The sequence below is a fragment of the Companilactobacillus kimchii DSM 13961 = JCM 10707 genome (assembly GCF_001435445.1).
GTDB classification, from domain to species: domain Bacteria; phylum Bacillota; class Bacilli; order Lactobacillales; family Lactobacillaceae; genus Companilactobacillus; species Companilactobacillus kimchii.
Map to the genome: position 1 here is coordinate 57672 of NZ_AZDH01000001.1, position 57671 is coordinate 115342.

General features: G+C 34.5%; 52 protein-coding genes (2 of these 52 cut by a window edge). 17 read left to right on the forward strand and 35 right to left on the reverse strand.

All coding sequences use genetic code 11. The features are described 5' to 3' along the window. From FC97_RS00285 to FC97_RS00300, 4 genes are all read right to left on the reverse strand, one after another. Positions 1-340 carry the 5' portion of a cupredoxin domain-containing protein gene (locus FC97_RS00285; protein ID WP_054642626.1) on the reverse strand. 32 nt of this gene lie to the left of the window's left edge, so 340 of the gene's 372 nt are visible here — the first part of the coding sequence; the start codon lies at positions 338-340; its stop codon lies beyond the left edge, outside the window. A 186-nt stretch (positions 341-526) separates the two neighbouring features. Continuing rightward, positions 527-1108 carry an anaerobic ribonucleoside-triphosphate reductase activating protein gene (gene nrdG, locus FC97_RS00290; protein WP_054642627.1) on the reverse strand — a complete coding sequence of 194 codons (582 nt, stop codon included), beginning with the start codon at positions 1106-1108 and terminating at the stop codon, positions 527-529. Beyond that, positions 1038-3248, reverse strand: a complete 2211-nt coding sequence (gene nrdD, locus FC97_RS00295; RefSeq protein WP_054642628.1) for an anaerobic ribonucleoside-triphosphate reductase — start codon at positions 3246-3248, stop codon at positions 1038-1040. The genes nrdG and nrdD overlap by 71 nt, the downstream gene beginning before the upstream one ends. Before the next feature lie 292 nt (positions 3249-3540). After that, entirely contained in the window at positions 3541-4176 is a 636-nt protein-coding gene (locus FC97_RS00300) for a pentapeptide repeat-containing protein (RefSeq protein ID WP_054642629.1), read from the reverse strand. A gap of 321 nt (positions 4177-4497) precedes the next feature. Here FC97_RS00300 and FC97_RS00305 point away from each other — a divergent pair, with 321 nt between their 5' ends. Continuing rightward, complete coding sequence (locus FC97_RS00305) at positions 4498-5652, forward strand: ArgE/DapE family deacylase (RefSeq protein ID WP_054642630.1); 1155 nt, start codon at positions 4498-4500, stop codon at positions 5650-5652. A gap of 144 nt (positions 5653-5796) precedes the next feature. Here FC97_RS00305 and FC97_RS00310 read toward each other — a convergent pair whose 3' ends face one another. Then, on the reverse strand, positions 5797-7722 hold the full coding sequence (locus FC97_RS00310) for a PTS sugar transporter subunit IIABC family protein (RefSeq protein WP_082397512.1): 1926 nt from the start codon (positions 7720-7722) through the stop codon (positions 5797-5799). 156 nt (positions 7723-7878) lie between these two features. On the opposite strand from FC97_RS00310, the gene FC97_RS00315 reads away from it, so the two are divergent. After that, positions 7879-9588: an amylo-alpha-1,6-glucosidase gene (locus tag FC97_RS00315; protein WP_199800799.1), complete on the forward strand. Its 1710-nt coding sequence runs from the start codon at positions 7879-7881 to the stop codon at positions 9586-9588. 78 nt (positions 9589-9666) lie between these two features. After that, positions 9667-10389: a GntR family transcriptional regulator gene (locus tag FC97_RS00320; RefSeq protein ID WP_200958242.1), complete on the forward strand. Its 723-nt coding sequence runs from the start codon at positions 9667-9669 to the stop codon at positions 10387-10389. Positions 10390-10409: 20 nt separating this feature from the next. Here the strand turns inward: FC97_RS00320 and FC97_RS00325 are convergent, their stop codons facing one another. Further along, a complete protein-coding gene (locus FC97_RS00325) occupies positions 10410-10754 on the reverse strand; it encodes an ASCH domain-containing protein (RefSeq protein ID WP_054642633.1) in 345 nt (114 codons plus the stop codon). A gap of 79 nt (positions 10755-10833) precedes the next feature. Here FC97_RS00325 and FC97_RS00330 point away from each other — a divergent pair, with 79 nt between their 5' ends. The 5 genes from FC97_RS00330 (at position 10834) to FC97_RS00350 (ending at position 17571) form a co-directional block, all read left to right on the forward strand. Then, positions 10834-12612 carry a glycerophosphoryl diester phosphodiesterase membrane domain-containing protein gene (locus tag FC97_RS00330; RefSeq protein WP_054642634.1) on the forward strand — a complete coding sequence of 593 codons (1779 nt, stop codon included), beginning with the start codon at positions 10834-10836 and terminating at the stop codon, positions 12610-12612. Positions 12613-12756: 144 nt separating this feature from the next. Beyond that, a complete protein-coding gene (locus FC97_RS00335; RefSeq protein WP_054642635.1) occupies positions 12757-13203 on the forward strand; it encodes a PTS fructose transporter subunit IIA in 447 nt (148 codons plus the stop codon). A gap of 21 nt (positions 13204-13224) precedes the next feature. After that, positions 13225-14658 carry a PTS fructose-like transporter subunit IIBC gene (locus FC97_RS00340; protein ID WP_054642636.1) on the forward strand — a complete coding sequence of 478 codons (1434 nt, stop codon included), beginning with the start codon at positions 13225-13227 and terminating at the stop codon, positions 14656-14658. Between the two features lie 112 nt (positions 14659-14770). Beyond that, the gene (locus FC97_RS00345) at positions 14771-15937 is read left to right on the forward strand and encodes a MalY/PatB family protein (RefSeq protein ID WP_056967607.1); all 1167 of its coding nucleotides are present in this window, start codon (positions 14771-14773) and stop codon (positions 15935-15937) included. Between the two features lie 5 nt (positions 15938-15942). After that, positions 15943-17571: a PTS sugar transporter subunit IIA gene (locus tag FC97_RS00350; RefSeq protein WP_054642637.1), complete on the forward strand. Its 1629-nt coding sequence runs from the start codon at positions 15943-15945 to the stop codon at positions 17569-17571. Positions 17572-17705: 134 nt separating this feature from the next. Here the strand turns inward: FC97_RS00350 and trhA are convergent, their stop codons facing one another. Next, positions 17706-18344: a PAQR family membrane homeostasis protein TrhA gene (gene trhA / locus FC97_RS00355; RefSeq protein ID WP_054642638.1), complete on the reverse strand. Its 639-nt coding sequence runs from the start codon at positions 18342-18344 to the stop codon at positions 17706-17708. Between the two features lie 480 nt (positions 18345-18824). On the opposite strand from trhA, the gene FC97_RS00360 reads away from it, so the two are divergent. Further along, positions 18825-19274, forward strand: a complete 450-nt coding sequence (locus tag FC97_RS00360) for a CPBP family intramembrane glutamic endopeptidase (protein ID WP_158163564.1) — start codon at positions 18825-18827, stop codon at positions 19272-19274. 51 nt (positions 19275-19325) lie between these two features. Here FC97_RS00360 and FC97_RS00365 read toward each other — a convergent pair whose 3' ends face one another. From FC97_RS00365 to FC97_RS00400, 7 genes are all read right to left on the reverse strand, one after another. Next, on the reverse strand, positions 19326-20318 hold the full coding sequence (locus FC97_RS00365; protein WP_056967609.1) for a sugar kinase: 993 nt from the start codon (positions 20316-20318) through the stop codon (positions 19326-19328). Positions 20319-20329: 11 nt separating this feature from the next. Beyond that, complete coding sequence (gene dagF / locus FC97_RS00370) at positions 20330-21064, reverse strand: 2-dehydro-3-deoxy-phosphogluconate aldolase (RefSeq protein WP_054642640.1); 735 nt, start codon at positions 21062-21064, stop codon at positions 20330-20332. 1 nt (position 21065) lies between these two features. Further along, a complete protein-coding gene (locus tag FC97_RS00375; RefSeq protein ID WP_054642641.1) occupies positions 21066-22163 on the reverse strand; it encodes a DgaE family pyridoxal phosphate-dependent ammonia lyase in 1098 nt (365 codons plus the stop codon). Position 22164: 1 nt separating this feature from the next. Then, the gene (locus FC97_RS00380) at positions 22165-23277 is read right to left on the reverse strand and encodes an amidohydrolase/deacetylase family metallohydrolase (protein ID WP_054642642.1); all 1113 of its coding nucleotides are present in this window, start codon (positions 23275-23277) and stop codon (positions 22165-22167) included. 5 nt (positions 23278-23282) lie between these two features. Further along, positions 23283-24368, reverse strand: a complete 1086-nt coding sequence (locus FC97_RS00385; protein ID WP_054642643.1) for a DUF871 domain-containing protein — start codon at positions 24366-24368, stop codon at positions 23283-23285. Positions 24369-24647: 279 nt separating this feature from the next. Next, a complete protein-coding gene (locus FC97_RS00395; protein ID WP_054642645.1) occupies positions 24648-25925 on the reverse strand; it encodes a PTS sugar transporter subunit IIC in 1278 nt (425 codons plus the stop codon). A 73-nt stretch (positions 25926-25998) separates the two neighbouring features. Then, the gene (locus FC97_RS00400) at positions 25999-26694 is read right to left on the reverse strand and encodes a GntR family transcriptional regulator (RefSeq protein WP_054642646.1); all 696 of its coding nucleotides are present in this window, start codon (positions 26692-26694) and stop codon (positions 25999-26001) included. A gap of 233 nt (positions 26695-26927) precedes the next feature. Here FC97_RS00400 and FC97_RS00405 point away from each other — a divergent pair, with 233 nt between their 5' ends. Next, positions 26928-27128: a hypothetical protein gene (locus tag FC97_RS00405; RefSeq protein WP_054642647.1), complete on the forward strand. Its 201-nt coding sequence runs from the start codon at positions 26928-26930 to the stop codon at positions 27126-27128. A gap of 53 nt (positions 27129-27181) precedes the next feature. Here the strand turns inward: FC97_RS00405 and FC97_RS00410 are convergent, their stop codons facing one another. The 10 genes from FC97_RS00410 to FC97_RS00455 form a co-directional block, all read right to left on the reverse strand. After that, positions 27182-29221, reverse strand: coding sequence for a beta-galactosidase (locus FC97_RS00410; protein ID WP_054642648.1), 2040 nt, complete (start codon positions 29219-29221; stop codon positions 27182-27184). 15 nt (positions 29222-29236) lie between these two features. Next, positions 29237-31474 (reverse strand): alpha-galactosidase, encoded by a 2238-nt coding sequence (locus tag FC97_RS00415; RefSeq protein ID WP_054642649.1) that lies wholly within the window; start codon positions 31472-31474, stop codon positions 29237-29239. A gap of 33 nt (positions 31475-31507) precedes the next feature. Then, positions 31508-31951 carry a DUF3284 domain-containing protein gene (locus tag FC97_RS00420; protein WP_054642650.1) on the reverse strand — a complete coding sequence of 148 codons (444 nt, stop codon included), beginning with the start codon at positions 31949-31951 and terminating at the stop codon, positions 31508-31510. 12 nt (positions 31952-31963) lie between these two features. Beyond that, positions 31964-33277 carry a PTS sugar transporter subunit IIC gene (locus FC97_RS00425; protein ID WP_054642651.1) on the reverse strand — a complete coding sequence of 438 codons (1314 nt, stop codon included), beginning with the start codon at positions 33275-33277 and terminating at the stop codon, positions 31964-31966. 127 nt (positions 33278-33404) lie between these two features. Then, on the reverse strand, positions 33405-34448 hold the full coding sequence (locus tag FC97_RS00430; RefSeq protein ID WP_056967611.1) for a LacI family DNA-binding transcriptional regulator: 1044 nt from the start codon (positions 34446-34448) through the stop codon (positions 33405-33407). A gap of 161 nt (positions 34449-34609) precedes the next feature. Further along, entirely contained in the window at positions 34610-35305 is a 696-nt protein-coding gene (locus FC97_RS00435) for an L-ribulose-5-phosphate 4-epimerase (RefSeq protein WP_054642652.1), read from the reverse strand. A gap of 24 nt (positions 35306-35329) precedes the next feature. Further along, positions 35330-37423 carry a BglG family transcription antiterminator gene (locus FC97_RS00440; protein ID WP_056967613.1) on the reverse strand — a complete coding sequence of 698 codons (2094 nt, stop codon included), beginning with the start codon at positions 37421-37423 and terminating at the stop codon, positions 35330-35332. 73 nt (positions 37424-37496) lie between these two features. Continuing rightward, a complete protein-coding gene (locus FC97_RS00445) occupies positions 37497-37790 on the reverse strand; it encodes a PTS sugar transporter subunit IIB (RefSeq protein ID WP_054642656.1) in 294 nt (97 codons plus the stop codon). 33 nt (positions 37791-37823) lie between these two features. Further along, complete coding sequence (locus FC97_RS00450) at positions 37824-39218, reverse strand: PTS galactitol transporter subunit IIC (protein ID WP_054642657.1); 1395 nt, start codon at positions 39216-39218, stop codon at positions 37824-37826. Between the two features lie 18 nt (positions 39219-39236). Next, positions 39237-39692, reverse strand: a complete 456-nt coding sequence (locus FC97_RS00455; RefSeq protein ID WP_056967615.1) for a PTS sugar transporter subunit IIA — start codon at positions 39690-39692, stop codon at positions 39237-39239. A 303-nt stretch (positions 39693-39995) separates the two neighbouring features. On the opposite strand from FC97_RS00455, the gene FC97_RS00460 reads away from it, so the two are divergent. Next, positions 39996-40916 carry an aldo/keto reductase gene (locus FC97_RS00460; protein WP_054642659.1) on the forward strand — a complete coding sequence of 307 codons (921 nt, stop codon included), beginning with the start codon at positions 39996-39998 and terminating at the stop codon, positions 40914-40916. Between the two features lie 110 nt (positions 40917-41026). Here FC97_RS00460 and FC97_RS00465 read toward each other — a convergent pair whose 3' ends face one another. From FC97_RS00465 to FC97_RS00500, 8 genes are all read right to left on the reverse strand, one after another. Then, positions 41027-42196 (reverse strand): GNAT family N-acetyltransferase, encoded by a 1170-nt coding sequence (locus tag FC97_RS00465; RefSeq protein WP_054642660.1) that lies wholly within the window; start codon positions 42194-42196, stop codon positions 41027-41029. 8 nt (positions 42197-42204) lie between these two features. Next, the gene (locus FC97_RS00470; protein WP_054642661.1) at positions 42205-43065 is read right to left on the reverse strand and encodes a MurR/RpiR family transcriptional regulator; all 861 of its coding nucleotides are present in this window, start codon (positions 43063-43065) and stop codon (positions 42205-42207) included. Between the two features lie 85 nt (positions 43066-43150). Continuing rightward, entirely contained in the window at positions 43151-43477 is a 327-nt protein-coding gene (locus FC97_RS00475; protein WP_054642662.1) for a hypothetical protein, read from the reverse strand. A gap of 14 nt (positions 43478-43491) precedes the next feature. After that, positions 43492-44637 carry an exo-beta-N-acetylmuramidase NamZ family protein gene (locus tag FC97_RS00480; protein WP_054642663.1) on the reverse strand — a complete coding sequence of 382 codons (1146 nt, stop codon included), beginning with the start codon at positions 44635-44637 and terminating at the stop codon, positions 43492-43494. A gap of 8 nt (positions 44638-44645) precedes the next feature. Then, a complete protein-coding gene (locus FC97_RS00485; RefSeq protein ID WP_054642664.1) occupies positions 44646-44909 on the reverse strand; it encodes an acylphosphatase in 264 nt (87 codons plus the stop codon). A 38-nt stretch (positions 44910-44947) separates the two neighbouring features. Further along, entirely contained in the window at positions 44948-46261 is a 1314-nt protein-coding gene (locus FC97_RS00490) for a PTS sugar transporter subunit IIC (protein ID WP_054642665.1), read from the reverse strand. 116 nt (positions 46262-46377) lie between these two features. Beyond that, positions 46378-47463 (reverse strand): DUF871 domain-containing protein, encoded by a 1086-nt coding sequence (locus FC97_RS00495; protein WP_054642666.1) that lies wholly within the window; start codon positions 47461-47463, stop codon positions 46378-46380. After that, positions 47460-48362 (reverse strand): BadF/BadG/BcrA/BcrD ATPase family protein, encoded by a 903-nt coding sequence (locus FC97_RS00500; RefSeq protein WP_054642667.1) that lies wholly within the window; start codon positions 48360-48362, stop codon positions 47460-47462. The genes FC97_RS00495 and FC97_RS00500 overlap by 4 nt, the downstream gene beginning before the upstream one ends. A 122-nt stretch (positions 48363-48484) precedes the next feature. Between FC97_RS00500 and FC97_RS00505 the strand changes: the two genes are divergently transcribed. The 4 genes from FC97_RS00505 (at position 48485) to FC97_RS00520 (ending at position 51847) form a co-directional block, all read left to right on the forward strand. Continuing rightward, positions 48485-49234 (forward strand): alpha/beta hydrolase, encoded by a 750-nt coding sequence (locus tag FC97_RS00505; RefSeq protein ID WP_054642668.1) that lies wholly within the window; start codon positions 48485-48487, stop codon positions 49232-49234. 1 nt (position 49235) lies between these two features. Beyond that, complete coding sequence (gene murQ / locus FC97_RS00510) at positions 49236-50120, forward strand: N-acetylmuramic acid 6-phosphate etherase (protein WP_054642669.1); 885 nt, start codon at positions 49236-49238, stop codon at positions 50118-50120. A 109-nt stretch (positions 50121-50229) separates the two neighbouring features. Continuing rightward, positions 50230-50871, forward strand: coding sequence for an FMN-dependent NADH-azoreductase (locus FC97_RS00515; RefSeq protein WP_054642670.1), 642 nt, complete (start codon positions 50230-50232; stop codon positions 50869-50871). A gap of 118 nt (positions 50872-50989) precedes the next feature. Beyond that, positions 50990-51847 carry an NFACT RNA binding domain-containing protein gene (locus FC97_RS00520; RefSeq protein ID WP_054642671.1) on the forward strand — a complete coding sequence of 286 codons (858 nt, stop codon included), beginning with the start codon at positions 50990-50992 and terminating at the stop codon, positions 51845-51847. 33 nt (positions 51848-51880) lie between these two features. On the opposite strand, the gene FC97_RS00525 is transcribed toward FC97_RS00520, so the two are convergent. The 3 genes from FC97_RS00525 to FC97_RS00535 form a co-directional block, all read right to left on the reverse strand. Further along, entirely contained in the window at positions 51881-53551 is a 1671-nt protein-coding gene (locus tag FC97_RS00525) for a glycoside hydrolase family 13 protein (protein WP_056967617.1), read from the reverse strand. A 154-nt stretch (positions 53552-53705) separates the two neighbouring features. After that, entirely contained in the window at positions 53706-54467 is a 762-nt protein-coding gene (locus tag FC97_RS00530; RefSeq protein ID WP_056967619.1) for a YibE/F family protein, read from the reverse strand. 3 nt (positions 54468-54470) lie between these two features. Next, complete coding sequence (locus FC97_RS00535) at positions 54471-55541, reverse strand: YibE/F family protein (protein WP_054642672.1); 1071 nt, start codon at positions 55539-55541, stop codon at positions 54471-54473. 379 nt (positions 55542-55920) lie between these two features. Between FC97_RS00535 and trpX the strand changes: the two genes are divergently transcribed. After that, positions 55921-56928 (forward strand): tryptophan ABC transporter substrate-binding protein, encoded by a 1008-nt coding sequence (gene trpX, locus FC97_RS00540; RefSeq protein WP_054642673.1) that lies wholly within the window; start codon positions 55921-55923, stop codon positions 56926-56928. Then, positions 56925-57671, forward strand: partial view of an ABC transporter permease gene (locus FC97_RS00545; protein WP_054642674.1) — the 5' portion only. The gene runs 144 nt beyond the window's last position; only the first 747 of its 891 coding nucleotides appear in the window; the start codon lies at positions 56925-56927; its stop codon lies beyond the right edge, outside the window. The genes trpX and FC97_RS00545 overlap by 4 nt, the downstream gene beginning before the upstream one ends.

The window sequence follows — 57671 nt, forward strand, 5'->3', positions numbered from 1 at the left end:
CCATACCACAAGCCCAATTGAATTCGCCTGACTTGCTAGTATCAATTTCAACTGTTTGTTGTTCATTTTGTGGTAATTCTCGATTAATACCAAAATCTGAGAAAACAACGCGGTCCAAACAGCTAGAAGCATCTTTTCTAGTGAAATTGATTGTAGCGGGAACACCTTTTTTCAAAGTAACAACTTCGGGTGAATATCCACCATTAACCTCAACATCAACACTTTGATTGTTATTTTTTACATCAGCTGTTGCTTGAACTACTTGATGATTGCCGAAGAACCACCAAAGAATAAATCCTATAATTGCTAAGCCAACGATTAGTACGATTACCTTTGTCATAAATATCTCTCCTCAATCCCTCAATTAATGTTTACACTTGTAAACTACAAATACTATCTTATTCTCTAAGTTTACATTTGTCAACTAGAAGATTTAATAAAAGCACAACGACCGTGTTAGATTGTTGTGCCTCTTTATTAGATTCTATTGTTCTCTAATCTATAGTAGAAACGAGTTTTCCACTCTTTATCTTACGAGTTTATCCCAAATAACAACTTCACCACTTGCTAATGATTTGGGTACATCTATAATTCTCTGATTAGATGATCCTCGAAATTGTAAGGTTAAATCTTTCTTCCTTAACAAAAATCTACCATCAACTAAGATATCAAGTAAAGACAATAATTCCAATTTATCGTCCGACTCTTTCATCATTTCATCCCATGAGTAACCGGTCCATGACCAGATATCTTTGGTATGTCCATACTCTTTTCGGATTCGCTTGCACAATGAAAGACAGACCTCTGTATTCAAAAATGGTTCTCCACCCAATAAGGTCAGTCCTTGTACATAGCTTTGTCCAAGATCTTCAATGATCTTATCTTCTAATTCTTTTGTGTATGGTTTTCCATATCGAAAATCTTGTGCAGCCACGTTGTAACAACCAGGACATCTGAACATGCATCCTGAAACATATAAACTGCATCTAACACCTTCACCGTCAACAAAATTAAACGGTTTATAGTCGGCAATTCTTTTAAGACTGTGGTCCTTGCTTAACCATTCTTTGGGAGTCGGATTGTTTGGCTCTCTCATATTCTGCTGCATGTTTTATCATCTCCGAAGTCATATTCTTTCTACGTGAAGCTATTTCAACATGACGACCGTGAATCATTGGGCGTTGTTGTGGGTTACCTAAATAACCACAGGTTCTCTTAACAACATCACAGAATTGTGGATCATGATTACCGCACTCTGGACAAACAAACCCACGGGCAGTGGCATTAAATTCACCTTTGAAACCGCATTTGAAACACTGATCAATCGAAGTATTGGTTCCTAGATAACCAACATGATCATAAGCCCAATCCCACACCGCTTCGAGTGCTTTAGGATTTTGACGTAAATTAGGATACTCACAGTAATGAATAAATCCACCCGACGCATATTTAGGAAAGACTTCTTCAAAAGTTAATTTATCAAATGGATTAGGATGCTTGCGCACATCATAATGGAAACTATTAGTGTAATATTCTTTCTCAGTTATATTAGGAATGGAACCAAATTTTTCCAAATCATCGCGACAAAATGTATCAGTCAGTGATTCCGCTGGTGTCGAATAAAGACTGTAATGATAGCCACTTTCTTTAGCCCACTGTAAGCATTTATCATGTAGCGCCTTAACAATTTTCTCTGCAAAATCATGTGCTGCTTGGTTATTTTCCCATTTATCACCGAAAAAGGCGGTACATACTTCATACAAACCGATATAACCTAAAGACACCGTTGCACGTTCGTTCTTAAATAATTCATCAATACTATCAGTCTTCTTTAGACGTTTACCAAAGGCACCATACATATACAATAACGGTGCATTCTCTGGCTTTGCCTGCTTAGTACGTTCAATACGATATGCCAAAGCCGTATGACAGATCTGCATTTTTTCTTCAAATATTTCCCAAAATAGATCAGGATTGCCCTGGGATTCTAAAGCAATTCTAGGTAAATTGACCGTTACAACACCGAGATTCATTCTACCTGAATTAACTTCTTTACCATTTTCATCTTTCCAACCTTGTAAAAAAGAACGACATCCCATTGGTGTTTTAAAACTACCCGTAATTTCTTTGATCTTGTCATACATCAACAAATCTGGGTACATCCGTTTGGTTGAACATTCGAGCGCTAAAGTTTTGATATCGTAATTAGGATCACCAGGATTTAAATTCAAACCACGCTTAATGGTAAAGGTTAACTTAGGAAAAATAGCCGTCCGATGTTCCTTACCTAATCCTTTAATTCTGATTTCCAAAATTGATTTTTGAATAGCACGTTCGATCCAACTTGTTCCCAAGCCAAAATTAATCGTCGTAAAAGGCGTTTGGCCTTGGGAGGAGTAAAGAGTATTGATTTCGTATTCCAAGGCTTGCATGGCATCATAAATATCCTTACGAGTCTTTTCTTGGGCAAATTCAACTTGCTTATCTTCCGCAATCCATTTACGGGCATCTTTAAGATGTTTTTGATAATTTATTTCCGCATATGGTGCCAACAATTGATCAATTCGATTAGCTGAACATCCACCGTATTGTAGTGAAGCTACATTAGCAATAATTTGAGACATCTGTGCCGTTGCAGTTTGAATCGAGCGCGGTGAAGATACCCAGGCATTTCCGATTTTAAAGCCATTACTCAACATTTCATCAAAATCGATCAAACAACAGTTGGTCTCCGGTGTGACTGGTGAGTAATCCAAATCATGCCAATGAATATCACCGCGTAAATGTGCTTTAGCAACCAACTCTGGCAACATTTTTAATCCCATAGCACGACTGGCAACACCTGCTTCCAAATCGCGTTGTGTATTGAAAATATTACTATCCTTATTAGCATTCTCATGTACAACATCTTCATTACGGTTAAATAAACGTTCAATATTCAATTGAACGTTTGTTGCACGTGAAAACTTATCTTGGTCTGCTTCAAAATAGCATTCATAGTTCTCTGCTTGTTCTTCCATCTCATTATCGTTCAAAACATCAAAAATAAGCCCATGGATTTGAGTAGTCGTCAGATGTTTCAAGTCAATAAAATGAGAGACTAATTCAGAAATCACTATATCTTTTTGTTGAGAATTCAATTGGAGTTGATCCAAAACAAATTCTATTTTATAGGGATAAAAACTAGTCACTGTACCACTTCTTTTTTCTACAGGAATGGAAACTAATTTTTGCAATTCGGTAGTCATATTCTTCCCCCCAGTTATTAAATACTGATATCATTCTACAAAATTATAATAAAAAAAATAAGACTACCAAATACTAGATGTTGTGATATATAGCATATCAGTACAACATATGGTAGTCTTATTTTTATTTTCAAGAAATCATCATTTGAATCCATTCACAAATCGTCGTTACGCTAATCAAAATGATTGTCATCTCAAACGATTGTATTTGTTCAAAAAAATATTCCTATATTAGATATATAGCGTTGTAGTGGTTATTTTTACTGATCTCATAGTGGATAATAAAAATTCTTCAATATTTAATTACTAATCCTAAAAAGTAGCGAGCAAAGAAACTAGCTTGATCACTATTAACTTTAAGTCCTTTAGCCGAAAACTCGTCAATATCAATTGATTCAAAACGACAACTGCTTAAATCGATTCCCTTCAATTCAGTTCCTAAAAGATTCATTTTATTCAGTTCACAATTATCAAAGATAACCTTCTTCAATTTATTCTCATTAAAACTAACATCTTTTAAACTGGCATTAATAAAATCAACACTTTTTAAATTCATTCGATTGAGGACCGACATATCCATCAAACAATTATTAAATTCAACATTATTCAAATATGATAGATTGAAATTAGTTCCAATTAATTTACAATTATGAAACTCAACCCGATACAAACTGGCTTCATCCAGTATGCAATTGGATAAGTCACATCCTCTAAAGATCACATCAGTCAATTCAATTTTTTCAAACTGGCAATTACTAAAAGTCATATGATCAAAAACTGTTTTTTCAATCATCGGATGCCTGATCTCTTGATCCTCTAAAAATTCTCCTTTTAACAATCGATTGGTTAAGTAAAAATCTTCCTCTTCATAAATATCGAAGAAAGATCCTTTTTCTAAATAATCTTCTACAATTTTAGGCTGAATCATCGACTACACCTCTTTCAACTAGCATATTACCAGATATCTCTTCTGAAAAAATTAGAGAAAAGAGCGTCCTATTCGAATCCTTTTGGACCCAATATCATTAATATTACGTAATTTAAACTTAGAATTCGTCTCCTCAACACTATAAATTAAATAATCTAATTTAAAATTAATTATTTAATTTTAAAACCGCAATATCAAAGCCATCCTTCAAACTTTTAACACAAGTATCTGTTACCATAAGTTTATAGCTATAATAAATGATTAAGATATTAAAAAACATATCGACATTATTGAGCAAATTACAATTTGGAGGGAAATGGCATGAAATTCTTTACTGAGGAACAAAGTTTAGATGTTTTAAAAGATCTAGTCGCAATTAAATCAGATAACGATAACGAATTAAAGGTTGCTTCTTATCTTAAGGACTTATTGGCTAAATACGATATCGAATCAGAAATCAAAATCATTCGTGGTAACCGTGCTAACTTAGTCGCTGAAATCGGCCACGGTAAGCCTGTTTTAGGCATTTCAGGACATATGGATGTTGTTTCTGCTGGTAATCTTGACGATTGGGATAGTGATCCTTACCAATTAACCGAAAAAGATGGTCAACTTTACGGTCGTGGTGCTACCGATATGAAGTCTGGTTTAGCTGCTCTAGTTATTACCATGATTGAATTACATCATCAAGGTCTCCCTAAGCAAGGTACTATTCGTTTGATGGCTACTATGGGTGAAGAAGTTGGCGAAGAAGGGTCGAGTTACTTCTTGAAAGATGGTTCAATGGATGATGTCGACGGTTTAGTTATTGGTGAACCTTCTGGTTACAATATTGGTTATGCCGAAAAGGGTTCGATGGATATCAAATTTATTTCCAAGGGTAAAGCTAGTCACAGCTCCATGCCCGAAAAAGGCTTCAATGCAATTGATCCATTGATGAATCTCTTGATTGACGCCAATAATACATTCCGTGATGAAAATATTAAGCATGATTCAATTGGTCCATTAATTTTTAATACAACTTTGATCAACGGTGGTACACAAGTTAATTCCATTCCCGACCATGCCGAAGCTGAAATCAACGCTCGAACAATTCCCGAATATGATAACCAAAAAGTTATTGATGTTTTAAATGATTTGATTAAAAAGTATAACGATCAAGGCGCTCAAATCAGTTTTAATGCCTACATGAATGAGTCACCTGTTTTGATGGATCCTAAGAATGCACTTGTTGCTCCTATGAAGAAATTAATGGAACAATATACGGATGAAGAAGTTCATGTCACACCAATTTCAGCTGTTACTGACGCTTCCAATTTAGTTCAAAAGAAGCCTAGTAATCTACCATTTTTGATTGCTGGACCAGGTAACGATACACCTCATCAAATTAACGAACATGTTGATAAACAAATGTATCTCAACTTTATTGATATTTATGAAAAACTCTTCGTTGATTTCCTTAATAATGCAAAATAATCGAAAAGAATAAAAAAGATGTTCATATTGGCCAATTATGGTTGATATGAACACCTTTTTTTATTTAAAGACAAAATTCAGATACTATTAAAATTTGAATAATCGTAGAATCTAGTCTGGAGTAAGAATTGAGAAGATGGCAGTTTAAGCAGTAGCAGTTTTCGCCACATTAGCTAGACAATCAATGTCACCCACAACACTCTTACCAGCTACTACTTCTTGATTTGGTTTCATATAAGTAATCGATTTAATATCGTTACCTTGTTTAGTAATTGCCATGATTACAATATTACTGTGTCCAGCTGCCCTAATCTTTTTACTATCAAATTTGATCAAAGTCTGTCCAGCTTTAACGTGATCATTAACTTCAACAAGTGGCTTGAAGCCATCACCTTTCATATCAACAGTATCAACTCCGATGTGAAGTAAAACTTCTGTTCCATCATTTAAAGTTAAACCGACGGCATGATTACTACCTTGCATAACGACCGTAACTTGACCATTAGCTGGAGCAACTAACTTATCACTTGTAGGATTAATGGCAATGCCATCACCTAATTGTTTCTTGGAAAACATTTCGTCGGGAACATTTTCAATAGCTTCAGTTTTTCCAGTAGCGAAAGCTGTTAAATCGTGAGCCACCTCATCGTTTCCGATATTTCTATCCGCATTCAATTTAGTTCTAGAAAGAGCAAATGTTAAAACGATAGTTAGAATGAATGTCATGACCTCACCAGCAAGGTAAAAACTCCACTGTTTAGGAAAGACACTTAAGAAACTCAAGACGCCACCGACACCAACACTTGATGAACGTACTTGCCAGAATCCCATCCAAGCACCACCAAAGGCACCAGCTAGCATAACGGCAACGAAAGGATATCTATTTTTCAAATTAACACCATAAATAGCTGGTTCTGTGATTCCTAAGAATGAAGATAAACCACTAGACCAAGCAACATTTTTCTTCTTAGCATCTTTTCTAAAAATATATGCCATTGCTAAACAAGCAGCACCTTGAGCCATTGTAACTGGTTCTCCAACTGGCCAAAGTGTCACATAGCCAAGTGTTCCAGCCATTTGCAAATTGACACCTAAAAATAGATGATGCATCCCAGTAATAACCAATGGTGCACAGATAAATCCATACAACGCACCACCAAGAACAGGAACTGCATTAAAGATTGAAACAATGCCTTTAGTAATCCAGTTGGCACCAGTCATGGTAATAGGTCCAATAACTAAGAATGAAGCGAATCCAGTAATTAAAAGTGTTAATGGAGCTACTAAAATTAATTGCAATGTATCGGGAAGATGTTTCTCAAAGTATTTTTCCAGTTTGACCAATACCCACGCGGCCACCAATACCGGAATAACTTGTCCTTGATAACCAACTTGGGAAACATGCCAGCCAAACAGATTCCAGGTTGGAGTAGCGGCTGGATGTGAGGCATAATCGTAAGCACTTGTTAAGGCAGGATTAACCAAAATTAGTCCTAAAACTATACCCAATAGTGGATTCCCACCAAATTTTTTAACAGCTGACCAGCCAATCAATGCAGGTAAAAATGAAAATGAAGTTTGTGCGATCAGTTGAATAATATCATTAACACCCTTCCATTCTGTATGCATTTGAATGAATGATGCATTTGGATAAAAGATTCCTTTATTACTCAAAACATTATTAATACCCATCAATAAACCTGCAGCAACGATAGCCGGAATGATAGGAATGAAGATATCACCTAACAGTCTTACTAGACGTTGCAATGCACCCTGTTTATTACGGCCTTCTTGTTTAACCGACTCGACAGATGCTTCTTGAGCCCCCGTTTGTTTAATGAATTCATCGTAAACTTTAGGAACACTTGGTCCAATCACGATTTGAAATTGTCCACCTGCCAAAAAGGTCCCTTGAACAATATCAATTTTTTCTAATTCTTTATCTTTAACTTTTGATTGATCTTTAAGAATGAGTCTTAATCTGGTGATACAGTGAGTTGCTGATTCGATATTATCTTTGCCACCGATTAATTCGATGATTTTGGTAACATCACCTTTCATATCAGCCATAAGATCATCTCCCCTAAAATTATTTATATATTTCCAAAAAACAAAGCAAGTATAACTTGTTTAAACTAGTTTAGCAAGATATAATATATTTGCTTTAGAAAGTGCCTACTTATAGGTTCTAATATAAAAATATGATTAATTTAGTTGGTGAGAAATATGATGAATATTAATTCAGTACCCTTTAGTTATTACGGTTCATACATGTCCATTTTCAAACATGATGATAAATTATGGCTTCAATCTCTACATGGTAAATCTAAAGGAAATATGGATAGTATTGAAATCTTAGTTACCCACAATGGTAGTCCCGTTCCCTTCAAGGTAGTAGAAAACTACACTTTATTAGAGCTAGTCTCCAATTTTGGTAAAGTCAGAATATGTTTTAATACTGCTCAAAAAATTGTTTTTTACAGCACTGATGGCTTAGGAATCCGCTTTGCATCACACCCTAAGTTCAATTTTGAATACAATTTTCAACTAGGTAAAAAAGAGTCTCCCTACTACATAGTCAATAGCTACAAGAATCTCACTAAATATTTGGTTTACACTACTAATTGCTCTTCACATCTATCCCAATCATTGACTGTGGATGCGACTGGGAGCAATAAAACAGCTAATAATAGTTCGTTTATTGACGTATTCCCCCAAGGAGACAATTTGTCTACTATTGCTGTCGTTCAAGACATACCAACCAACATGCAAAAACCTGACAATGAAGAATTGGATTTCTCTTTAATTGAAAAAATTGCCAAACAAAACTTCCACAGTTTTGCTCAGCAATTTCCACTTGTTCAATCAAGTTACAAAAATGTTCAACTAGATGCAATTTATACCCTCTGGTCTGCCACTGTTTTTCCTGAAGGTAATTTAAAATTTGCTTCTATCTATGCTTCTAACAATAAATTTCCCGGTGTTTGGAGCTGGGATCATTGTTTTATGGCTTTAGCCTTAGCAGGATCAGACAATCAACTAGCTTGGGATCAGATGAAAGTCATTTTTCAACATCAAGATAAATTGGGGCAGTTACCGGGATCAGTTAGCGATTCAACTATTAGATGGAACTTCTCCAAACCACCGATCCATGCCTATATTTTTGCTAAAATGGCTCAAAAAATGGCGTTTACAGACACACAGTTATTTGAAATCCATTACTGGATCAGTAAACAAGTTAACTTTTATTTGAACTATAAAGACTCCAATGAAGACGGCATTTGCGAATACGATCACGGTAATGATAGCGGCCAGGACAACAGTACTGTTTTTGCCCAAAATACCGTCATCGATTCACCTGATCTTTCGGCCTATCTGATTTTTGCTATGAATTATTTGTTCAAACTGTCCAAACAACTTAATTTGCCTGAACAGATGGAATATTGGTCTAAGAAAAAAGCTATCCTAACCGCTAAATTTAAAAGTTACTTCTTCGATGAAAGGAATCTACCTTGTGCTAGAGAAATGTTCACTGGCAAAAAAATAGAATCCCACGGACTCTTACCTCTCGTTTCATTAGTTGTAAGTAAAGAACTAAATCATCAACAAATCGATGCTATCACTAAAGATATCAAGAAACATTTCATTACCAAATTTGGTATCGCAACTGAAGCTCTTGATAGTCCACTTTATCAAGACGACGCCTATTGGCGTGGCCCTATTTGGGGGCCTTCATCTGTGATAATGTATGAAGCACTAAAAGATGCTGGTGAAATAGAATTAGCTCAACAAATTGCCCATGGTTTCTGTAAAACTGTGAAAACATATGGTTTCGCTGAAAATTTCGATGCTAAAACCGGTGTCGGTTTACGAGATAAATCATTCTCATGGACTGCCAGTGCTTTTCTATATTTTGCCAACGAATTGCATTTGTAAAATTAAATCAAAACAGTAATAATTATAGATATAAACGATTTCTGGAGGGGTGATATTATCGCAAACAATAAGTACGATGTGATTTATGAAGATTTGAAAAAAAGAATTAAGAACGAAGAATACAAGTATCAAGAAAAAATACCTTCAGAAACCAATTTGATTCTAGAATATGACTGTTCCCGTAATACCCTTCGTCGAGCAATTAAGAAACTAGGTACAGAAGGTTACGTCCAAAGCATCCGCGGCAAAGGCGTTATAGTTATTTATAACGCCAATTTAGAAAATACTTTAATCAAAAAAGGCAACCATTCTTTTAGTCAAATGGCCGACCGTAATAAAATCAAATTTAAAACCAGTGTTTTGCTATTCGATGAAATTGAAATCAATAAGAAATTAGCTCTAGAAAGTACCTTTCCTGTCGGCACACCCGTCTATTATATTAAAAGGCTCCGTTCTATCGGTGATGACAATTACATCATTGAAGAGAACTACTTCATGCGCAAAGTTGTTAAGGATTTGACTATCAGTATCGCCCAAAATTCAATTTATAAGTATTTAAATGAAGTTCTAAATGAACCAATTGCTACTACCAAGCGTATTTTAACCTTTGGCATAGCGACTGATCAGGATAAAAAATATTTGGATTTGAATGGTTATAACGCCGTTCCGATTGTGACAAACTATTCATTCACCAATGACGGAACTATGTTTGAATACACTGTTTCTCATCATCGACCTGATAAATTTATTTTTTATGATCAAAATCAGACCAATCCAGTTTCCTTTATGTTGGACAAATAAAAATCACGAATTCATTTTTCTTATGAATTCGTGATTTTTTCGATTTTAATAGCTAAAGCACCATACTTTTGCTCACGTTCACGTGAATATATCTCCTGATTCTCTCGATCCAACTCTTCAATTGATTCATCCTCAGGTGCACCAATAATCGAACCAGAATATTTGGCAAAAAGTTCCTTAAACGTTGTAAATTTTTCTAACCCTAATACTTTAACCTTTAAGGTTTCGCCCGTAGTCAGATTTTTGAATTCTATGAAGTCATCAATTTGCAATTGTGAACGTTTCTCATCATTTAATCTAACCTCAATCGTTTTTTCACCTGATTTGATGGCCTCAAACGGTTGATCGTATAATCCCATTTGCATATCACAATTCCTTCTTTCAATTAATATTAATAATTATATAATAACGAGGTATACAACAATTCTTTGGGGGATAAATAATATGGGGATATTTTCCGAATTTCGGAAACAAAATAGTAACTTTTGGCGCTACTTCTGGAAGTACAGTCAAATCATCATCTTAATTCAATTGATGATCACCTATGTTTTAGTACCAATTCTTAACTACTTAGCTAACGGGATAACTTTTTTAGGAAATGTTAAATACCTTTCTTACACTAATGTGCCCTACCTTATTACCAAGAAACCACTGGTAGTCATTGGTTTAATCGTTATTCTTCTATTAATACTATTGCTAGTTTTCACGCAATTCACTTTACTCTTAATCAGTTTCCAAGCCATCAAATCTAAAGCCAGTCTGAGTTGGTGGGATTATTTGAAACGTGTTTCTAAAAATGTTTTAGGTTTACCTTTTAAAGCTTTCGGTTTCTTCCTACTTTACTTTTTAATCATCACACCTTTTGGTAGCTTAGGTATTTCTTCTACCTTATTGAATAAAGTCAAGATTCCACAATTCATTTTGGATTGGCTACTACAGGAACATCTTCCTTTAGCAATATTATTGGGAGCTATCTATCTGATTGTCCTTTACATTGGACTTCGTTGGCTCTTCGTTTTACCACTTATGATTTTTGAAAATAAACCAATCAAGTTAGCTATAAATCGCAGTTGGGAAATGACTCGTGGTAAAACTCTCCACTACTTAGGAATTTTTCTTGTGTTAATCGCTGTAGTATCAATTATGGCAACTGTTTTGATTGGTATCGTAATTTTGCTCCAATGGCTAATTGATCAGGCAGCCTTCCTTGGAAAATTCGACTTTACCATGGCTGTCATCAACATGACACTAATTCAATTTATTAATATTTTCATCAGTATTTACGCTTCTGGAGTCGCCGTTTTGATTATGTTGAGTCACACACATACTCATTACTTCTATCCCAAAAGAGAACATCGTGGTCATAAATGGTTCTGGGGTGTCATGGCCGTGGTCGTTGTTATCAGTTTTGTAACTTACAACGTTACCTACTTTAACGATTGGCTGTTGGAACCACCAGTTACAATTTCACATCGTGGTGTTGACGACGGTAATGGTGTTCAAAATACTGTTTCTGCCATGCAGGCTACTTCGAAAGAGAAACCTGATTACATTGAGATGGATATTCAAGAGACCAAAGATCATCAATTTGTCGTCTATCATGATAATACCTTGAGCAATCTAGCCGGAATTAATAAGAAACCTAGTCAGATGACTTTGAACGAATTAACATCAACTAAGATCCATGAAAATGGTAAAACAGCTTATATTGCCAGCTTCGATGATTATCTTGCTGCTTCAGAAAAATTGAATCAAAAATTACTAGTTGAATTCAAATCAGTTTCTGGTAACAGTAATAATTTTGTTAAACATTTTTCTCAGAAATACGGTACACGCCTATATCAAGATAAAGACATGGTACACTCACTTAGTTATAAATATATCGAGCAAAGTAAAGAATACATGCCTAAAGTTAAAGCCAGTTACATCTTGTCATTCAATCTAGCTGGAATTCCCATCACAAAAGCTAATGCCTTCACGATGGAATACACAACTTTGAATTCTAGATTTATTGAAGGCGCTCACTTGCAAAATAAGAAAGTTTACGCTTGGACGGCAAATGATGAAGAATCAATGGATCATATGATTTTCATAGGTTCTGACGGCGTTATAACGGATAACCTGAGTCTCTTGAATGGTGAAATCCACCGTTTGTTCAATAAATCCAGTTACTCAGAACGTATGACTATTTACGTTACTCAAATGCAAGATCCTTTTAATTAACAAACTATATTTTTAGAGAAGCCCACATTCTTGAATCCAAGAATGTGGGCTTTTGTCACTCTCATGTGACAAATTGATCATTAATATTGTAATCGTTTTCAAATATACTCTATTTGAAATCAAGGATAAGAGGAGTCAAAAATAATGACTATGTTTAACATCGATCACATAAATATGAACTTAAATGGTAATACACAAAAGGAAATACTTTCTTCACTTGCTACTCTTGCAAAGAGTCAAGATATCGTTTCGGCTGAAGACACTTTAGTTCAGGATTACCTAGAAAGAGAAAAAGAATCGACTACGGGATTTGGTAACGGTGTTGCAATACCCCATGCACGTACAAATAACGTAAAGACTACCGCTATTCTATTTGGTAGAAGTAGTTCAGATATTGAATGGAATTCTTTAGACGGTAAACCAGTTAATACTTTTATTAGTTTATTGGTCCCTAACGATCAAGGTGATACACATCTAAAGTTATTAGCAAAGCTAAGCCGTCAACTAGTACACAAAGATTTCGTATCAATTTTAAAGAATGGTACTAAAGAAGAAGTTTTCACAGCTATTAACAATGTCCTAGAAAATTAAAATTGTAAGGGGGATTAAATTATGACTAAAATTGTTGCCGTAACTAATTGTCCAGCCGGTATTGCTCACACATACATGGTTGCAGAAGCAATTGAAGAAAAAGCTAAGTCACTTGGATATGAAGTACACGTTGAAACCCAAGGTGCAAGCGGTGTTGAAAATGAATTAACACCCAAACAAATTGCTGAAGCTGATTATGTAATTTTGGCAATTGGAAAAGGACTTACTGATTCAGATAAAGCTAGATTCGATCAAAAGAAAGTTGTCGAGCTTCCCGTCTCCGAAGCTCTAAAACATATCGATACACTATTTGATGATTTGGAAGGTAATTCCCATGTGATGACATCTTCTAAAGTTAAATTAGGGGCAGATCAAGAAGTAGTTACCGAAGGTATCATGAGTTATCTTATGGCCGGTGTATCTGCAGCATTGCCATTTGTTATCGGCGGTGGTCTTCTTATTGCTATTGGTAGCTTGATGGTTCAATTCGGAATGCCAAATACACCATTAGCAAAAGGTACATCTCCATCAATTGCTTGGGTCATCACTAGTATTGGTAATTTAGGTTTCCAATTCATGATTCCAATCATGGGTGCTTACATTGCTTATGCTATTTCAGATAAACCAGCATTTGCTCCAGCTTTCCTTGTAACCTTCTTAGCAAATGATTCTGATTTGCTTGGTACAAAATCAGGTGCCGGATTTTTAGGTGCTATTGTTATCGGCCTATCTATTGGTTATTTTGTTAAATACTTTAAGAAAATTAAATTGGGTAAAAATTTCCAATCCATCTTACCATTCATGATTATTCCATTCGTTACGCTATTAATATTTGGACTGTTAACCTACTATCTATTAGGCCCCGCAATGGCTTGGTTAATGTCAGTTCTACTATCGTTCCTACAAAATATTCCTACTTCAATGAAGATTGTCGGTGGATTCATTGTAGGTGCCATGTTGGCCTTCGATATGGGTGGTCCAATCAACAAAACTGCTTGGTTCTTTAGTTTTTCACTTCTAAGTTCACATGTTTTCAACTGGTACGGTATTGTTGGTGTTGTAACCTTGCTACCACCTATGGCTGCTGCCATTGCTACTTGGATCAAACCCAATCTATTCACTAAACAGGAACGTGCTGCTAGTTGGAGTGCCTTCATTGTTGGTAGTACAGTTGCTACAGAACCAGCAATTCCATATGCTCTAGCTGCCCCACTTCCAATGATTACAGCAAATACATTAGCCGGTGGTATAACTGGTGCTATAACAATTCTTTTAAACGTAGAACGTACTGCTCCTGGTATTGGTATCTTTGATCCATTACTAGGCCTTGAATCACCATGGTATTGGTTCTACTTATGTGTAGCTATTGGCTTAGTTTTAAATGTTTCCTTCATAATAATCTTCAAAGGTATCTGGCTAAAACGTAAAGAAGAAAAAGAAAAACAAGCTGCATAGTAGCAATTTTAAAGGGATAAAATCATTTTTAGTGATGAACAGAATCCCATCAATTCGCAGTTTGAATTGATGGGATTTTTATTATTAATCAGTTTTTTGAAAGGGTTAAATTATGAAAAAATACGATTTTGATCAAGTAATTGATAGAAGAAATACTTATAGCACCCAATGGGATTATATTGCTGACCGTTTCGGAAGAAATGATATTCTACCATTCTCAATTTCAGATACTGATTTCTCAGTTCCAGACTCAGTACAAGAGGCTCTAAAAAAACGTATTGAACACCCTATCTATGGGTATTCACGTTGGAATCATGACGATTATAAGAACAGTATCGTCTATTGGTTCAAAGCAAGAAATAATGTAGAAATTGACCCTGAATGGATTGTTTACAGTCCTAGTGTAGTTTTCAGTATTGGAACCTTTATCAAAATGCTTTCAAATCCTAACGAATCAGTTGCTACATTTACTCCAATGTACGATGCTTTTTATAAAGTGATTGAATCAAACCAACGTAATTTGGCTCCTGTCAGATTGGGTAGTGCACAACAAGGTTACCAAATTGATTGGGATAGTCTAGAAACAGTTTTATCACAAGAACAAACTAAGATTTTCTTACTAACTAATCCACATAATCCAACTGGTAAAGTTTTCTCTCAAACTGAATTGAACAGAATTAATGACATATGTAAAAGAAACAATGTATTCTTAATATCTGACGATATTCACAAAGATATTGTTTATTCTCAATCTCAATACACACCAATTACCAGCATCACAACAGAAAATATCGTTTTATGTTGTTCAGGTTCAAAAACTTTTAATACCCCTGGATTAATTGGTTCTTATATTTTAATTCCCGATAAAACATTAAGAGAACAATTTCTTGTTGAATTAAAATCTAAAAACGCCCTATCGTCAGTAAGTATTTTGGGTATGTATGCTCAAATGGCCTCATACAGTGAGGATGGACTTAATTATGTAAATCAATTAGTTGATTATACAGATAAAAATATGGATTTAGTAAAAAACTTTTTGGATGAGAATTTACCCGACTTTAAATTTACTAAACCTGAAGCAACTTACTTAGCTTGGATTGATATTTCCAAAGTGGATATGAGTATGAAAGAAATGCAAGATAAAATGATTAACGTCGGAAAAGTTGGAATTATGCCCGGTTCTACTTATGGTGACTCCAACTACCTTAGAATGAACATCGCATGTCCTAAATCAAAATTAGAGGAGGGATTAAAACGGTTGAAGAATAGTTTCAACTAAAAATTATGCTTAATGCTAGACAAGTACAAATATTGCTACTGCTCTGGAATCAAGATCATAGTGGAGAATACCTATCAAAAGAAGTTAATAGCTCTAGAAGAACCATTATTAGAGATATAAATACATTAAATCAGGAACTGTCTGTCAAAGACACAGCTGTTATCAATTCTGAAGGAAAATATAGTTTAAAAATTCATAATTACTCCCAATTTCAGGAATTAATTACTCAATTTGAGAATCAAGATCGCAACATTTTGTATTATTTACTAATAAACGATTACTTGAGCATCGATGAATTAATAGATAAATCACTCTTATCAAAAACCGATATTATGAATAGTATTGATAGAATCAACCAACGCAATAAAAACATTCTAGAAATAAAATCCAAAGTTGGATTAGGTTATTTTATCGATTTACATTTTGCTACTAAAGTTGATTTACTGTCATATCTGATTGCGGTAATTCCTAAAGAGGTTAATCTCAATGTTTTGAAAAATGATTTTCCAAATGATTTAAAAGAATATTTAACCGACAATCAATCCATCGCACAGTTGCAAGCAATATCCTTGATCCAGTCGGCTAACATTAAAAGCTTTTATGATCACAAACGAAATCTACTCAAAAATATAAAAGAATCAAATATTGAAAACCAAATTGAGTTAGTTTCAAAGAATTTTTCCATCAAACTTTCTAAAAAGCGCCTGGCTCAAAATATTTCAACACATTTAAAAAGATACAATCTATTTCCAACCTTTATCTCTAATCTTTTATTAAAACAAATGAGTGACTTGAAACAAAAAGAGCCTTTTGCTTTCGAAATGGCCCAGAATTTACAGAACGAAATAGAAAAAAATAATCCATCAATTTTAATAAACAGTGATTTCTTAGCTCTTTATATCATCAACTGTATGGAGATCAAAACATCTATTAAGCCTGTAAAAATTTTAATGTATACCGCTCAAAGATCAATCGCATATATCAACGAAAGCTTGATTGCCGATGCCGTCAATAATATATCTCTGACCAGTGTCTTTAATACTGAAGAATTCAACAAACAAATATTAAATGAATCGTATGATATTTTGGTCACCAATGGATTCAACGATGGTCTCAAGCATACTCCAGATATTGTTATCAATGGGTTAATTGATGACGCAACTATTTCTCGACTTAAGAAATTAGTCAGTGACAACTATTTTCATAACAACCTTAACCAAATGTTTCCTAGAAAGAATTATCTATATTACGAAAATAGATCCAATAATTACTTCAAAGTACTGAAAAATGTGCTTAAATACTTTATTGATGAAGAACAACTGGATCAAAAAATGTCTGTAAAGCTATTGAATCGTGAGGAAGAAGGCAATCAACTTATGATCAATCACGTTGCCTTACCTCATGCAGTTAATGAGACTAATTTCAGTAGAATCTTTGCCGTTGATTTAAAAACTCCACTGAAATTAAATAAGACGGATATTTATCTTATTTTAATTGTGATAGTTAATGATAAGAATGATGATTATAAGCAGTTGTTTAACTATTTATACAAGATTCTAAACAAGAAACGGGTTACTCAAGTTAATGTCGACAAGAACTATGAAAATATTCTTAGATATTTCAGAACAGAATAAAAGGATTCCATTCACTATTTAATTGTCTACTAGTGAAAAAAATTACAATAAATAAACCCCAATATAATCTATAAACATTAAAGGACATGATTACATGTAAAATTCTGTAATCATGTCCTTTATATTTGCTTCATCTAAACATATAAATAAATTGAAAAAAACATCAATATCGTTCCTATGAGTACAAATATATGCCAAATTACATGTGCATATTTTATACCATTCAAACTATACAAAATTGCACCTAATGTGAAAGATATACCACCAAAGAGTAATAGGAAAAAGCCTTGACTACCAAGGTTGTTCCATATTTGTTTTCCACCTAAAATGCACAACCATCCCATAAATATGTAAATTATTGTTTCTATTTTTTTTAATTTCCCGGGATAAACTGAATTAATCACAATACCCATAATTGCCAAAATCCAAATAACAATTATCATTGATATCCCTAACCAACCTTTAATAACTAATAGGCTGAAAGGTGTATAGCTCCCCGCAATCAAAATGTATATACTGCTATGATCGAATACCCTAAATACTTCACGAGCTTTCGTAAAATATAAACTGTGGAAAAGAGTTGAGAAGGTGTACAAGGTACACAACGATATTCCATATATTATAAAAGAAATATACTCAATTAATGATCCATCTGCGTTTGCTTTTCTGATAAGAAAAATAAATCCTAATAAACTTAATACAATACCTATACCGTGCGTCAATGCACTAAAAACTTCATTCTTAATACTATATCCTCTTGAAATTTTCATCATAAATCCTCTTAAACAATTTTATGTATTTCATTATAGCATCTAAAAATCTTATCATCTAGTTTTTAAAACTAGATAGCACTATATTGATAACAAGACATGTTTAAAAAGGGTAATATCTGTATGAAGATAAGCTTGTATTAATCAGTAAATAAAAAATTTAGCAAAAATAATTTTTATAAAAAAGTGATCAAAAAAATTATTTCATTTTGCTATAATCTTAATAAATTAAATTAGGAGGCATAATCAATGAATAGCAAAGTAAAGTCATTTTTTTCAACTTGTTGTATTTTTTTAATATCCCTAATTGTACTTAGTTTTGCCAGATTAATATCCAAAGGGAATCCATATGTATATATTGTTTTTCCAATTATTTGGTTTTTGTTATTATTTTTCATAATTATTAAAACAAAAGGGGATCTATTACTTAGAGATTGGAAATTATTTAAAAGTAAAAAGATAAAGAACATTCTTCTGTCTATATTGACACTAGTATTAGTATATTTAGCCATTATGGTTACACATCCAATTTTCAATCAATTCATTCCCTCGAAGCCAATTACTAGCTACGCTTTTTCAACAAAATCAATTATTGGATTACTTTTTTCAGTTTTAGCCGGTGCCAACAATATTATGGTTGCTTTCGTTGAAGAGGTTACTTACAGACATGAAGGTATGTATGTTTTTAAATCTAATAAATTATTGTTAATACTGATGTTAATCGTATCAAGTATTCTTTTCGGATTTTCTCATTACTATAATTTCAATGGCAGCTTCTTAGCCAGTGGTCCATACGTAGTAGCCGGTGCCATACTGGGAATTAGTTACTTAATAAGTAATAATATTTGGGTACCAATAGTAGCTCATATTTTATTCAATAGTACGGACATAATTGCAAGTATCACGTTATTGCTACTAACAATTTTTAAATAATTTATCAAAAGAAGCCGATGAATTCTAGTAATTTAGAATTCATCGGCTTTTTTAACGAATTAAATCATTGGTTCCTTTATTATCAAGATAATTAAATATATCCTGTTTCTCAAAAATTGGTGAGTCGTTCATGGAAGCTTGCGCCAATACTGAGTTAGCTATCGCAAATTCTAGAGTATCCACAAAATCCCATTTTTCCAATAGACCGGTAATCACTCCACTGGCAAAAGCATCCCCACTTCCAATTCTATCCAAGATATTCAACTCCTTGGGGGATGATTCATAAATCTTATCGTGGTGAAATAGAAAGCCCTCAAAGTACTTCTTATCATCTATAAAAGTTCGTCTACTACCGGCAAAAAAACTAATTTGGTAATCTTGGCAAAATTGTTGGTAGAGTTTCTTTTCATCAGTCTCTTGATAGTCCAACAAATCAGTTAAATCTCGTTTACTACCAAAAATGGTATCCACGTATGACAACATTTCTTGATAACGTGTTTTCATCGTTTCGTGAGTATTGTCTTCATTCAAACTCATCCGATAATTAAAATCGAAACAGACAATTTTCTTCATTTCATGAGCCATTTTGGCCAATTTCAAGGCTGCCGAACGTGTCTTTTCCGTTAAACTTAGTGAAATTCCACAAATATGAACTATATCAACGCCGGCCAAGGCTTTTTCAAAATTATAATTTTTATCTGACATCTGACTGAAGGAACTAGATAGGCGATCCTGATAAGTTACGCGTTCAGGTCGTGCTCCCTGTCCTAATTCAACGAAGAAACTACCCATACTCTTTCCCTGATAAATAATTTTTTTATCGGAAATACCTAATTTTCTTAGATCCGCAGCAGCCTTTTTTCCTATTGGGTTATCGGGGAGGACGGTCAAAATAGAAGTATCATATCCAAAATGTGACAAACTGCTTAGTAAATTAACGCCAGTACCAACCGTGGTCATATGTAAATTGTCGCATTGTTCTAACATCATTTTATCGGCTACAGTAAAGCGCAACATGACTTCACCAAAGGCTAATATGTGCATTTTTTACCCTCTTAGAATTTCTTGATTATTTCATAGAGCTTGGCTACATCTTCTGGTCTAGTGTCGCCTGTTTCCTTATCGATAATTGAACTGTATACGTGTGGAATAATTCTCTTCACCCCAGCATCGACAGCAATCTTGACAATTTCCTCAAAGTTATCCAAGTCGATACCACCAGTTGGTTCAAGGTCAAAGTCATTTTCGGCACAAGCTTTAGCAACTGCTTTAAATTCTTCCTCGTGAGTTAAGCCTTTCATTGGGAAAAATTTAATTGATGATCCACCCATGTCTTTTAACAAAGAAATAGCTGTCTCAATCGGCACTTCAGTAGCTGGTGTTTGACTACTTAAAGGACCAGTCGCAATATTCACTAATCCAACTTTGCCAGTTGGTGAAACTAGACCATTAATAATTGTCTCGTGTTGACCAAGTGCTTCTCTAGTTGCGCCTACACCTGTGAAAACTTGGTTAACATGTTGAGGCTGAATAACTTTCGATACACGTGTAACCATACTACTTTGCTTCGGATCGCCTGCTCCTAAACCAACTGAAACAGCATTGTTGATTTCATTTTTATACAATTTCATATCTTCAATTGCCGCTTCATCGCTAGGATAATTTTTAGTCAATACACCTAAAACGACATGTCCTTCAGCTGCCTGGTAACAGTCCTTTGCGTTTTGAACTGAATTGGCTAAAACATTTAAACAAATGCCGTTTTCTAAATAGTTTGGTAATAAAGTCATTTTATTTTCCTCCGAGGATTTCTTTTAGTCTTGAAATAATTTGTTTCATTTCTTTTGAATTAACGGATCTAATATCAAATTCGATGATACCTTCGTTAACACGATACTCCCTTGCATAAATGGCAACTTCACCATTACGTAATTGGTCACAGATCTCTTCTGCAGTTAACTCACCGATTGGTTTAATGTCAGCACGATAAATATCTCGACCGGCACCATCTTGAACAATCTCCACTTCAACATCAGGCAGTTCAGATAAATCTTTAACAAATGGTTCTAGCCTTTGAACCATTTGCTTACCTGTTTCAGTGCCTTCTTCAAGATATTTGGTAATTGCGGCGGTCAAACCAATAATATTTTCCTTACCAATTTTCATACAGCGTCCAATTCCAGCACCTTGCATGCGAGCCCATTTGATATACTTTTCCTTACCAAAAATCGCTCCTGAAGCCGGTCCTTCAATAGCTTTGGCACCACTGTAAATCACTACATCCGCACCCATTTTGATATATTTGAACATATCTTCTTCAGCTGCCGCATCCAAAACTAAAGGTAAGTTGTGACGATGCGCTACTTCGATGGCTTCAGGAATCGTCAACATGCTCTTTTGCACTGTATGGTGACTCTTGATGTATAAGACAGCCACGGTTTGGTCGTTTATTTGCATCTCGATGTGTTCTGGTTTACACATATTGGCATATCCGGCTTGAACCATCTTGGCACCAGCTACACCAAGCATTACATCTACTGGCGTTCCATAATCGACATCGTGTCCCATTGGTAAAATCACTTCACGTTTGGTGATCTTATCAGTATAGGGATGATATAAGTGATATTCGCTACCTTGACCGATGATACCAGCAATAGTTTCTGCGATTCCCGCCGATGCGGAATTAACCACTAAGGCATCCTCACTACCAATCAATTTAGCCAAATATTTACCTGTTTGAATTGACAAATCAGCCATTTCAAAGAAATTCTGAGCACCTAGTTTCTGAGCTTCTACTACATCATCGGAAACTTTAGAAACTCCTAGAATAGTCATTTTTCCATCAGCATTGATTACGTGTTTTAGATTATATTTCTCGTAAATATCCATCCTAATCTCCTATTGAATATAATTGACCGCCGACAATACTGTAAATTGGCTCTACTAAAGTATCAGTCGTACGTTTATTTCCATTAGAATCAGTTAATTCTTTCTTTCCTTTTTTCACATTAAAGATCGTGACATCAGCATCTTTACCGACGGCTAATTCACCTTTAGAGGTTAACTTGTAATTCTTGGCTGGAGTAGTTGTGATCATAGGCAAAATTTGTTTTAAATCGTAACCAACGTAGAGCATCTTCTCAATACAGGTAGCCATGTTATAAACCGGACCACTTTCACGATTAGTGTGATAAATATCTGTACTCAAGCTTTGAGGAGTTATGCCGTCTTCAGTAGCAACCCCGGCAGTATGGAAGTTAAAACTGTCAGTCCCATGACCAATATCAAAGACAATTCCCTTAGCTAAACCGTCTTTAACGAATGGCTTGATAGTATCGTCAGAATTCACAATTCCATTCTCTTTACCGTTGAAACAGTGGGTCATGATATCGCCGTTTTCCATTATTTCCATGACTTCAGATAAGTCCGGTGGATTAGTTCCCACGTGAACCATCAGTGGCAAATCCCTATTCAATTGTTTTTGGAATTTTTTAGCCTCAATTAGAGGTTCAATACCATTTCCAACAACGACAGACTTACTAATCCTAGCTTTCATACCAATGATAAAATCAGGATAGTCATCAACTGCTTTTTGGAAAGGTTCAAATTGGATCCGCTTCATATCGCCTAATTCATCTTGAGCCAAGATACCGGTCTTTGAGATATTAATCATGGCATAAACATTAGTTTTCTTAGTTCTCGTTATTTGATAAAAATCACCGATATTATCAGCACCAGTCGATCCTGCATCGATAACAGTTGTTACTCCAGTGGTGTAACCATCTTTGTCAGGATCATCGTAATACAACGATAATTTTTCATAACAATGCGTATGATCGTCGATCCAGCCAGCACTAATGTAAGACTTGCCTTTTAGATCAACAACTGAGTCAGCCTCTACATCTAAGTGAGTTCCAACTTTTTTAATTTTGTCGTCTACGATATACACTTCTAGCGGTTTATTATCGACGTCTTTCCCATTTTTGATATATATACTAGTCAACTTTTCTACCCCTCAAACTGGAACTTATCCCAAGGTCCGACGTAATCCAATAGGAATAATTCGTCATTGGAAATTTCAGCAACTTTGTTTTTACGAATGTCCTTGTGAGCTTGCAATACAACCTGCAACTCATTCTTATACTTACCAAAATCATTATTACCAATCACAACGTCACCACGTTCAAAACTATGTGTAGCCACAACTGGATTATCATAATTCTTATACTTCTTACGAACTTCGGTTGAACGAATCACCAGATCAGTGATATCACCTCGTCTGACATGTTGATTATTCAAAAGGATTTCCCGTTCAACATCATTGATATCCTCTGTCAATTCGACATCGAAAGTTATTTGATAACGATTCAAAGCACCAAGTTTTTGTAATTCAGTTTCTGATGCATAAGCATTTCCAATAATCACACAGTCAATCAAATTTGTCGCAAATAGATGTTTAGCTTGAATTTCAATCGGCAAATCACGATGCATTTCCAAAGTTGGTAACCCATCATTAATATCCCAAGGACCAATTTGTCCTGTTTGTGAAGTGACAAAAGCTGCTGTATCAATGCCCTGATTTTTGAAACGTTTGGAAGCACTAATGAAAAAATCTAGTGGCAAACCTGTTCCTCGTTGAGGATAAAAATTATGACATCCTTGGATAAAAGGTTTATTGGCAGAATAACTCAAAATGTTATCTAAATAGGCCACATCGTTACTCATATTTAATTCGATATTCATTTTTTGAGGATTGAATGATAACAACGCTTCTTTCTGTCCATCAAACCCTTGATCCAGTCGTATTGATTCCGCACCTAATTCATGGAAGAATGACAGATCATCATAAGAAATCCCCAACTGATCAAAAATATTAGGAGCAATATCAAGCGTTGTAGAAAAGCCTAAATTTTTGGCAAAATTGATTAAATCACTAAATTTGGCAGCTACTTTTTCTTTACCTTCGGAAACCTCCAACATACTCATAAAGATTCTGCTGAAACCATATTTACTAGCTAATTCCAAATATTTCTTATCTTCATTCAAATCACTATGATCTGGATAAAGCGAAATACCTAAAGTTCGTTTGGTCATATCTTTTTCCCTCTTTCCATCTTGGTAAATCCGTTCATATAGTAATTTGAAATTACAATCGACAAGTAAATCGTACTTAAAAGTACCAGAATAACGGTCTGTTTGATGAAGAAACTAATAATCGCAAATCCCAGAATTGTCAGTAGTGAAAATAAAATTAATTTTCCAGCTGATAAATTTTTTATAAATCTGGGCATAATACCTTTTTGAACTAATACTTCGCTCGCAATAAAAAATATTAAAAGGAATAGAAAAATAATCATACAATCACCTCTGAATTTATTCTTTTTCTAATTGTTGTTTTTCGAAGACTTTGAAGAATGGATAGTAAATTGCCAAATCAATTAAGAAATTGACACAAGTTAAGATAAACGCTGGAATACTCCAGTTTGTACTCATCAAGGCTCCCAACGGTCCAGGAACTGTAAACGGTAATCGCATCATCATCATTGGTACAACTCCGGTTATTGTTAAGATGTAAGATAATGTTCCAGTTACCAATGGTCCTATGATAAACGGAATACCTAAGATTGGATTCATAACGATTGGAGCACCGAAAACGATCGGTTCATTAATATTGAATAGTCCAGGTAAAAATGCTAATTTACCCAAATCTTTTAGATAAGCTGACTTTGAGAATAGGAATAATGTTACAAGGGCCAAAGTACCACCGGCACCACCGATCCAGATGAACCATTGTAGAAATTGTTCAGTAAAAATTGTTGAAAGATGATGTGCACTAGTACCTGAAGCGAATTCTGTCATATTTTGAGCAATTGACATTTCCCAAAATGGTCTAACAATTGGATCCATAATGGCTGCACCATGAATACCCAATGTCCAAAAACCTGTTATTAAGAAGATTGTTAACAATCCACCGAAGAGACTGTTACCAACTAAGACACCTTTTAGTGGCATTAAAATCATGCTTAAAAACTCTGCAATGTTAAAACCTAACAAGTAACGTACGATCCAGAAGAAAAGTAAGATAAACGCAGCTGGAATTAACGCTACAAATGAATTGGAAACTTCTGGTGGAACTCCATCTGGCATTTTGATAGTTATGTTCTTTACTTTGAAGAAACGATAAATCTCGACTGTCAGTAGTCCGGTAACGATTGAAGCAAATAATGATGAAGCACTTAGATTAGCGATATTAATATATCTACCTGCATCAATTACACCTTTTACATTATCTGTGACGTGAATTGGTGCTGCTGTTGAAACAAGAAATGCTAAAACTGCTAAAACACCATTAGTTAATTTATCTAATTTATAACTTTCAGCTAGTGATGAAGCAATTCCAAACGTGGCATAAAGCGCTAAAATCCCTACAGTATATCGAAAAGGTATATCTAATATTTCCTTATAAGGCGATAACATATTAGCAACTGATTCGACTGGAATATTATTTATTAATGTGAAGAATGAACCCACAATAGTTAGTGGTAGTGTGGAAATAATTCCCTTTCTGATAGCTGTCATATGACGTTGATTACCCATTTTGTTCGCAAACGGTAGAATCTTGGCGTTTAAAAAGCTTACTAGGTTATCCATTTCTTACCCTCCCTTTTTTTCAAAAACATCATAACATTATAATGTTATGATGTAAACGCTTAAATAAAGAGAATTAAATTTCGTATTCAATCTCGTATGGCATTTTATTACTGTCATATATAGAAATTGTATATTCAATTAAATTTCCTTTATTATCATAACCACGTCTTATTCGCTTCAAAGCAAGTGATTCAGTTTTGCTTAGCAATTTTTGATCTTCCAAATTTAAATTGACCGCACTAAAAGCATCCTTGAAGCTGCTGATTTCACGACCACTATTTTTCAAAAACGTATAAAGCGACTGATTTTCAAGTTCTTCTATTTTATCTGGTACCTTCAGCATGGGTAAGTAATGATTAACAATGATAAAAGGTTTGTCATTCAATAAATATAAACGCTTAATATATAAAATGTTTTGATTTTTAAAAGCTTCGCTTAATGGAGTTTCATTTGCATCGATTAATTCAACCTGAAGAATTTTCTTGGACAGATTTCCCTGCTCATTAACGATAGAACTGTATGATCTGGCTTTAGATAACTTATTAAAAAGATTATTACTGATAACACGAGTTCCAATACCACTTTTTTTGACTAAATAGCCCTCAGATACCAACTGTTCAACAGCTTTTCTGACGGTAATTTTACTAACTTCATATTTAGCTTCTAATTCATTTTCAGTCGGTATTAGCGATCCAACTGTATAGTTCCCTGACAAAATATTTTTCTTAATGTCGTCGGCAACTTTTTGATACAAGATTTGCATTGCCATATATTTTTCTCCATCTTTAATATTTCTATCTTCATTATAGTATTTATTATAATGCTGGTTAGCATCATTTATGAAAGCGTGTTCCAAAATAATTCAACGTATTTTCTAAAAATAACAATCTAGGTTACATAAGTCAATGTTTACATTTAGTCATTTACGAAACTAGCAACTCGTATTTTTTAATACAGAGGGTTTAAAATCAAATCAATAAATCTCCAAAGGGGCTGGTTAGAATGCTTGGTATTCTCATTGGATTATTATTAATCGCTCTTTCAATCTATCAATTTTACGCAACGTCACAATCCTTTAAAGACTTAAAAAAGGGCAACTATACAGATCCTTCACCTTTCATGCTTCCTACTTTGTGGACTAGTACCGTGATTGCTTTTTTCCTTGCCATTGCTGGTATTGGGGCCATCATTATTCTTAAATAATCTTCAAGATAGCAAAAGATGCCAGACAATTTTATGTTTGACATCTTTTTGATCTATTTCTCTTTAACAACTAAAGTTCCATACTTACCTAAAACAATTCTCTTGCCAACAGTCGTTCCATCCTCAACATTGATTGATTCACGACTAGTCAAAACTTCCTGATCCTCTTCAGAAAAGTTCATTAAGAAATGATACTTCACTCCATTCTTCTCTCTAGTCTGGCAAGAAACCTCATAAATTGGTTTAGTGATGAAATCATTAGCCAAATGTAGCTTATCAATAATTGGTCGATAAAACTCTTTTAAAAAGTCGTCCCCCAATCTAGTTGCTAAGTAATAAGTCTTTCCTGATCCTAAATCATTACTTACTACTGCCGGTATACCTTGATAAAAATCATCTTGGTACTTGGCTAAAACTTTTGCGGTCGTGGCCTCAATTACTTGATTGTAATCTTTTGTTTCGTAAGACTTCTGCTTGAATTCAACATGTCCATGTTGTTTGGGATAAAGTGTATCAATCTCTTTAGTATTTATTCCAAACAAAGTACGTAATTTAACTGGGAAACCACCTAAAACCACGCGATCGTATTCATCCACCATGCCTGAGAAGTAACTAGAAATCAAGGTGCCTCCAGTTTCTACAAACTTAGTCAGCTTATCGACGGTTTTATCCTTAGCCATGTACAAAATAGGTGCCACAATCAAATCATATTTAGAGAAGTCATCGTCTCCGTTGATTATTTCACAGGCAATATCTTGTCCCCAAAAAACTGAATAGTGTTTTTGCAAAGTCTGAATACCTAATCTAGTCGGACGTCCAAAAGCTCCACCACGGTTGAAAGCCCAGTTACTTTCCCAATCATAGAAAATACCGACTTTAGGATGTTTGATAGCACCCTTAATTTCAGCAATACTATTCAATTTTTGACCATACTGAGCCACTTCTTGATAAACACGATTTTGACTGGAACTATCATGTCCTATCACGCCACCATGGAATTTCTCTGAATTACCTTGTGCCTGTCGAATCTGGAAATACAGTGTACTATCAGATCCATGAGCAATTTGTTGCAAGGAACTAAGAATGTTCATTCCTGGTTTTTTAGCTTTATTGTATTGTTGTGAATTAATACAACTAGGTGTCGATTCCATAATTAGAAATGGTCGATGTTTTAATGAATAGAAGCAATCGTGAGTATAAGCCGATTTCATTGCCGTATCTGCCAGCGTTTCGTAATCGTTATGCCAAGCCGGATAACTATCCCAACTCACTATATCAACCTTTTTAGCAAAGCGGCTATAATCCAGTCCAGTAATTGGATAGTAATCGCCTTTATCCAAACCTTCAGCCATAAAATTAGTCGTAATTGGAATATTTGGTGTAATTTCCCTTAAAGGCTGGGCTTCATTTTCATAAAAATCTATCGTCATATCGGTGACGAAACGCTTCCAATCCAAATCCATCCCATGAACTTTCGTTTCTCCAAGTGGATTAGGTGGCAATACCTGACTCCAGTCACTATACAAGCCACTCCAAACTCTTAAGTACCAAGCCTTATTTAAATTATCTAAGGTATGATATTTCTTTTGCAGCCATTGACGCCAATTATCCTGACACAAATTGCAGAAACATTGACCACCCAGTTCATTGGAAACATGCCACATCAATAGAGCAGGATGTTTACCATAACGCTTAGCCAATATTGTATTGATTTGACGCGTTTCTCGCCGATATACTGGTGACGAATAACAGTGATTCTGCCTAAATCCATGCCTATGTCTTCGCCCATACTCATCAACTTGATTAACTTCTGGATATTTTTGACTCATCCATTGGGGACGCCCGCCACTTGGTGTTGCCAAGATAACGTGACCACCCATTTGATAAATATCATCAAAAATTTTATCTAACCATTCAAAGTGATATTCCCCTTCTCGCGGTTCAATTGATGCCCAGGAGAAGGTATCTAAAGTCACAGTATTTATTTGAGCTCGTTTCATTAATTCCAAATCCTGCTTCAAGACTTCAGGCTGATACATCCACTGCTCAGGATTATAATCGCCGCCGTATAAGAATTTATCTGTGGTTTTCACCGACTCACCTTCTCGTTAATCTTTAGCTATCAAATGATACATCCATGATTGATAATCACCACTAATCTGGGCTGTTTCCAAATTAGCTCCGTTAAATTCAAATGGTTCCAAGAGTCCAACATTCTTCAAGATTCGACCAGAAACTCTAGACTTATCATCAACTGTATAGCGCTTAGTTTCGTCCAAAAATAGAACTGGAATATGTCTTATTACTGCTGAATTAGGTTGAGCAACTTTACGGTAGAAGCCAATAAAGGATTCACTCTTTTGATTATCTGTTACGCCCCATGACACTACATTGCTGGAGGGGTCAACTGAAACCAATTGTTGCAATCTACCATGCAAAAGTAACCGACGATTTTGTTTGTAAAATGCAATATTGCTCTTAATCTTTTGTTTCTGTTCATCATCTAATTTAGTGATATCCAACTCATAACCTAAAGGCCCAAAATCACTGACATCTTGTCTCAAAGCTAATGAAGTATTGCGCTTTACTTGATCATTTGGGATAGCTGAAACATGATTACTAAAGGCGGATAATGGATAAGCCAACGTTGTACCTGTTAAAATATCCAACTTTTCAATAGCATCACTATCATCACTAGGCCAGATCTGTGGACTATAGAAGAGAATACCTAAATCAAATCTTCCGCCACCACCAGAGCAGCCCTCAATTAAAATATTAGGGAAATCAGTGAGTATCTTTTGATAGAGTGCATAGACTCCTAAGATATAACGGTGGAAAAACTCGCCTTGTGGACGATTGATTTTAGCTAAATATGGTGAATAAGCCTCGGTAATATTACGATTCATATCCCACTTGATGTAATCCAAATTTGTAGCAGAAATCGTTGGTTTCATTTGTTGGTAAACCGCGTCTACTACTTCAGGATTAGCAAAATCAAGTACGTATTGACCACGACCAATTCCTACACGTTTATAGGGATGGCGTACTACCCAATCAGGATGATTTTTGTACATATCCGTGTCAGGTGAAACCATTTCAGGTTCGAACCAAAGTCCAAATTCCAAACCCATATCATGAATTCTTTTGGCAAAGCTGCCCATACCATTAGGGAATTTGCGACGATCAACCGCCCAATTTCCTAATGAAGATCGATCATCATCACGATGCCCAAACCAGCCATCATCTAACACGAAACATTCCATACCCAATTTTTGACCTTCCTGTGCTAAGGACAATAGTTTATCCTCATTAAAGTCAAAATAGGTAGCTTCCCAATTATTAAAGACGATTGGACGAGGATTTTCCTTCCATTTTCTGGCAATAACATGGTCCTCTGCAAAGCCATTGGTCTCTTTGATCAGACCGTTGAATCCTTGATCACTGTAATAAAAGACTGACTCTGGAGTTGTGAATTCTTCATTTCTGGCCAATTGCCATTCAAAATACTTTGGATTAATACCGATCGACAACCTAGCCTTATCCCATTCATTGACCTCTACTTGACTCAAAAAGTTACCTGAATAAATGAGATTAGCTGCGTAAATAGTGCCTTGATTGATATCGGCTTTCTTATCGACAAGTGCTACAAAAGGATTCTGTTGGTGACTAGATGCTCCCTTGAGTGACTCAACCGAAGTAAGTCCCTGTTCAATTGGACGTCGTTTAATATGACGTTCTTTTAACCAAGCACCTGATAAACTGAGAAAATCATAATCAGCCGTTGGCAAACTCAAAACTCCGCTCATCATATTGTGAATTTGAACTGTTGTGTCACTCAAATTAATCAATTTTTGACTGCGGACAATAGCACTATAGCCAGCAAAAATAGTGAAGTATTCAATCAAACGTAACTCGTGCTCTTGATCTTCCAGAGTAATTACCAAAGTCTCGGCATCATTCTCACCTTGAGCGTAACTAGCGGGAAACTTTAAATCACGTGTCTTTGTTTTTTCAATTGTGTAATTTTCAAAATGAAAATCTAAATACCAAGGTTCATCTGTACGATAAACATCGATAGCACCTTCACGATAATCTGAAGAACCATAAACTGGATATTCGGATTCGTGATCAGCTAAAGTAAAATTCTTAATTTCAGGAGAATATTTAACTGTTCCAGCTGACTTACTGTCATGCTTCAACAAGTAATCAAGATCATCTTCTTCAAGGTCACCTAGGTTTTTTCCATAATAGAGATGTCCTAATTGCTTATTTTCCATAACATTAAATAGGTAACTAACCTTGTCATTATGCAAATGAAATATTTTGTTTGAGATTACATCAATCATGTGAGAAACGTCTCCTTCTAGTCTCGTACTCCTTTAACCAATAGCTAAATCGTCTAAATACTGCATTCTCTTCTTAACTCCACGGTTATAAAAGAATTTGTAGAGCATTCCGATAAAGATAAAATTAGTTTGATTACGTGCATTGTTAAAAGTGTTTTGTTCTGAATAAATTAAGAATTTTTTACCACGTTTATTAGTTTCAAATTCATAAGTTTGTAAAATTTCACCATCGGGCTGTTTCGTTTCAAACTGGAACAACTTATTTTTAATGATATCTTTGACCGTCATTGTATTTGTCGTGGTAAATTTCTTCATTTTCGTAGTTAATTGGGCTTGAATCTTCGTACCCTTTTCTAAGTGTCTAATTCTGGGATCTGTACGTTGAAAATACTTCAATTGTTCATTGATTAAGGTTTGGTACAAATCCGCTTGATCAGCATTATATGAATATTTATATTTCAACGTATCAGTTCTCATAATTATTGCTCCTTATTTATCAGTAGCACCGGCCTCTTGTTGATTGGCTGCTGCTTGTTCTTCTTTCAAGAATTCGTTATCCATTGCTTTCAAGAATGGAATCCAAATCAACGTCATAACGACAACGTCGACAATTTGTAGGATGGCACCGGCAATTGATCCCGTACCTAACCATCCAGCTAAGAAAATAGGTGTCGTCCAAACGACCGTCGCACCAATTGGTCTTGGAACCAACCCAGCAGCAATAGCAAAGTAAGAAATTGTTGTTGAAACAAGTGGTGCTAAGATCCATGGAACTAACAAAACAGGATTTAAAACAATAGGTAAACCATAAGTCATAGGTTCTGAAACATTGAAGATAGCTGGAGCAAAAACAGTTCTCATAGTTGTCTTCATACGAACTGATTTAGCCAAGAAGAAAGCAAAGACTAGTGCACAGCCTAATTGCATACCTTGGTTAACGAAAACACCCATGAATGTTGTGTTAATAATATGTGGAAGATGAGCTGCACCTGCTTTATAAGCATTGTAGTTTTGAATGGCTAAAGCTCCCATAATAGGATCAATGATTGAGTTAACAAGCAAAGTACCATGAACACCGAACCACCAGAATAGTTGTGTAAAGAATACGGCTACTAGAACGGCTGGAAGTGTTCCACCTAATCCCATAAGTGGTTGTTGTAAAATTTCATAAACAAAGTCAACTGCATTTCCCCACTGTGTGAAAGTGAAGATATAACGAATAATATTAAATAGTAGTAATGGAGCTGCACCAGGAATGATGGCAACAAATGATTCAGCAATCATAGGAGGAACAGAATCAGGCATCTTAATAGTGATATGAGCTGCACTGATAGCGCAATAAATCTTTGTAGCAATAATGGCTACGATGATACCAACGAACATACCTTGAGCACCTAAATCATTGATAGCAATGAATGCACCCATCTTTTTGTCAGTACCAATAGGAAGTAACATCAAAAAACTAGATAGTGAAATGGCACCAGCGAAGATCTTTTGCTGACCATAGTGTCCGGCCAATTGATATCCAATACCAAAGACAATAAATAGTGCTGAAACTGACATTGTTGCGTTACCAACTGGTCCGAAGAAGTCAGTCAAAAAGGTATTGAACCATTTTGGCAAGAACCCTCCAAAACCAAACGTTGTAGGTAAGTTTTGCAAAATAACCATGATAGAACCAAACATCGTGGCTGGGAAAGCTAACATAAAGCCATCACGTAAACTTAGAAGATATTTATTGGCACCAATTAGTTCTGAAATTGGCCCCATTTTCTTCTGAAATGCATTTAAAAAGTTTTTCATTTCATGATTCCCCTCTTTACTATTATGTAAACGTTTACAAGAATTACTATAACTGTTTAGTTAACGTTTACACAACCCTAAATAAAAAATATCTATTATTTTTTTATAAATAACAGATATTTCAAATTTATTTATTCTTTTTTGTTAGATCGCGTATTGAATCTCTTATCTTCAGTTCACTTGAACAAACTATTTGAATAGGCATCTTTCGATCCCCTATCATTTTCTCGCGTGCAACCTTAACAGCAATTCGTCCCATTTCTTCAGAATCCATTTTAATACTCGAAAGTGTTGGTGTCAGATAACGATTCATTTCTACATCATCAAAACTAACGACTGAAATATCATCAGGAATTTTTAACCCGGCATTACTGATAGCTTTGTAAACACCCATAGCCATGGGGTCACTCGCTACTAAAATAGCCGTTGGTAAATCATCACCTTGCAAAATTTCACTAGTCATTTGTAAAGCATCCTCAGCTGACCATTGACCAATATTAACATCCGTATACTTAGATAAATCGTGAAGTTGCATCCAACTACTATAGGCGTCAGCTCTTACCTCATGTCTACTATTGATCCGACTGCCGCCCACATCTACAATGCTGCTGCGGCCACCAACAAAAGCAATATTGCAATGTCCCTTTTCATAAAGCAGATCCAAAACTCTATAAGTCTTCGCAATAAAATCAGTCTGAATCCGATCATATTTTTCATCACTAATATAATTATCTACTAGTACTAAGTTAGGATTCTTATCCATGATGATATCCATTGCGGTATCGGTCATCTGGCCCACCATAATAATTGCGCCATACCTGGATAACTGATCCCAATCTTTTTTTTCATCCCGCATTCCAAAAACTTTTGTAACCTGTAAGCGCCATTCAGCAGCTTCTTCTTCAATTCCACGATGAATGGCTAAGAAATAAGGATCTTTCAATTCAGAATCACTATTGTGACGTAAAATCAGTCCAATGGACATATCCGCATTAGCATTTCTTGGACTACGAATATTCTTTTCCTTTGAATAGTGCAAACGATTGGCAATATCAATTACACGCTTACGAGTATTTTCATTAATACTGAAGCTCTCGTCATTATTAAGAATTCGCGACACACTAGCCGCTGAAACTCCGGCCATCTTTGCTATATCTCTTATACTTGCCATTTGTTTACCTCATATCGACGTTTAGTGTTTAGTTACGTTTACTATAGACTAATTCAGGATAATGTTCAAAGGTCTAGACAGAAAAAGATGACAAACATTTTGTATGTTGTTTGACATCTTTTTGTTTTAAACAATATTTGTGGTCCTCACTAATCCATTATCTACTTTTGTCCATAATAGGCATTTCTTCCATGCTTACGATAATAATGTTTATCCAATAAGAATTGTGGCACTTCACAAGATTTTCTAGTTAATTGTAAAGTATGATAATCCATCTCTGAAACGATTTCTAGAACTTTTGCATTATAAACTGCTTTATCCGCAGTCTCACCCCAAGTAAAGGGGCCATGTTGACGAACCAATACTGCAGGAACATCCATATAGTCAATATTCCTTTCTTTAAATGTTCTAGAAATAACAACGCCCGTATTATATTCATAGGCTGACTCAATTTCCTTTTTAGTCAATGCATCTGATACAGGCACTGAGCCATAAAAAGTATCAGCATGTGTTGTCCCTAAAGCTGGCACATCAATACCTGCTTGTGCAAATGAGACTGCCCATGGTGAATGTGTATGTACAATCCCGCCAATCTTTTTAAAGTGTTTGTACAAATAAGCATGTGTTGGCGTATCACTCGATGGATTTAAATCTCCTTCAACAGCTTTGCCATCAAAATCACAAACAACCATATCATCAGGTTTCATTTTATTATAATCGACTCCTGATGGTTTAATAACAAACAATTCCTTATTTCTATCTACTGCTGAGACATTTCCCCAAGTAAAATTAACAAGATTCAATTTAGGTAAACGCATATTTTGCTCATAGACATACTTTTTTAAATCTTCTAACATTCTACTTCCTCCAAAATAAATCACTTATAACATTAACTTTCGTATTTCTAATTTGTCCTTCGATACTAATATTTTATTTATCTTTTCTGTGTTTCTCACTATGCTTATTAATTCTTCTAGAACACGATCATGTTCATGATTGCTTCCTGGGGACAAAACAAACATACATGAAACATTAACCTTTTGATTTTTTTCGGCTATAATTACGGGATTATCCAAAAGAACCATTGAAATTCCCACTCTATTACTTCCATTCTTCGGCGAAGCATGAGCCATAAATATATCATCAGAAATTAACATATATGGTCCATATTTTTTAATAAGCTTAACTATTTCATTTTCATACCGAGGTTCAATAATTTCCTGCTGGCTTAACATTCTACATCCAGTATGTAAAACATCCAACCATGTCGTATTCTTATTTACGTGCATAATTTTTATATTTCGAAGAGTCAATAGTTCTCTCAACGAAGGCCTATTTAATTTATTTGTATTAATACTTTTATTTGGATAAATAAAATCATCCAAATCCGATCGTAATTTTTTAGAATCATTAATTTCTGCGTACTCAGAAATTATATTCATTAGATGACTTATTACATCAGTGTTATGTTCCATTTTCAACGGTAAATACTTTCTAAACTCATCTTCAATAACAACCTGATCTCGATTTGTAAGAACCGCTTTTACCTTTATAACAGGAATTGGATAATTATTTTTTTCTATCGAGGCTGTACTAATTATCAATTTAGATTGATATTTTATTTTGAAAACTTTTGATAAATCCTTTATTTCCAATGGCATTGAGAATTTTATCAATGGATACTTTTTACTTAACTCTGAATACAACATCTCTGAAGTTCCTATCCCACTAGAACAAACTAAGAGAATTTCTGCCAATGCTGCTTTTTGAATTCTGTCACTCTCACCAATATCAGAATATTCGGTTTCTTCACCGGATCCGAAATACAAACATATAAGCGCTATTTCATTAACTGGAATTCTTTCATTTAGATACTTTTCTAATGGTTCACATGCTATGACCGTGAACTGTATCAATTTAGGATATTTCTTCTTAATTTCATCTACTTCATTCGAAACATATGGTAGATGAAATTTCACTCTAAAAAATGTCGCATATAAATGGTTACTTAACACTTTAATAAAAGAATCATTGGCCAATTGTTCATTCGTTAACTGTTCATATCTAAATACTATTTTTCTAGATATTTTAGTCATATCTTCATATAATCCAACATTGACACAACCTATATCCATAACTTGTGAACACAACATTACCTTACTGAGAAAGACAACTTCTCCAGAGTAATAAACTCCTTTAAATAATTTATTAAAAATTCCTTCGCTCGTTGTAAGTACTCCATGTGTATTTTCGGCAATCCAGTAATAATCTTTTTCATTAGTTACTATATTGTTATTACTAATTCGCCATTCAAAGAAAATCAACAGATATGTTAATAAGGTAATAGAATTTTCTGAGAAATCCATTTCTAACGACTTTTGACTATCAACTACTAGCTTATAATAGCCATTCCAATCAACACCTATTTTCTTAATATGACTTTTTATAGATTGATTATTTCTTTGTAAAAGTTCATATATCATCAATCGTATATATCTTTCATTATTATTTAATTTTCGACCTCTATTGGTAGTTATTATATTTATTTCCGGAAATAACTGATTTATAGCCTTGAAGTCTTTGATTATTGTATTTCTAGAGCAATTAAACATTTCTGAAAGCTTATTAATTGATACATTATAATGACCATCGATTAATAACCAAATAATCTCTGATAATCTATTTTCCTTACTTAAGTCTTGAAAATTCTCGACTGGAACACCTTTTACAATCTTCTTCTTAAACAATGTTTCCTTAGCATCATTTAGTAACTTATATCCATGATTAGGAACATTCTGTATTTCTGTTATTCCTTCTTCACGTAAATAAGTATTAATTTCCGACAACCTATTAAACGCAGTCCTTCTAGAGACTTCAAATAATTCCATGATTTCTTTTAAAGTAATAAATTTATTAAACTTAGTGAAATGATTTAGTAATTGCTCGGCACCCTTAGACAAATCTTTTTCCATCATAATCACCCTTATAAATGAATAGTAAGGCGATAAAAAAAATAGTTCCGAACGTCAGAACTACTTTTCTTATTAATTATTTCAAATCTAATTCATCAACCACTTTATCAATAACAGTATCAACACCAATATTTGTTAATAATGGTAACCCATTAATAACCGGAATTTTAATGGCATCATTATCATATTGCGTAGTCGTAATTGCCATATCATACTGCCCTGATAGAGCTTCAACCTCTGCAACTGATGATTGACCTAATTTATACTCATCTTGTGAAATCCCACGTGCATCTAATTCTTCTTGTAATTTGTTCATTGCTGCAGTACTTGTAACAACTCCTGCACCACAAGCTAATAAAATTTTTTTCATAATTTTATCTTCCCTTTATATTCGATATAAATATTATTTAGTTTCTGCTACTTTAGTACTATTTTCTTCTTCAATAATCTTCTTACGATTCCAAATACATAATCCAATAACCAAAACAAGTCCTATACCGTAAGCGATAATCTTATGTGTAGCTACTTGAACGAATAACCATGGAAATGGGTTTGAACCATAATCAATACTTGAAATTAATGACGATCCCTTTGGAATTGCAAAGTGTGCAGCTCTTGCACTCTTAGTAATAAGTGGGGCTAAATTAGTTCCTATCCAAAGTCCAATAATTACGTTTACAGCACCGATAATAAATGTACGGAAAAAGTCGCCATGTGTAATTGAAACAATTAATGGAAACATAAACACAAAACCAACTAAACCAATGGTAGGTAGAAATTGATTGCCGGGTAAAATAAAGGCAAACAATAAGGCAACAGGTATCATTAATGTTGCACAAGCCAATACTACTGGATTACCAATACCTACAGCGGTATCCATACCAATATAAATTTTACGGTTACCTGAGAACTTCTTTTGTGTAAACTTCTGAATATTTGTAGATACAGGAACAACACCTTGTAATAATAAAGCTGCCATTTTTGGTGTAATAATCATAACGGCTGACAAGGTTACACCCATTAACATCACTTTACCCAGCTTAGTTGCAATAGTCATACCGGGTACAAATCCATACGCAAGAATTCCAATGATAATACCAATGACAAAACCTAATAATGTTGGTTCTCCCCATGAACCAAATTTCTTATTAAAATCTTTTGCTTCGAGGTGAATCTTATTAATGCCAGGTATTCTATCTAAAATCCAATTTATAGCAATCGCAAATGGAACAAATGAACCAGCATATCCATGTGGAATTGAAATTCCGGGTAGTCCTAAATATTTTTCAGATAATGGAGCTGTACGATCAGCGATAACCATAATGACAATCATATTTACACTTGCTAAGAATAAACTTAAAACTATATCTTTTGTGAGTGCATAAACCAAAGACCCACTAAATGCAAAGTGCCAAAAATCCCAAATATCGACATCAATGGTCGATGTAGTCTTGGTAAGAAGCATAATAATATTAATTGCGATTCCTAAGGGAATCATGCTTACACCAACAGCCGTACCATAAGCAATGGCTGATGCGGATGGCCATCCAACATCAATAACCTGAAGATTTAAATGCATAACAGAAATCATATTTTTAATGGCTGGATTCATTACATCAGTCAAAATAGAAACTGTAGCATTTAATCCAATAAATCCAATACCAACCATCAGACCACCACGTAATGCTTTTGTAAATGGAACTTTAACTGCCAATCCAAATAGCAACATAACAATGGGAATCATTACAGTTGGTCCGAGACTAACAATGTACATAATAAAATCAATAACATGACTCATTTTCTTTTCCCCCCGTAACTAATCTATTTGTTTCGAAACAATTTCATATATTTCATCATTATCATCAAGATTAGATATCTTAGTTAATAAATCCTGATTCTGAAACATCTTCATAAGTTTCTGTAGCATATCCACTTGACTATGTGGTTCTTTCATAGCTAGCATGACTACAATTTTTACATTTATACTTTCGTCATTTTTTGCCATGTTATGAAATTCTACCGGATTCTTTAAAATTGCAATTGCTATTGCTGATTGTTTTACATACTTTACATCTGTATGTGGTATAGCAACTGGGATATCGCCAATTGGTAATCCTGTTGGATAAACTCTCTCTCTTTCCTTAACTGCCTGTTCAAAATCCTTATTAACTTTTCCAGCTTTAAATAGTTTTTCAGCTAAATAATGAATGATTTCGTTAGAATTTTTACTATCTACTTTGGAAAAAATCAGATTTCTTTGTGTTACTTCCATTCTTTTGCCTCCTCTCTGCAGGTTTAAGTTCTTTACAATCTCTATTAAAGCAACAATGAAAGCGTTTAAAAAGTTAACATTAAAAAATAAATGAGTGCAACTAGTGCACTACCCTCCTTTTAGCTACTTATCCTTACGGATTCATACGAAAAGAGTCTAGAAAGTGTTCTAGACTCTTTTTATCATCCTAATGCAATAAACATTAAGAATTAATTTAACAATATGTAAACGGTATCTTTTTTGTTGACTTCTCGACTCTATCCTTCAATAATTAAAGTGATACTTAATATTGGAGGCAATCATATGAAACAACGTTATATTGGTGAAACCAACTGGCAAACATCTGCAGTTGCTCTAGGTATTATGCGTATGGACAGTTTAAGTCCTGAACAAGCTGCTAAGGCTATCGATACCGCTTATGACAGTGGCATTAATTATATCGATTCCGCTGACATCTATGGCGGCGGCAATTCCGAAAAAATTTTTGGTCAAGCGTTAAAACAAAGCAGCGTTAAGCGAGAAGATCTATTTATCCAATCCAAAGGTGGAATCGTACCTGGAAAAAGATATGACTTCTCTAAAGAACATTTAATCAATGCTGTCGACGGCTGCTTGGAACGTTTAGGTGTTGATTACTTAGATTCATTCCTACTTCACAGACCAGATCCACTAATGGAACCAGATGAAGTTGCTGAAGCATTTGATGAATTACAAACATCAGGTAAAGTACGTCACTTCGGTGTTTCTAACTTCAATCCTGAACAATTCATGTTCTTACAAGAAAATCTTGATCAAAGACTTCTTATCAACCAATTACAATTCAGTATCATGCATTCTGGAATGATCGATTTTGGTTTACACACTAATATGACAGATACACGTTCAATCAATCATGATGGAGGACTCCTAGAATTCTCCAGACGTATGGGTGTAACCCCTCAAGCTTGGTCACCATTCCAATATGGTACATTTGCTGGAACATTCATTAACAACGACAAGTTCCCTGAATTAAATAAGAAACTACAAGAACTAGCAGACAAATATGGCGTAAGCAAAAATGCTATTGCCGCAGCCTGGATCCTTAGACATCCCGCTAATATACAAGTTATTATCGGGACAATGAATCCTGAACACATTGCTGACAGTGCTAAAGGTGGAGATATCGATCTTACTAAACAAGAGTGGTATGACATCTACTTTGCTGCTGGTAATGACCTACCTTAAAATAAATTATTTTCTTATGGTGTTAGTGGAATATCCGCTAACGCTTTTTTTATACAAAAAAGCATTGTGATTTTTCAAAAATCCAACACCACAATGTTTTGATAATTTTATTAGAATTCTCCTAAAAAATGAGCTGTTTTTTTACCTCTAGACAAATTAATTAATTTGAGTAATGAACTATCTTTATCTGGTTTCATAAATTGAACTAACTGTTCCTGACTCAACGGTCCTAAGAATATAGCCGCCAATTGTTGCATAGTTATCTTTTCAAAACCATCCTCCATTTCATCACATTTGACTAAAGTACCTTCCAATTTATACGTTCCATTATTCCATGGTGCAAATTTATCTTCGACTGAAAATGTAATCTCAGATTTCAGACTAAACGATTGAATCCATAACTTTAAAAATTCTTTTAAGTCAACAATCCTTATCATGGTATTTAACCATAATTGTTGCTCAATTCTAGGATCGTTAAAATCATAACTTAAATTATGATTAGATGTAGATACACCAATAATTTCAAATACATTGGACCCATGTGCCGTTAAAAAGGACCAGAGTTGTTGCCTAATATCATTAGATAAATAAATAAAATCAATAATCTCCATAGTGGTTCCATTTAAACGATAACTAACATAACCTGTAATCCTTTTCCCATCATATACAAAACCATAGTTTAAATTTGGGTACTGATAATTATGACGTTGCCACCACGTTTTATCTCTTAATTGCATCCCATGAGTTTGGCTTGCAACTATTTGATAACATTTCCATATATTTTCAATTTCTATATCATCTAATTCACACCTTGGTTTCCTAACCACTCGAAAACTTTTATCTTTTTTAAATTTGGGATAATTTTTCAATGGTACACGATAACTTATACGTTCTGTAAACAAATCATACCCAAATTTTCTATAAAAGCTAGGTGCAAAAGGTTCCAAAATAGCAACGATTTGACCATGGTTCTGAGCACTTTTCAGACTCTCTACCATTAAGTCGGATGCAATACCCAAACTACGATTTTCTGGATAAACTCCAACATGATTAATACCAACAGCAGGAATTTCATTATTATAAATATTAATTTTTATAGGTAAATTCAATACTTGTCCCAGTAACTTATTATCTTTAAATTCGCCAATTTTATCAGCCATATCCAATAGACAACCATAGTCTTTTGCTTTCTGCTCAGTATATGCAGAATGAAAAACATATTTACGTAACGATATAGACTGTTTTAAATCTGACTTATTCGTAAAATGTTTAATTTCCATATTTTCCCCTACGGTTTGAAATGTTTTTTATAATCTTTTACAAATGATTTAGATGCTGTTATCGCCTTAAAACTTTTATCAAAATCACGACTGAAATACAAATAAAGAATTGTATCAATAACAAAAAATTGTCCCGTTATTGAGTTTGTTGCCCCAACTCTTACATCCGGCTCCATTGGCCGACTAGTCTTTAGCGGAACATCAGCTAATTTAGACAAACGATTTTGTCCAAACATGGTTAAAGTGATGCAATACAATTTATTTTCTTTAGCGTACTCCGCCAAATATATCATCTCAGGAGTATCACCTGAATTAGATATTAACCAAATCGTATCCTCTTTAGTGGCATTGCTTAATTCTGTTAAAAATACATTAATGTCTCGTCCCACAACAACATGAAATCCAATACGCGACCATTTTTGGTGAATATTTTCTGCTGCTAATGCCGATGCTCCAATACCAAATACATATAAGGTTTTGGTTACCAATAATCTTTTTACGACTTTTTCGCAATCAGACATTTTTAAAATATCTTTCGTTTGTTGAATATTTTTTATTTCATTTTCGGCTAATTTATCCGTAATTGAACTGTAAGATTCATTAGCCTTAATATCCAATTCTTGATGTGGTTTTTGATCTTTAGCCGCTAAATCCATTGAAATCATAATTTTCATTGCAGTAAAGGACTCAATATCTAGTTTTTTTACCATTCGTACAATGGTTGCGGAACTTGAACCAGAAGCAACTGATAATTGTTTAACATTGTATTTAACGGTATCTTCCAAATGTCCCAAAATGTATTCAGCAACCTTTGCCTCAGCAGTTGTTAAATCATTTCGAGCGGACTCCACTCTATTTTTAAAGTTCATAAAATCCTCCTCACATGAAGAAAAAGCTCTGATAATAAAATTATCAGAGACTTTTTCTCATCAATCACTAATCGCTTTTAACTAATTAATGATTATGCTTCTTACTCAAAGCTTGAATTTTTCTAGTACGATCAGCAATCCATCCTTTGCCTTTACCAGCTAAAAATAGTTTGTAATTTCGAGTAAATGCCATAAAAAATACAATACTCCCAAACATAAAAATAATTTGTACGATAATTAATGCTATTTGATTATGTAGAGTAATGGTTCCAATAATTAGAAGGACAAAACTAGTCAATCCAACCAAAATACTCCAAATTTGATGACCATTTTCATAAACCTTATTAACCAATTTAATTGCCACCGTAAAGAGTATAGCTAGAACAACAAACATTAAAATTACATATGTCATTTTAATCATCCTTCCTAATATAGGAAATACTTTTCCACTTTCTTCTTAAAACCTTTATTATCATATTCCGTATCATCTATTAGTTCATTTAAATCCATTTCACTTCTAATATTCTTACCAGCCAAATATTCTATGAAATGATGATTAGTTCCAATAGATGGCGATACCAAATCATAAGTGAATTTATCCGTATAAAGATGAATCATAGACTTAAGAACACTATATCCTAATTTTAACGCATTAAATTTAGTATCTTTAATATGTATCTGTATTCCTTGACAAATTTCACCTTCAAATTTAGATGTTAAAGGTTCAAACCATACGGGTTGGAATGCAAGTTTACCTTCTTGAGTTATTTTACTATCGTCATTCATATAGCCTGCCAGAAGTTCACCATTTATCCAAGGAGCACCGACTTGCTCAAAAGGTCGTACGGTCCCTCTACCTTCAGAAAGGTTCGTCCCTTCTATTAAGCAAAGACCTGAATACAATCTTAACGCATCAAAAGTTGGTAAATTGGGTGATGGTGATACCCATGACAATCCATTTTGTCTAATATCTTTCCTACTATTCCAATTAATCATATGTCCGACATGTAAATCTAAATTAGGTAAATAATTATCTTTTATAAACTCTGCTAATTCACCAATTGTCAGTCCATAGCGATTAGGTAACGGTAACAATCCTACAAATGAAAAGTAATCTGGTGTTAACTCGTCTCCCAATGGATTTTCCCTTCCCAAAGGTAAAGGCCTATCCATAACCAATATCGACAAATTAACTTTTTCAGCTACTTGCATGACTCTTAAAAGAGTGTAGATATAAGTATAATATCGGATTCCAATATCTTGAATATCAAAAACAATTATATCCACGTCAGATAGCTCTGACTCCGTAGGTGCTTGATGACCTCCATACAAACTAATCACATCTAACTTGAGTTTATCGTCGTAGTAGCTGTCTACATTTTCACCTGCAGCGGCAACTCCGTGTAATCCATGTTCAGGCGTGAATAATTTAACTACTTTTCCATATTGATTCAGTACTTCTGACGTCAATTCAAATTTTGATGTCAGGCCAGTAAAATTAGTAACTAATCCAATATTTTTATTCTTTACAATATTCTGGTAATCCGAGGTGTTTTCGATTCCTAATATCATGATTAATTTTATCCAATACGAAACATCTTTTCATCAATTTCAGGAATTGTTTCTTCGTCAATCTTATCAACACTAAAGAATTGGTTACCAGCAGCCATTTTCTTTTTGAACTGATCAATTGCGTCTTCGTTCCCCTGAACTTCGGCAACTACTGTACCCTCAGGACCACGGGATGAAACACCCGTTAAATGAAACTGCATTGCATAACGTTGGGCAACATACTTTACTCCGCCTTCCGATAGTTTTCCATGAAATACTAATTTTTTACGCATTAATCAGTTTCCTCCTATTACTTAATTATTTAACAAAACTAAGCTGTCACACTTTGTGTTTTTTCTGAATCTTCTTCAGCTTTTTCTTCTTTTTCTTGTTCTAACAATTGTCTATCATACATCATTGTGAATGGATAGTAGATTACTAGGTAAATAACAAAGTTCAAAAGCATTAAGAAAATAGCACGTACATCAGCTTGTGTAATCATATAACCCATTATTGGGAATGGTACCGTAAATGGCGCCAACATAGAAGTCTTATTAACCAAATTCAAAGTCATCGCAAAATATGTAATTGTTGTTGTTATAAATGGTCCTACAATAAAAGGTATTGCTAAAATTGGATTTAGAACAATCGGAGCACCAAAGATAATTGGCTCATTAATATTAAATATACCTGGTACTAACGCCAATTTACCGATTTGCTTCAAATATGCAGACTTAGCAAAAATACATGCAATTAAACAAAGGGCTAAAGTACCACCGGATCCACCAATCCAAACGAATGTGTAGAATCCCTCAGTCGCAATATTATGAGCTAAATGACCTGCCGCAACCGCATCAGCGTTTTGTTGCCATAGAATTAGCCAGAATGGACGAACAAGGTTCCCAATGATGGAATCACCATGAATACCTGTTGACCATAACAATGTAATAAGTAGTGGTGGTAATACAACACCAATATATGAATTCATACCAACATGAATAATTGGTTTGAATAGCGTCATCAAGAATTCATTGATATTCCATTTTAAAATTCCTGACAGGATCCATACTACGATAATAACTACCGCTGAAGGAATAATAGCGGCAAATGAACGTGAAACTGATTCTGGAACCTGATCTGGCATCTTAATGGTTATATTATGTTTACTACAAAAGTTAATAATTTCAGTAGAAAAAATAGCAACGATAATAGCTGTAAACATACCTGATCCACCTAAGTATGTCATTGGCATTACCATGCCCAAGGCAACCTTAGGATTTGCTGCGTCATTGGCTAGTACTGGAACGGTTGTCATAAGAAAAGCACCCATTGAAATTAGTCCACTAGACAAAGCATCCAGTTTATAATGTTTAGCTAATTGATATCCAATACCAAACGCTGCATAAACAGCCATTAAACCAACGGTAATCCTATAAGGCAACATAATTGTTGCTACATATGGCTTAACAAGATTTTGGTAAGCTGGAATTGGAAATTGTGCAAAAAGAACAAAGAAACTACCTAGCATAACTAAAGGCATTGTTGCAATGATACCATCACGAATGGATACCAAATAACGGTTTTGAGACAATTTAACCATAGGTGGCATTAATTTTGCTTCAATCCACTCTAAAAAATTCTTCATTTTTTACATCCCTTTCTGTAAACGCTTTCTGATTTCGTTTTAAGTATAACACCTTGTTTTAATATTTCAATATTATTAGTTATTCGTTGAAATATAATTTCTAAAATAAACATATACTATCTAGTAAAATTAAATTTTGTCCATGGATACAGGTACTTTAATAAAGGCAATTCTTCCTTCTTAATGCTGGCTACTTTGTTCTTTCTACTATCGAAATGTGGCTGCAACACTACTTGTAATTCATTCTTATATACTCCAAATGCATCGTTACCAATTAAGATATCCCCAACATTAAATTGTTCTTTATTGTCATGTGCCCGATTTTCCTGTTCTCGATACTTAACTCTAGATTCTGTTGATCTAGCAACTAAGGCGTTACTATCCCCTCGACGATAATGATTTTCTTCTAATATAATTTTCTTTTCGACATCATTTATATCCGAAACCAAATCTACGGAAAAACTTAATTTATAGCGATTCAACTCTCCAAGCTTTTTCAATTCACCTTTGCTAGCATATGCATTGCCAATAATAACATCATCAATCAGACCACTCATAAACATAGATTTTGCCTGTACTTCTATTGGTAAATTACGGTCAGACTCTCTAGTAGGTAAACCATCATTAACATTCCAAGGACCCTGATTACCAACCTGACTAGAAACAAATGCGGCAGTATGAATTCCTCTATTTTTGAATCGTTTACTACAGCGTTCAAAGAATTGATCTTCTAACCCAGTTCCCACTTGTGGATAGAAATTATGACAACCATACAAAAATGGTTGATTGGCTTGATAACTTAATATGTTATCTAAGTATCCCGTATCATTACTCATATTTAATTCAATTATGAGTCCTTCCGGATTGTAAGATAAATCTGCTTCTGTAATTCCGTTAAAGCCCTGGTCCAATCTAACAGCAGAAACACCTAGTTTCTTAAAAAAGGATAAATCCGTATACGAGATACCTAATTGATTAAAAATTCTTGGGGAAACGTCCAATGTAGTTTGAAAGCCATGTTCATTTCCAAATTCTATAATCTTTTTAAATTTTCTTTCTGTTGTTTTAACATCTTTAGCTTCTAACATACTCATAAAAATTCTAGTAAACCCATATTTTTCTCCAAGTAATAAGTAAGCCTTATCCTGCTCTTCATTGCTATGGTCGGGATAAATTGATAAACCAATTTGTCGCATTGTCATATTTTAAAATCCTCCTTATGTTGCTGATACCAATAGATTGAACCTGAAGCATTGTTTCTACTTGTGGTTATGAATTTTGTTTCTGGATAAATATCTAAAATTGTTTTTTCAAATACGGATTTATAGAAATTGTTCTTTTGAAGAACACTTCCCGATTCACCTATAATTATTTTGGAAATATTAGTATGACGTCGCATCATTAGAATAGTTTGATTAGCTAAACTAATCGCTGCCGCCGATATAATCTCTTTAGCAATATGACTTTGAGACGATAATTTATTAGTTACCATAGATAACTCTGCTATCTCTTTACGATTGGAAGAATAAATTTTAGAAATTAAAGAAAATAAATCCTTCTGACCTACTTCTTTCAAATAATCATCGATAAACTGCTTATTCTTCCCCTGATCATAACTTGAAGTAAGAGTTTGTAAAGATCGTCTAGCAATATCATAGGCACTGCCTTCGTCCCCAACTAAGTAACCCCATCCCCCAATTCTATCGACATTTTCTCCAAATCTAGAAAATACGGCTGATCCTGTACCTGATAATGAAAGTATTCCCTCATTACCTGATAATATATTCCAAAGAGCTAAAGTGGCATCGCTCATTAAAACAACTGGTATATTGAATTTAGTCGTTAATTCTTTTTTTAAACCACTAATTTCGCCAAAAGTATCTAGTCCAGCTATTCCAATAACAATTCCAACACAATCTTTTAAAGAATATTCATTAAAAATAGTTTCAATCATCTTATTTAGACGTAATTTTGTTTTCTGTTCATCAATTAGAATATTACCGGAACCTGTTTCATAGTTTTTTTGTATATTCCCGTTAAGTTCTATAACTTGTCCCACAATATGGGTTCCACCACTATCAATTCCAACTATAAATGACATTTTTTGCCCCCTTTTCTTCTTGACTATAACGATGATTACGGTTACATTATAAACGCAAGAAATAATATTTCAACATAACTGTGATAAAACAGTTTTAATATTTCAAAAAGTGAGGTGTTATCATGGCAATTATTTCCGTTCATTTCTCCTCTAAGTTATTGCAAACACAAACGGTTGTCAGACTCATCATGCCGGATAGGCCCATAAATAAACCACTTCAAACTATTTGGTGGCTACATGGCTTGGGAGACGATGGCAGTGCATGGATCAGGAAAACGAGACTAGAATTATTTGCGTCACAATTTAATGTAGCTATCATCATACCGGACATGCAGAGATCATTTTTTCAAAACATTTATGGTGGATTACCTTACTTTGATTACTTAAGTAAAGAATTACCAAATTATTTAGAAACAATTTTCCCTTTAAGTAAAAATCAAAAAGATACTTTTTTGGTTGGAAATTCTATGGGTGGATACGGCTCGTACAAGTGGAGCGCACTTAATCCTGATAAATTTAGTTACGTTGCTACATTATCGCCAGTAACAAATTTAAATACTGTCACTTCGTTTATGGAGGATTATCAAAGTATCCTTGGCAAGGAACCTAACAAAATCACAAGTCTCTTTGATCTTATGTCACCTAACATTAAACAATTAAAAAAAATAAATTGGATACAATTCATGGGATCTGATGATTCTTTAAGAGAAGACAGCGAAGCATTTACAAAAAAAGTGCAAAATCAATTAAACTTAGATTTAAACCAAAATATTTTATCTGGAAATCATAATTGGACATTTTGGGACGAGCAACTACCTGAACTATTTAAGTGGTTACCACTCCACAAACTAGACTCAGGGGGCAATAATTAACATGAATGTAACAGAAATGCGTAATCCTAACTCAGAAAATATTGATAAGTACAGTACACGAAAAATCTTAAAAACTATAAATAATGCAGATCAAGAAGTTCCTAATGTTTTATCAAATGACAAAATCATTGATCAACTAGCTCTAATCGTAGATAAGATCGTAAAATCTTTTCAAAATGATGGTCACTTATTCTACATAGGTGCTGGTACTAGCGGACGGTTAGGGGTTTTAGATGCTTCAGAATGCGTACCAACTTTCGGAGTTAAGTCTACGATGGTCCAAGGTATTATCGCTGGTGGTTCCAAGGCCATCACACAACCTGTAGAAGGCGCCGAAGATTCATTAACACAAGCACCATTAGATTTACAAACTCACAATGTCACAAAAAAAGATGTCGTAATTGGAATAGCGGCAAGTGGTAGAACTCCATATGTCATTTCAGCATTACAATATGCAAAGAAATTAGGATGTGTTACAGCTTCTATAAGTTGCAATCCTGAATCAGAAATAAGTAAATATTCAGACTATCCTATTGAAGCTGTGGTAGGACCTGAAATCTTAACGGGCTCTACTCGAATGAAGTCCGGAACAGCACAAAAATTAATTTTAAACATGATCTCTACTACAGCAATGATTAGATTAGGGAAGACTTATAGCAACCTAATGGTTGATTTACAACCAACAAATCATAAATTAATTGATCGTGCTATTCGCATTATCTCTGAAGCAACTAACGTATCAAAAGATGCTGCTAAAACATATTATGAAAAATCTGATCAGCAACCTAAGGTTGCAATACTAATGGCACTTTGCAATATTGATAAAAATACTGCAGAACAACAATTATCAGAAACAAAGGGACGAATTGCCGACAATATTCAGTAAACTTCATTATTAACAGGAATTATGCTATAAAATAGTATAATTCCTGTTAGTTTTGTAATCGCTTAATCATATAATAGTAATAATCAATAAAGAAAAGAGGTTTCTCTCTATGTCAACAGTATTAGTTATCTACGCACATCCACAATCAGACAAAGAATCATCTACTAAAGCTCTCTACAATCATTTCATTAATGCTTATAAGTCCAGTCATCCTGACGATAAAATTATTGAACACAATGTTTCAGAATACATGCCTTTCCCATTGAATAAAATTGCTATTTCGATTTACAACAAATCGATGGCTCGTCAATCTTTCAATGCCGATGAGGAAAGATTTAAAGAAGCTAGACAAAAGTGGATTGATGAATTCGTTCAAGCCGACAAATATGTTTTTGTAAATCCAATGTACAATCTCTTTATTCCTGCCGAGATGAAGAGCTACATTGACATCGTGATGCAAGTTCCTGATACTTTCCACTACACTAGTGCAGGTATTCCTGAAGGTAATTTACATAATAAGAAAGCCATCCACATTCAGGCTAATGGTGGTAACTACCATGGCTCAAACGGTGCTCCGGATGCAAGTTCACTAGATCTTGGTCACCAATATATCGGTACAATCCTTCATATTATGGGTGTTGATGATTATCAAGGTGTTTTTGCTGAAGGAATGGATCACGATCCTCAAAATGCTGAAAAAATTCTAAATCAGGCTTTCGAAAAAGCTGAAGAAGCTGGTAAAAAATTCTAAAAAAATAGACTTCTATTGCCTAATAACTAGGAAATAGAAGCCTTTTTGTTAATAATTAGTTAGTGTTATTATTGATGCATGTCGTTATGACGATTAATAATTAAATCGAGGTTTATCCATGGAAACTGAATCAGACGCCAATGAAGTTATTGAAGCAATGAAGTGGCAAATACATCACACGAAGAAACAAATTGAATCATTAAATAAAGCTATTACACGTATTGGTGATGTTGAACAACTAAAAGTGAAGGGTACTTTGCTTAAAACTTATGCCTCACAAGTTGATGCAAAAAAAGGCTATGTTATCCTACCTGATTACCGAAATCAGAAGGAAATAACCATCTACTTAGACACTAAGAAATCAATTATTGATAACGCTGAAACATATTTTCATCAATATCACCGTGACCAACGCGGCTTGAAAACTATTCAAGATAATTTAAATAAAGCTGAGAAAAACCTGCAAAAACAAATTACACGTCAAACGAATTTTGATGCGACAGATTCTCACCAAGTTGAACTAGTTAGAGAACAATTGATTGCTGAAGATGCCATAAAAACTAAAATTCTGCATTCATCTAAAGCTCCAGAGCCTGCTCATCCACGTCGATTCTACACAACTGATCACGTCCTAGTTGAAGTTGGTAAAAACAGTGATCAAAATGACCACCTAACATTGACTGCCAATAAAGATTATTATTGGATGCATGTCAGTGAATTAGCCGGTTCTCATGTGGTCGTTCACAGTACCCATCCTAGCAAGCAAACATTATTGGAAGCTGCCAATTTGACTGCTTACTACAGTAAGGGACGTGGGCTTAAACAAGTACCTGTTGATGTTTTAAAAGTTGGACAATTATTCAAACCTGAAGGTGCAAAATCAGGATTGGTCATGTTTAACGGTAAGGCTAACACTTTAACGGTTGATCCTGATAAAGAATTAGCTCAAAAACTATCTGAAAAGAATTTGAAATAAGAAGTTTGATATCCCATAGATATCAGACTCTTTTTATTTCAACAAGTAAACTTTACTTTCATATGGTCGTAATTTTGTATTTTTATCATCAGCATAGTTGCCAATTAACAGTGCCCCATTCTCTTGCCCATAATCTCTAATTACTTCGTGATCAGCAAAGTTATTAATGACTAGTAAGGTTTCATCGTTATAACGACGTCGATAAGTAAAAACTTCTTCGTCTTCCATATCTATAACTGCGTAGTCACCATAAACGATTAAATCACTGTTGTGTCGCAATTCAATTAATTTTTGATAGTAGTAAAAGACAGAATTACTATCTGCTAAGTTCTCTTCAACGTTGATTTGAGAGTAATTAGAATTCACCGCTAACCAAGGCGTCCCCTCTGTAAATCCACTATTATTATTTCGGTTCCATTGCATTGGGGTTCTAGCATTATCTCGTGTCCGATAAGCTAAATACTTCAGCATTGTTTCCTTATCGACAATTTTTTCAATTTCAACAAATTCTTTATAAGCGTTTAAAGACTGAACATCTTCATATTGTGATAATTCAGTGAAGTGTGCATTCGTCATACCGATTTCTTCGCCCTCATAAACGTAAGGTGTTCCTTGTAACATGTGTAGAGTCGTTCCCAACATCTTAGCCGCTAAGACACGGTACTTGGGGTCATCTGTGGCAAAGCGAGAGACAGCTCGGGATTGGTCATGATTACTCCAATAGAAACTATTCCAGCCTTTCCCATCTAAAGCAATTTCCCACTTACTCAAAACTTTTTTTAAATCAACTAAATCAATTGGTTCATCGTTCCAATGACCTAAACGTTTATCAGGATTGGAAGAGATATTCATATGATTAAATTGGAAAACCATATTTAATTTATTCTCTTTTAAACCCGCATACTTAATAGCCTCTTTAGGCGTTGATCCTGGCATCTCGCCGACTGTCATCACATCATATTTAGACAAAACTTCATCATTCATTTCCTCTAGAAATTCATTTAATCGATGACCATTAGCCACTAAACTCGTTCCGCCATACTTGGCCCCTGCTTTTTTATTACCATCAGGCAAACCTTCAGGTTTGGAAATTAAATTTATAACATCCATTCTAAATCCATCAACACCCTTATCTAACCAGAAACGCATCAAATTCCAGACTTCTTGACGAACCTTAGGATTATCCCAATTCAAATCAGGTTGCTCTTTTGTATAAAGATGTAAATAATATTGATCTGTTGTTTCGTCGAATTCCCAGGCCGATCCATCAAAACGCGAGCCCCAATTATTTGGTTCATGACCATCGACCGGATCCTGCCAAATATAATAATTGCGATAAGGGTTATCCTTAGATTTACGACTTTCTTGAAACCACTTGTGTTGATCAGATGTATGATTAACAACCAAATCCATCATTATTTTCAATCCTAATGCATGAGCTTTTTCTAACATTTCATCAAAATCACTCATGCTTCCATAATTGAGTTGAATTGCACAATAATCACTAATATCATAACCATTATCTTTATCAGGAGATTTATAAACCGGATTCAACCAAATAACATCAGCACCCAATCTTTTGATATATGGCAAGCGACTAGTGATACCAGGTAAATCGCCAATTCCGTCGTTATTACTGTCTTGAAAACTCTTCGGATAAACTTGATAAACTACTGTTTTCTTCCACCAATCGCTATAAGCCATGAGAAACTCTCCTCGATTATCTATGTCATTTAAATTATAAAAAAATTTTACTAAAATAATTAGGATTTCAGCAATCAATTCTAAACAAAAAAATCATACCAACAAAGGCATGATTTCCCAGTTATAACAGCGTTTTACAATCTATATGTGAAAATTAATTATCGGTTTTCTTTAATTTAACTTTATTAGCCTTGTGATAGACCAAAAACGACGTAATAGGAACTGTTAAGATCACGCCAACTGTACAAATTAACGTAGTCAAAATCTCTGCCACGACCAATTTATCATTCAAAATGTCGGTGAATTTATATCCTAATGAATGGATTAAGAAAAATAAAGGAAATGTTGCCGAAAAGAAATTGAACAATAACGTATTCGTCTGCGTGTTAAGAATTTTATTCCCAACTGAAAAGCCATCATTAAATATCTCTGTTGGCGTCAAAGTGGGCTTATTTGAAACAATCTCATTCAAACCACTAGTAATAGCGACACTAGTTTCAGAAATGACACCTAAACTATTGATAACAATGATAGCAATTGCTAATTGCGGAAATGAAATTCCAGCTGCTAAAGAGAATGATTCAAGTTCATCCTGATTCTCAGGACCCATTCCTTGGGCACCAGCCCAATATTCCAAAGGAATTGTAATCAATAGAATAAAAGCCATAATTAATAATGAGGTTTGAAAAGCCGTATTAGCAGTATTGCCATTTTCAACATTCATATAAATCGCGACAACCAATATTACGATTGCAATAATACCCGTAGTGACTAAAATATTAAATCCATCAGCTATCAAAACCAAAAGCGCTATTACAGATATGACATTGATTCCTAATCCAAATAACAAAGTCAGACCACGAGTACCCGTCACCATCAATAGTAAAACAACAAAAGTTGCGAATAAATATAGCATGACTTACCTCCTTGTGATCACTTTGCTTGAAATAAAACTGGTTATCGGAACCGTCAAAACAATACCAATAGCACTAATTAATAATTGGGCAATCCCTAAACTAAGGGTCATATTTAAGGTGTAGCTGACTGAGTTACCATTGCTCAAATAAAGTAAAACGACATTCAAGTTCTCCGCTATAACGATAAAAAGCAAGATATTAATTAGGGGACCAATCAATTCTCGACCAATATTGATACCAGATTTAAATAGTGTTTTGGCAGATACATCAGCTACTTCTTTTTTCATTTCAATTAATGATGAAGAAATGTCCATTGTTTCATCCAAAATAACGCCTAAAACACCAAATAAAACTTGAGATAGGAAAACACCCAAGTAAGGTTGCAATTCAAAATCATCTAATTCCAAATGCATCCCACTGTAACCGGTCATACTTAAAACAAAAACACTCAACAGAATTGCCGCTGTTGTTGATATGACAGTACTTGAATAAGCCATTAATGCTGAATAAGTTGGTCCTAAAATAACTAATAGTGCCGTTGCAGATATCAATAGCGCCGTTACAACGGTTAAAGGAAGCAAGATACTGTTGTGTGTTCCAATAATTATTTGAAGATAACCAAAGTAGATTACCACATTGATCAAAACACTAATAAATAATTTTCGACGATCAAATTTCATACAATAAAGTAAAAATATTACTAGGCCGAAAGTAAATACTAACGGAGTATCACGTTTTAGGTTCTTAGCTGCATAGCCTTTTCCACTCTTAGTAAGAATTACCTGTTGACCAACACGATACTTAGTATCAGTCAATTGTGAATTATAATAAGTGTTTCTAAACGATACTGTTTGACCCTTCTTATCGGTATTCAGTAATTTTGCCCTGACTTTTTGAGTATATTCGGTATCAGTATTCTTATACTCATCCGTTGAAGTCTGTTTACTAGTTATTACAACGTTCTCAACCTTTACAACCGGATCATGATATAAAAAACTATCAAAATATGTTAAACCGGTTGCTAATAAGACAATCAAACCCACAATAACGAGTAAACGTATATTTTTTTTCATTGGAATCTCCTCGCATTTCTGCTCATGCTTACATTATATGTTTTTTTCAGAAAAAAATTTGTGACTTTTCTATGAATATTTTGTGGTTGACAATCTTGAAGTTATGAAATATATTTGAAACATCAAATTCGTTAGGAGATTTCATTATGAACAAATCATACTCTCTCAACATCGCGAATATTCGTTGGCAAAGCCGATAACTCAGATTGGTCCGATATGGATACAGTCTGAAAGGATTGTATCCATGTCGGCTTATTAAACTATGATAATTTTAGAGCCCACATGGAATTTTGTAAAAAAAAGACCATGTGGGTATTTTGTTTTTTTAGGCAATCCCACAAACACTGGGGTTGCCTTTTTAATTTGGGGGAATTTAACGATGAAACATACGAGAAGACTTTACGCAACACTAGTTGCCTTGGCAGCATTTTTAATCTTTGCATTCTTTTATACCGGTCATGCTGATGCCCGTAAGCAGAATGCCATTCCAAAAGTTGGAGTTCTACAATTGATGTCACATCCAGCTTTGGATCAAATCAATAAGGGAATCGATGACACCTTGAAAAAACACGGTTATATTGACGGTAAGAACGTCAAAATCGAATTTCAAAATGCTCAAGGTGATCAAAGTAATCTAAGAACCATTAGTAAACAATTTGTACAGGATAACGTTGACGTAGCTGTTGGTATCGCTACTCCTTCAGTCCAATCTTTGAAGAATGCTACCAACAAGATTCCAATCGTTATGGGGGCTGTTACTGATCCAGAAGGTGCGGGAATTATTTCTAACAATAAGAAACCAGGTGGCAATATTACCGGTGTATCTGATCAAGCACCTCTGAAAGCTCAATTGCAGTTGATGAAAAAAGTAGTTCCAGATTTAAATACTATCGGTATTATCTATACTTCCAGTGATGCTTCAGCCACTAGCCAAATGAAAAAAATGAAACAGTTGGCTAAACAAAATGGTATGAAAGTTGAAGTTTCCAGCATCAATTCAGTTAACGATTTACAACAAGTCGCAACTGCCTTAACACAAAAAGTTCAAACCATTTACGTACCTACTGATAATACTGTTGCCAGCGGTATGAAATTATTGTCATCGATTGCCGCTAAGGAGAACATCGCCATTTTCCCAGCTGCAACCACCATGGTTAAAGATGGCGGATTAGCTACAGTTGGTTTAAGCCAATATGAATTAGGACAAAAGACTGGTGAACATGTCGTTAGAATTTTACAGGGTAAGGAAAAGACCGCTACAACTCCAGTTACCTTTATGCAAAAGGGACATCTAATGTTAAACGAAAAAATGGCCAAGAAATTAAACATCCAATTTCCTGACTCATTAGTTAAAGAAGCTCAAAAGAAAGTACAAATAATCAAATGAATCTAATCGTATCTACTATAAGTCAGGGCTTCATCTGGTCAATAATGGCTATTGGTCTTTTCATCACATTCCGAATTCTCGATTTTCCTGATATGACCGTTGAAGGAAGTTTCCCACTCGGAGCTGTTACAGCTATTAGCTTGATTCAGGCTGGACACTCAACACTCTTTGCCTTACTAATGGCATTCATCTTCGGATGTTTAGCTGGATTTGCAACGGCCTTTCTTTATGCCAAGCTGAATGTTCCTATTCTTTTAGCCGGTATTTTGACAATGACTGCCCTCTATTCCATCAATTTAAGAATTTTGGGAAAAGCTAACATGTCCTTAACTAAATCAAGAAACATTTTCACTGAATTTGGCTTGAATAAACTGCCAACTAATTTCAATGGTATCATCTTGGGAATTATCATTATTGCATTGATTATTTTCCTACTAATCATTTTTCTCAATACTGAAAAGGGTCAAGCTGTTATCGCCACGGGTGACAATGAAACCATGGCCGCTTCACTTGGTATCAACACTACTGTCATGAAATTCATCGGTTTGATGGTTTCTAACGGAATCGTTGCTTTAACAGGTGGATTGATTGCACAACAAAACGGATTTGCTGACGTTAATATGGGTATCGGCGTTATCGTTATCGGACTTTCAGCCATTATTATCGGTGAAGTTATTTACCCTGATGTTCCACTAAGTATCCGTCTTATTACCATCGTTATTGGTAGTATCGTCTACCGTTTA

Coding starts and splice junctions, on each gene's coding strand:
- FC97_RS00315 (WP_199800799.1), top strand. CDS start 7,879: ATGATGAATATTAATTCAGTACCCTTTAGTTATTACGGTTCATACATG.
- FC97_RS00440 (WP_056967613.1), bottom strand. CDS start 37,423: ATGATGGAAAAAGATTTGTCTAAGGGTGCCGAGCAATTACTAAATCAT.
- FC97_RS00395 (WP_054642645.1), bottom strand. CDS start 25,925: ATGGATAACCTAGTAAGCTTTTTAAACGCCAAGATTCTACCGTTTGCG.
- FC97_RS00345 (WP_056967607.1), top strand. CDS start 14,771: ATGAAAAAATACGATTTTGATCAAGTAATTGATAGAAGAAATACTTAT.
- FC97_RS00375 (WP_054642641.1), bottom strand. CDS start 22,163: ATGGATATTTACGAGAAATATAATCTAAAACACGTAATCAATGCTGAT.
- FC97_RS00435 (WP_054642652.1), bottom strand. CDS start 35,305: ATGTTAGAAGATTTAAAAAAGTATGTCTATGAGCAAAATATGCGTTTA.
- FC97_RS00385 (WP_054642643.1), bottom strand. CDS start 24,368: ATGACCAAACGAACTTTAGGTATTTCGCTTTATCCAGATCATAGTGAT.
- FC97_RS00515 (WP_054642670.1), top strand. CDS start 50,230: ATGTCAACAGTATTAGTTATCTACGCACATCCACAATCAGACAAAGAA.
- FC97_RS00505 (WP_054642668.1), top strand. CDS start 48,485: ATGGCAATTATTTCCGTTCATTTCTCCTCTAAGTTATTGCAAACACAA.
- nrdD (WP_054642628.1), bottom strand. CDS start 3,248: ATGACTACCGAATTGCAAAAATTAGTTTCCATTCCTGTAGAAAAAAGA.
- FC97_RS00475 (WP_054642662.1), bottom strand. CDS start 43,477: ATGACATATGTAATTTTAATGTTTGTTGTTCTAGCTATACTCTTTACG.
- FC97_RS00535 (WP_054642672.1), bottom strand. CDS start 55,541: ATGAAAAAAAATATACGTTTACTCGTTATTGTGGGTTTGATTGTCTTA.
- FC97_RS00460 (WP_054642659.1), top strand. CDS start 39,996: ATGAAACAACGTTATATTGGTGAAACCAACTGGCAAACATCTGCAGTT.
- FC97_RS00420 (WP_054642650.1), bottom strand. CDS start 31,951: ATGAGAACTGATACGTTGAAATATAAATATTCATATAATGCTGATCAA.
- trpX (WP_054642673.1), top strand. CDS start 55,921: ATGAAACATACGAGAAGACTTTACGCAACACTAGTTGCCTTGGCAGCA.
- dagF (WP_054642640.1), bottom strand. CDS start 21,064: ATGACTTTATTACCAAACTATTTAGAAAACGGCATTTGTTTAAATGTT.
- FC97_RS00495 (WP_054642666.1), bottom strand. CDS start 47,463: ATGACAATGCGACAAATTGGTTTATCAATTTATCCCGACCATAGCAAT.
- FC97_RS00445 (WP_054642656.1), bottom strand. CDS start 37,790: ATGAAAAAAATTTTATTAGCTTGTGGTGCAGGAGTTGTTACAAGTACT.
- FC97_RS00335 (WP_054642635.1), top strand. CDS start 12,757: ATGACTATGTTTAACATCGATCACATAAATATGAACTTAAATGGTAAT.
- trhA (WP_054642638.1), bottom strand. CDS start 18,344: ATGATGAAAATTTCAAGAGGATATAGTATTAAGAATGAAGTTTTTAGT.
- FC97_RS00415 (WP_054642649.1), bottom strand. CDS start 31,474: ATGATTGATGTAATCTCAAACAAAATATTTCATTTGCATAATGACAAG.
- nrdG (WP_054642627.1), bottom strand. CDS start 1,108: ATGCAGCAGAATATGAGAGAGCCAAACAATCCGACTCCCAAAGAATGG.
- FC97_RS00425 (WP_054642651.1), bottom strand. CDS start 33,277: ATGAAAAACTTTTTAAATGCATTTCAGAAGAAAATGGGGCCAATTTCA.
- FC97_RS00500 (WP_054642667.1), bottom strand. CDS start 48,362: ATGTCATTTATAGTTGGAATTGATAGTGGTGGAACCCATATTGTGGGA.
- FC97_RS00525 (WP_056967617.1), bottom strand. CDS start 53,551: ATGGCTTATAGCGATTGGTGGAAGAAAACAGTAGTTTATCAAGTTTAT.
- FC97_RS00480 (WP_054642663.1), bottom strand. CDS start 44,637: ATGATATTAGGAATCGAAAACACCTCGGATTACCAGAATATTGTAAAG.
- FC97_RS00310 (WP_082397512.1), bottom strand. CDS start 7,722: ATGGCTGATATGAAAGGTGATGTTACCAAAATCATCGAATTAATCGGT.
- FC97_RS00450 (WP_054642657.1), bottom strand. CDS start 39,218: ATGAGTCATGTTATTGATTTTATTATGTACATTGTTAGTCTCGGACCA.
- FC97_RS00490 (WP_054642665.1), bottom strand. CDS start 46,261: ATGAAGAATTTTTTAGAGTGGATTGAAGCAAAATTAATGCCACCTATG.
- FC97_RS00485 (WP_054642664.1), bottom strand. CDS start 44,909: ATGCGTAAAAAATTAGTATTTCATGGAAAACTATCGGAAGGCGGAGTA.
- FC97_RS00455 (WP_056967615.1), bottom strand. CDS start 39,692: ATGGAAGTAACACAAAGAAATCTGATTTTTTCCAAAGTAGATAGTAAA.
- FC97_RS00300 (WP_054642629.1), bottom strand. CDS start 4,176: ATGATTCAGCCTAAAATTGTAGAAGATTATTTAGAAAAAGGATCTTTC.
- FC97_RS00305 (WP_054642630.1), top strand. CDS start 4,498: ATGAAATTCTTTACTGAGGAACAAAGTTTAGATGTTTTAAAAGATCTA.
- FC97_RS00365 (WP_056967609.1), bottom strand. CDS start 20,318: ATGCACATATTAGCCTTTGGTGAAGTCATGTTGCGCTTTACTGTAGCC.
- FC97_RS00465 (WP_054642660.1), bottom strand. CDS start 42,196: ATGGAAATTAAACATTTTACGAATAAGTCAGATTTAAAACAGTCTATA.
- FC97_RS00325 (WP_054642633.1), bottom strand. CDS start 10,754: ATGCAAATGGGATTATACGATCAACCGTTTGAGGCCATCAAATCAGGT.
- FC97_RS00400 (WP_054642646.1), bottom strand. CDS start 26,694: ATGGCAATGCAAATCTTGTATCAAAAAGTTGCCGACGACATTAAGAAA.
- FC97_RS00330 (WP_054642634.1), top strand. CDS start 10,834: ATGGGGATATTTTCCGAATTTCGGAAACAAAATAGTAACTTTTGGCGC.
- FC97_RS00520 (WP_054642671.1), top strand. CDS start 50,990: ATGGAAACTGAATCAGACGCCAATGAAGTTATTGAAGCAATGAAGTGG.
- FC97_RS00350 (WP_054642637.1), top strand. CDS start 15,943: ATGCTTAATGCTAGACAAGTACAAATATTGCTACTGCTCTGGAATCAA.
- FC97_RS00430 (WP_056967611.1), bottom strand. CDS start 34,448: ATGGCAAGTATAAGAGATATAGCAAAGATGGCCGGAGTTTCAGCGGCT.
- FC97_RS00530 (WP_056967619.1), bottom strand. CDS start 54,467: ATGCTATATTTATTCGCAACTTTTGTTGTTTTACTATTGATGGTGACG.
- murQ (WP_054642669.1), top strand. CDS start 49,236: ATGAATGTAACAGAAATGCGTAATCCTAACTCAGAAAATATTGATAAG.
- FC97_RS00405 (WP_054642647.1), top strand. CDS start 26,928: ATGCTTGGTATTCTCATTGGATTATTATTAATCGCTCTTTCAATCTAT.
- FC97_RS00340 (WP_054642636.1), top strand. CDS start 13,225: ATGACTAAAATTGTTGCCGTAACTAATTGTCCAGCCGGTATTGCTCAC.
- FC97_RS00470 (WP_054642661.1), bottom strand. CDS start 43,065: ATGAACTTTAAAAATAGAGTGGAGTCCGCTCGAAATGATTTAACAACT.